Origin of the sequence: Pseudoalteromonas obscura (assembly GCF_030135505.1) — a bacterium.
GTDB classification, from domain to species: domain Bacteria; phylum Pseudomonadota; class Gammaproteobacteria; order Enterobacterales; family Alteromonadaceae; genus Pseudoalteromonas; species Pseudoalteromonas obscura.
The window spans coordinates 684,251-741,921 of the sequence record NZ_JASJUT010000001.1 but is presented as its reverse complement, the minus strand read 5'-3'; the positions used below and the strand labels follow the sequence as shown (position 1 = coordinate 741,921).

44 protein-coding genes (1 of these 44 cut by a window edge) are annotated in these 57,671 nt (G+C 41.8%); 32 read left to right on the top strand and 12 right to left on the bottom strand.

Annotated elements, in window-relative coordinates; all coding sequences use genetic code 11:
• The 6 genes from QNM18_RS03230 to QNM18_RS03205 all read right to left on the bottom strand — a co-directional run.
• A protein-coding gene (locus QNM18_RS03230) for a sensor histidine kinase (RefSeq protein ID WP_284136319.1) crosses the window boundary here: on the bottom strand, positions 1-599 show its 5' end (the start). The gene continues 901 nt to the left of window position 1, outside the view; 599 of the gene's 1,500 nt are visible here — the first part of the coding sequence; the start codon lies at positions 597-599; its stop codon lies off the left edge, out of view.
• A complete protein-coding gene (locus QNM18_RS03225; protein ID WP_211009214.1) occupies positions 596-1,225 on the bottom strand; it encodes a hypothetical protein in 630 nt (209 codons plus the stop codon). The genes QNM18_RS03230 and QNM18_RS03225 overlap by 4 nt, the downstream gene beginning before the upstream one ends.
• A gap of 569 nt (positions 1,226-1,794) precedes the next feature.
• Positions 1,795-2,037 carry a hypothetical protein gene (locus tag QNM18_RS03220; protein ID WP_155250802.1) on the bottom strand — a complete coding sequence of 81 codons (243 nt, stop codon included), beginning with the start codon at positions 2,035-2,037 and terminating at the stop codon, positions 1,795-1,797.
• Positions 2,018-2,962: a bifunctional Delta(1)-pyrroline-2-carboxylate/Delta(1)-piperideine-2-carboxylate reductase gene (gene lhpI / locus QNM18_RS03215; protein WP_284136318.1), complete on the bottom strand. Its 945-nt coding sequence runs from the start codon at positions 2,960-2,962 to the stop codon at positions 2,018-2,020. Before lhpI ends, QNM18_RS03220 begins: the two co-directional genes overlap by 20 nt.
• Positions 2,963-2,974: 12 nt before the next feature.
• Positions 2,975-4,054: a M24 family metallopeptidase gene (locus tag QNM18_RS03210; RefSeq protein WP_284136317.1), complete on the bottom strand. Its 1,080-nt coding sequence runs from the start codon at positions 4,052-4,054 to the stop codon at positions 2,975-2,977.
• A 346-nt stretch (positions 4,055-4,400) separates the two neighbouring features.
• Positions 4,401-5,129: a DUF4097 family beta strand repeat-containing protein gene (locus tag QNM18_RS03205; RefSeq protein ID WP_284136316.1), complete on the bottom strand. Its 729-nt coding sequence runs from the start codon at positions 5,127-5,129 to the stop codon at positions 4,401-4,403.
• 185 nt (positions 5,130-5,314) lie between these two features.
• Between QNM18_RS03205 and QNM18_RS03200 the strand changes: the two genes are divergently transcribed.
• The 10 genes from QNM18_RS03200 to QNM18_RS03155 all read left to right on the top strand — a co-directional run bounded on the left by QNM18_RS03200 (position 5,315) and on the right by QNM18_RS03155 (position 12,925).
• Positions 5,315-7,699, top strand: coding sequence for a hypothetical protein (locus QNM18_RS03200; protein WP_284136315.1), 2,385 nt, complete (start codon positions 5,315-5,317; stop codon positions 7,697-7,699).
• Positions 7,700-8,078: 379 nt separating this feature from the next.
• Positions 8,079-9,077: a sphingomyelin phosphodiesterase gene (locus QNM18_RS03195; RefSeq protein WP_284136314.1), complete on the top strand. Its 999-nt coding sequence runs from the start codon at positions 8,079-8,081 to the stop codon at positions 9,075-9,077.
• Between the two features lie 22 nt (positions 9,078-9,099).
• Entirely contained in the window at positions 9,100-9,228 is a 129-nt protein-coding gene (locus QNM18_RS03190) for a hypothetical protein (RefSeq protein ID WP_282099755.1), read from the top strand.
• 191 nt (positions 9,229-9,419) lie between these two features.
• Positions 9,420-9,620, top strand: a complete 201-nt coding sequence (locus tag QNM18_RS03185; RefSeq protein ID WP_023401155.1) for a hypothetical protein — start codon at positions 9,420-9,422, stop codon at positions 9,618-9,620.
• 329 nt (positions 9,621-9,949) lie between these two features.
• On the top strand, positions 9,950-10,315 hold the full coding sequence (locus QNM18_RS03180) for a DUF2306 domain-containing protein (RefSeq protein ID WP_211009219.1): 366 nt from the start codon (positions 9,950-9,952) through the stop codon (positions 10,313-10,315).
• Between the two features lie 208 nt (positions 10,316-10,523).
• Positions 10,524-10,682 carry a hypothetical protein gene (locus tag QNM18_RS03175; RefSeq protein WP_284136313.1) on the top strand — a complete coding sequence of 53 codons (159 nt, stop codon included), beginning with the start codon at positions 10,524-10,526 and terminating at the stop codon, positions 10,680-10,682.
• A gap of 181 nt (positions 10,683-10,863) precedes the next feature.
• Positions 10,864-11,241: a MerR family transcriptional regulator gene (locus tag QNM18_RS03170; RefSeq protein WP_284136312.1), complete on the top strand. Its 378-nt coding sequence runs from the start codon at positions 10,864-10,866 to the stop codon at positions 11,239-11,241.
• A gap of 36 nt (positions 11,242-11,277) precedes the next feature.
• The gene (locus tag QNM18_RS03165; protein ID WP_284136311.1) at positions 11,278-11,853 is read left to right on the top strand and encodes an NAD(P)H-dependent oxidoreductase; all 576 of its coding nucleotides are present in this window, start codon (positions 11,278-11,280) and stop codon (positions 11,851-11,853) included.
• A gap of 386 nt (positions 11,854-12,239) precedes the next feature.
• Entirely contained in the window at positions 12,240-12,470 is a 231-nt protein-coding gene (locus tag QNM18_RS03160) for a hypothetical protein (protein WP_284136310.1), read from the top strand.
• 233 nt (positions 12,471-12,703) lie between these two features.
• On the top strand, positions 12,704-12,925 hold the full coding sequence (locus tag QNM18_RS03155; RefSeq protein ID WP_211009223.1) for a hypothetical protein: 222 nt from the start codon (positions 12,704-12,706) through the stop codon (positions 12,923-12,925).
• A gap of 112 nt (positions 12,926-13,037) precedes the next feature.
• Here the strand turns inward: QNM18_RS03155 and QNM18_RS03150 are convergent, their stop codons facing one another.
• The 6 genes from QNM18_RS03150 to QNM18_RS03125 all read right to left on the bottom strand — a co-directional run bounded on the left by QNM18_RS03150 (position 13,038) and on the right by QNM18_RS03125 (position 39,067).
• Positions 13,038-13,505: a GNAT family N-acetyltransferase gene (locus QNM18_RS03150; protein ID WP_211009224.1), complete on the bottom strand. Its 468-nt coding sequence runs from the start codon at positions 13,503-13,505 to the stop codon at positions 13,038-13,040.
• Between the two features lie 80 nt (positions 13,506-13,585).
• A complete protein-coding gene (locus tag QNM18_RS03145) occupies positions 13,586-14,236 on the bottom strand; it encodes a DNA alkylation repair protein (RefSeq protein WP_284136309.1) in 651 nt (216 codons plus the stop codon).
• Between the two features lie 93 nt (positions 14,237-14,329).
• The gene (locus tag QNM18_RS03140; RefSeq protein WP_284136308.1) at positions 14,330-34,540 is read right to left on the bottom strand and encodes a non-ribosomal peptide synthetase; all 20,211 of its coding nucleotides are present in this window, start codon (positions 34,538-34,540) and stop codon (positions 14,330-14,332) included.
• A gap of 92 nt (positions 34,541-34,632) precedes the next feature.
• Positions 34,633-36,375 (bottom strand): carbamoyltransferase family protein, encoded by a 1,743-nt coding sequence (locus QNM18_RS03135; protein ID WP_023401145.1) that lies wholly within the window; start codon positions 36,373-36,375, stop codon positions 34,633-34,635.
• Positions 36,376-36,452: 77 nt separating this feature from the next.
• A complete protein-coding gene (gene fabD / locus QNM18_RS03130) occupies positions 36,453-37,565 on the bottom strand; it encodes an ACP S-malonyltransferase (protein ID WP_284136307.1) in 1,113 nt (370 codons plus the stop codon).
• Between the two features lie 14 nt (positions 37,566-37,579).
• Complete coding sequence (locus QNM18_RS03125) at positions 37,580-39,067, bottom strand: PfaD family polyunsaturated fatty acid/polyketide biosynthesis protein (RefSeq protein WP_284136306.1); 1,488 nt, start codon at positions 39,065-39,067, stop codon at positions 37,580-37,582.
• Between the two features lie 272 nt (positions 39,068-39,339).
• Here QNM18_RS03125 and QNM18_RS03120 point away from each other — a divergent pair, with 272 nt between their 5' ends.
• From QNM18_RS03120 to QNM18_RS03015, 22 genes are all read left to right on the top strand, one after another.
• Positions 39,340-39,852: a M23 family metallopeptidase gene (locus tag QNM18_RS03120; RefSeq protein ID WP_284136305.1), complete on the top strand. Its 513-nt coding sequence runs from the start codon at positions 39,340-39,342 to the stop codon at positions 39,850-39,852.
• A gap of 616 nt (positions 39,853-40,468) precedes the next feature.
• A complete protein-coding gene (locus QNM18_RS03115; protein ID WP_284136304.1) occupies positions 40,469-40,927 on the top strand; it encodes a hypothetical protein in 459 nt (152 codons plus the stop codon).
• A gap of 97 nt (positions 40,928-41,024) precedes the next feature.
• Positions 41,025-41,405: a hypothetical protein gene (locus QNM18_RS03110; protein ID WP_284136303.1), complete on the top strand. Its 381-nt coding sequence runs from the start codon at positions 41,025-41,027 to the stop codon at positions 41,403-41,405.
• Positions 41,406-41,521: 116 nt separating this feature from the next.
• Positions 41,522-41,971 carry a hypothetical protein gene (locus QNM18_RS03105; protein WP_211009232.1) on the top strand — a complete coding sequence of 150 codons (450 nt, stop codon included), beginning with the start codon at positions 41,522-41,524 and terminating at the stop codon, positions 41,969-41,971.
• 624 nt (positions 41,972-42,595) lie between these two features.
• On the top strand, positions 42,596-43,147 hold the full coding sequence (locus QNM18_RS03100; RefSeq protein ID WP_284136302.1) for a hypothetical protein: 552 nt from the start codon (positions 42,596-42,598) through the stop codon (positions 43,145-43,147).
• Positions 43,148-43,291: 144 nt separating this feature from the next.
• Complete coding sequence (locus QNM18_RS03095; protein ID WP_284136301.1) at positions 43,292-43,654, top strand: hypothetical protein; 363 nt, start codon at positions 43,292-43,294, stop codon at positions 43,652-43,654.
• Between the two features lie 122 nt (positions 43,655-43,776).
• Positions 43,777-44,148 carry a hypothetical protein gene (locus QNM18_RS03090; RefSeq protein WP_211009236.1) on the top strand — a complete coding sequence of 124 codons (372 nt, stop codon included), beginning with the start codon at positions 43,777-43,779 and terminating at the stop codon, positions 44,146-44,148.
• 686 nt (positions 44,149-44,834) lie between these two features.
• On the top strand, positions 44,835-45,233 hold the full coding sequence (locus QNM18_RS03085) for a hypothetical protein (RefSeq protein ID WP_284136300.1): 399 nt from the start codon (positions 44,835-44,837) through the stop codon (positions 45,231-45,233).
• Between the two features lie 135 nt (positions 45,234-45,368).
• Entirely contained in the window at positions 45,369-45,611 is a 243-nt protein-coding gene (locus tag QNM18_RS03080) for a DUF7660 family protein (protein WP_284136299.1), read from the top strand.
• A gap of 581 nt (positions 45,612-46,192) precedes the next feature.
• Positions 46,193-46,825: a hypothetical protein gene (locus tag QNM18_RS03075; protein WP_211009239.1), complete on the top strand. Its 633-nt coding sequence runs from the start codon at positions 46,193-46,195 to the stop codon at positions 46,823-46,825.
• 163 nt (positions 46,826-46,988) lie between these two features.
• Complete coding sequence (locus tag QNM18_RS03070; RefSeq protein WP_284136298.1) at positions 46,989-47,243, top strand: hypothetical protein; 255 nt, start codon at positions 46,989-46,991, stop codon at positions 47,241-47,243.
• A gap of 124 nt (positions 47,244-47,367) precedes the next feature.
• Positions 47,368-48,360 (top strand): transposase, encoded by a 993-nt coding sequence (locus QNM18_RS03065; protein WP_284136297.1) that lies wholly within the window; start codon positions 47,368-47,370, stop codon positions 48,358-48,360.
• Between the two features lie 868 nt (positions 48,361-49,228).
• Positions 49,229-51,616: a Kelch repeat-containing protein gene (locus tag QNM18_RS03060; protein ID WP_284136296.1), complete on the top strand. Its 2,388-nt coding sequence runs from the start codon at positions 49,229-49,231 to the stop codon at positions 51,614-51,616.
• Positions 51,617-52,539: 923 nt separating this feature from the next.
• The gene (locus QNM18_RS03055) at positions 52,540-52,950 is read left to right on the top strand and encodes a hypothetical protein (protein ID WP_284136295.1); all 411 of its coding nucleotides are present in this window, start codon (positions 52,540-52,542) and stop codon (positions 52,948-52,950) included.
• Positions 52,951-53,155: 205 nt separating this feature from the next.
• A complete protein-coding gene (locus QNM18_RS03050; RefSeq protein ID WP_284136294.1) occupies positions 53,156-53,368 on the top strand; it encodes a hypothetical protein in 213 nt (70 codons plus the stop codon).
• 42 nt (positions 53,369-53,410) lie between these two features.
• Positions 53,411-53,893 (top strand): hypothetical protein, encoded by a 483-nt coding sequence (locus QNM18_RS03045; protein WP_284136293.1) that lies wholly within the window; start codon positions 53,411-53,413, stop codon positions 53,891-53,893.
• Positions 53,894-54,369: 476 nt separating this feature from the next.
• On the top strand, positions 54,370-54,687 hold the full coding sequence (locus tag QNM18_RS03040) for a hypothetical protein (protein ID WP_284136292.1): 318 nt from the start codon (positions 54,370-54,372) through the stop codon (positions 54,685-54,687).
• A gap of 117 nt (positions 54,688-54,804) precedes the next feature.
• Positions 54,805-55,347: a nucleotidyltransferase family protein gene (locus QNM18_RS03035; RefSeq protein ID WP_284136291.1), complete on the top strand. Its 543-nt coding sequence runs from the start codon at positions 54,805-54,807 to the stop codon at positions 55,345-55,347.
• A gap of 132 nt (positions 55,348-55,479) precedes the next feature.
• Positions 55,480-55,956, top strand: a complete 477-nt coding sequence (locus QNM18_RS03030) for a hypothetical protein (protein WP_284136290.1) — start codon at positions 55,480-55,482, stop codon at positions 55,954-55,956.
• A gap of 97 nt (positions 55,957-56,053) precedes the next feature.
• Positions 56,054-56,257 (top strand): hypothetical protein, encoded by a 204-nt coding sequence (locus QNM18_RS03025; RefSeq protein ID WP_211009249.1) that lies wholly within the window; start codon positions 56,054-56,056, stop codon positions 56,255-56,257.
• Positions 56,258-56,526: 269 nt separating this feature from the next.
• Positions 56,527-56,784 (top strand): hypothetical protein, encoded by a 258-nt coding sequence (locus tag QNM18_RS03020; protein ID WP_284136289.1) that lies wholly within the window; start codon positions 56,527-56,529, stop codon positions 56,782-56,784.
• Positions 56,785-56,944: 160 nt separating this feature from the next.
• Entirely contained in the window at positions 56,945-57,232 is a 288-nt protein-coding gene (locus QNM18_RS03015) for a YciI family protein (protein ID WP_211009251.1), read from the top strand.
• Positions 57,233-57,671 lie beyond the last annotated feature (439 nt).

Sequence of the window (57,671 nt, the reverse complement as noted above, 5' to 3'; positions counted from 1 at the left end):
GATACACCTCCCAATAGGCTAAGTAGAAGAAACATCATGGTTGTGTCCTTTAAAGTGCGTTCTTGTTCCTCTTCTTTCAAAAACGTACGTTGCATCTCCCAGTGCTGAGGCTCTGAAATTTGCCTAAACTTTTCAACAACTTGTTGCTCGAGAGGAGCTAAATCCTGTCTTAGCATTTGAATGGTTGCATCGGCAGATTGCGTATGTGTTTTTGTTACTATAGTCTGCTGTAAGTGCTTGAGCTGTATAAGATCTAATGCAATTTCATTTAAGAGGTCTAGATGTTCTTCTCGTTCCCAGCGCTTTGAATGGTTCTTTAATTGCGCATAGTTCTTATTGATAACGGACCAGGTGATCTGCCATTGAAGTGTGTATTTTTGCTCTTTGGTTAATATCCATCTTTGTATACTAATGATTGAAGTATTAAGCGCTTGAACGACTTTTAAATTAGCTTTAATAGATGGGTCTAAAACATGCTGGATGTGACGAGATGATTCAGTAAGCTGGTTGATTTGGAGCAACGAGAATACGGTCATTGACAGAAACACCAAAGTAATTGCCCCAAAGCTAAAGGCTATCTTCTTTTCCAAAGCATTCATATGCTTACACTCTTTTTAAACTTTTGGCGAGTTACGAGCAAGGCACTAATCACGGTGATGAATAGCAAACTAGGAAGCACAATTAGACCGATTTGCAGCAGTATTTTTGTTGCTTGTTGATCCACAATATCTAACTTGGTATGTACCGAAACAGCCCAAGGTTTGGTACTTATTGGAATCTGATAGTTAATATCTTGAGAGCCATCATTTCTGGTTTGAATTCCGCCAAATGGAACACCTTCACCAGCTGATTGTGTAAAAGTTTTAACCTCTACGCCATTATTCATTGTCCAACCAGTTGTATCTTTGTTGATATTTGAAGGCTTAGGGTGCGCGATCACTTTATTCTCGTGCTCGATGATACAAGCAAAATGCTCACTGCTTTGTAGTGTGTTTTCTAGCATATTCTGGACATCACTAAGCACCTTAGCTGAGTCTTCGCCTCGTTCCAGTTCAATAGATACAAGCGTTGCTAATCTTTCTGCCTGTTCTCGGTTTTTATCTAAATTAAGCTTGAATAAAGCGTGATATAGTTGGTTATGGAGCAGGGGAATTGCTGCAACGACAACAAAGGAAGTTATAATAAAAAACGTACAAAATACTCTTAAAAATGAGAATTGTGTCATATATTCGGCTCTTTAAAAGTCCGTTCCTAATTTGCAGGCAGATTGCTGACTGCAGCCCCATAACTACGTTTAATACACCCAAGTACACCAAACAGGCCTATGTTTATCCCATGTAGATTGCTACGCTACTTGCCAATATGCAGCATGTATATAAATGATGCGTTAAGGTAAATAATCGTATGGTGTAGTGTTCAATTTATATCTGCTGAAAATAAAAGCGTTTATGAACTAATAAGTGCTCTTTTTTATTATTACAGATTAATCGCTACTAATTATAATCGGCTATCGAATAATAGCGAATGTGTCCGCGGTTTTTGCTAAAAAGCCATATTTTGACAGTGGCAACTTTTCAGCCTTACCGTATATAAGTGGTTGGAGCAATTATAATGACGTTTAATTTTTAGTGGATGATTGACTTGAAGAAGCCGCTAGCCACTTTAAGGTACATGGCATTGAGGCGTCATGTGGACTGAGTTTGATTTGCGCCACACCGGGAAGAAGTAACCTTGCTTTAAAAGCTAGGAGCAAATACCAATCAAGGGGTGTTGATTGGTATTTGCTACCGGGCATTATAAATGCCAGATATTTTTGTCATCGGCTAACACCTGGCATGCTTCACCTGATTTGTAACGCAGGTAAAAAGCGTCGTCGTAAAGCACTTTACTGCTACAGATCACATCTTCATACCTGTAGCAGATCAGCAGATGATCTTGATGGCAAATCAAAGTATTACACAGACGTTTGTCATGAACGATGTTAACTGAGATAACCTGACACGCCTTGCACTTAGCCTTACTCTTGAACCAAGTCATAAACAAGTTTCGCCGTAACCAAATCACTCAAAGCGGTGCCCACAGACTTAAAAAGCGTGATTTCACTTTGACTCGCCCGTCGATAGGTATGACTTTTAGCCAGCTCAGTTAATTCTGCCTTAACCTGTGATTCACTAAATACGCCCTCGGAAATTGGGAGTAGTAACTCACCCGCTTCATTTAACACATTTATTCTGCTGTCTACATATACTGAGCTGCGAGTAACAGTGCGAGTGTCGCACTCTCTATACTGTTTATGATGATTTCCGATCAAATCAATGTGAGTGCCAGGGGAGACCCAGTTACCATCAAAAAGTGGGGTGTGGCTCCCTGTAGCACAACTGATAACGTCGGCAGATGCAATCAAACTTTGGCATGCTGTACCAAATTCAAATTGTATTTTCCCGTGCTGTGCAGACAACACTGACAATAAGGTTTTTGCTTTATCAGGGTTTCTGGCAACAACAGTGACTTTTTCGTAGTCACGTACATTCAGGTGTGCGTTGATCATAAATGGCGCGAGATTACCTGAGCCAAAGAACACTATGTGTTTAGCATCCTTCTTCGCTAAATAGGAGGCGGCGAGCGCAGATACGGCAGCCGTGCGCCAAAGTGTCACTTCGGTACCATCAATAAGCGCAAGTGGCTCCCCAGTTTGACGTGAAAAGAGCATTATCTTTGAATAGAGGCTGGCTTTGTCTTGTTTAAAGTTTTCCGGAAAGTATGTAAAGGCTTTTACACCAATGACGTCGTTGTTCCAAGCTGGCAGCACGGCAAACGCATCGTGATTATCTGCTGAGTTATCTAGCTCGAACACTTGGCGCATCGGCATATTGGCGTCACCCGAAAAGCCTTCAGCAATGGTATCAATTAAGACTTTAAAATTGAGCGCTTGTTTGACTTGTGCGCGATTAATTAATTGCATAACTTGGCTTCCTTATAATTCAAAATTTTGCGCAGAGTGAGTTAGCTTTTGATAGCCGTTTTTAGTGACCACGATATCTTCTTCCAGTCGTACTCCCCCGACGTGAGGAATATAAATCCCAGGTTCTATGGTGATCACATTGCCAGCGCTCAACACATAGGGATTATTGGGCTTGATAAAAGGATGTTCATGTAAAGCAAGGCCCAAGCCGTGACCCAGTCCTTCACCTGCAAATTGCGCGAATTCGCTATTATTCAATACTTGATGCGCAACCTGATTCAAGGCATCGCAAGACACGCCTTGCTGTACTTTTTCTAATGCTGCATGCTGGGCACGTTGAACGGTGTTAAACATGGCTTGTTGTTGAGCACTGGGTGTGCCGTAAACATAGGTCCGTGTCATATCTGAGCGGTAACCACCAACAACAGCACCAAAATCGATTAAGATCAGGTCTCCATGGCGTAATGCACGTTCACTAGGATCCCCATGGGGTAGAGCGCTTCTTTCGCCAAAAAGCAAAATTGTATCAAAGGAAACCCCTTGGGAGCCCTTTTGACGCATTTTGTATTCTAGTTCTAACGCCAGATCTCGCTCTTTTACTCCCTCTCGGACGAGTGTTAAAGTCTCACAAAGCGCTGCATCAGCAATATTGGCAGCCTGTTGAAGATATGCTATCTCTACATTATCTTTTACTTCACGTAGCGCTTCCACCCAACCAATTGCACCCTGCACATGCGGGTAGGTCAAGTCAGCGGCAATGGCTGCCCACTGAGCTACACTGACATGCTCTGACTCATAGGCGATTTTATTGAGCTCTGGAAATAGCGTTAAAATACACTGGCCAAGACGTTCTGCATCTCGGTCACGTCTTATCACGTGTATATTTTCTGTTTCCAAGCATGCCCGCTCGTAATATCTATAATCTGTAATTAAGTAAGTATTGCGCTTGGATATTAGCAATGTGGCAGCATTACCACTAAAACCAGAGAGATATTGAATATTCTCATGGCCTGAAACCACCATCATATCTATTTCATGCTGTGACAACTTTGCGATCAGTTGTTGTCTTCGAGAGTTATGGTTCGCTTTCAACTACGCCACCTATTAGAAATTGAGTGATGTACTTCACTCTGTTACCCAAATTCAATGTATTCGCCTCGAAATATATTGTATACAATTGTGATAAGCAAGCTTTAAATATTTAGTGATAGAGTGTTACAAAGGACAAATTCTCAATTAGGTGACAGTGATTTTAAGTTAGAACTTGAATTCTAGCTATATAGGCTAGGAGCATTTAGGGGGTAGAAGAGGGCAATGGAGTTTGACGGTATCGAATGTGTACGAATTAAAAGTTTCAGAAGTGGCTGCTAGCGTGAATTAATGTACCTGCAGCCATCAAAAAATACTTAGCTCCAACGCTTTACAAACTTAAACTTTTTTATCGTTGTGCTTTTATATCAAAGAGTTGAATTTTACCAGAGCCATTGTCTATCAGCTCAAATGAGTGAGCATTTCGCACCAAAACACTCCCACTGCCATCATCTATAACAACTTTGCCAGATACATTCTTAACGACTATTTTCCCTGAGCCATCTTCAATAGATACATCACCGTCAACTTGCTCAACAACAACCTTACCTGAGCCATCATCAATGGCAAGTGCACCATGCACACTATGGATGTTAATGTTTCCAGAGCCGTCTTCAATCTCTAACGACGATAGGTTATTGCTGATCCTGATTGACCCTGATCCATCTTCAATTCGGCCAATACTGGCGCTTTCGATTATGATCGCGCCCGATCGGTCCTTGATATCGGTTAGTAGTTCGCTAGGTACGGTGATGGTTAAATGGATCAAAGTGTGGTTGTACTGTCGGTGGCAGGTATTGGCTGTCAGTAATGCGGTGTTTTTCTGATTAATGAGTTCAAAGCAGTAGTCTGTATTCGCCTGAGATTGATAAATATCAGCTTTAACACTTATCTTATCGGTCTCTTCACCAATAACCGTTAGCTTTCCAGAGCCTGCGTCAATTTTTAATCTATCTAAACCAGCTACGGGCAATGATAAAGTGCGACTTTCCACAAAATCAAACTCATTTGAAAAGAACTGTAGTGCAGATACCTGAGTGCAAAACAAAGCCATAGCTGTCAAAAAGTAAGTTTTCATCTTAATGTCCTTAGATACGCATTTTTAACTGTGACGCAGTCGTGTAGAAAAAGGTTTAAAAGCTATTCCGAAACGCAATTTTTTGGCGTTTCAGTTACCTAATTTATCGGCGTTAAGCGAATTTACTTGGTTCTCCCTTAAAATTATTGTATACAATATACATAAATAGATAATGAGAAGCTCCTATGCGTAAAACTTGCCTAAGTATCTGTCTAGCCACCTTGCTAAGTGGATGCGCAGCGACAACATCGATCAAGACATCGTCCAATATATTACCGCCATCAAAAATGCAGGTGGACTTAGATGTTTCTGGTCGCGTCAGCACCTTAAAGCATATTGATATTCAATATGTTGGGAAAAACATACCGCGGACATACAGTGACGGTAAAATTACCAATAGTCGCGGATATGACTGGTGGGTAAGCAAGCATTTTGCTCTAAAGAGTGATCTTCCAGAAGAAAAAGTTCGCCTGTATTTAGAGTTACTAGAGATGTCATACCCGCATTACGTTGAGTTATTTGGTATGGAACCCAGTAACATAGAAAACCAACGGATCGCGGTTGTTTATGGTAGCTCCAGAGCCAGAGTGCGAGAAGCGATGCTAGATGACGGCTTTTTACGTGGTGTTCATACACATGCTGGTGGCGAAACCATGTTTTACAATCGCGCTGGCTATAGCTTCCCAAGCCACCGGCAGCATCACCAGCGGTACATCGTTATCCATGAAACTATGCATGCGTTTCATATGGCACTCAATGGCCACTCAACATGGGCGCCTAATTGGATCACCGAAGGAATGGCTGATGCAATAGCCAGTCACACTTTTGATCCACAGAAAAAACAGCTCAATGTAATGGTTTTTGACCGAGCGCCGATGAATTATTTAACGTCAGGACTTGCCCAGTATCATCAGGGGGGACAACCAAGTTTTGAACAAATTAATGACAACCCGAGTCTTAAACGCGGCTTGAACTTTTTCATCGTACACTTTTTGCTCAGCGATCCGACACGTTACCATTACTTTAAACGCTATTTGAAAGAGTTGATGCGTGCAAACCCGGACTCTCAGGAGACATTACCGACAGCCAATAAGCTGTTAAAAGCCACTTTTCCGGATTGGTCGGCCCTTGAAAATGAGTTTACTCAGTTTGTTAAAACAGCACAATCTAGCTTTTATATTGTTCAAGGGCCATGGGAGCAAAGCGGCCCAGGTTATTTCCTAAGAAGTGATAAAAGTGAAACTCTGCACCGTCTTGATATCATTGCTGACAATGACAGCTTGCAAACGACTTTAGACTTTCCTGCACCATCACCTCATCCATTGATCATGCCAGTGAGTAAAAATAGCTTGGCAGCTTTAATACATTTCGAGCCCGAGCAAGTAGGGCGCGGCGAAATTGGTATTGGCCTGTTAACTGAGCTCAGTAAAGACAGCAAACAAAAGCGTTTGGGACTGCTCAAAGAAGCTGATTTTAGCCAAGATAGAATGCTGGCTTTATTAATAAAAAATGGCAACAAGCTTGTGCTTGATGGAGTCGGGTATGATGAACCAAGCCAACATATCTCTCTTACTCCTGAGGCTATTGAAGATATTCATAAGTATCAGCAACTTGCACTTAATTTGACCAAGCTAGATGATCAGCTTGTTGTGACGCTCAATACTAAGTCTCAAAGCCAAAAAGTGACTTTTAATTTGCCTAAAAATACGCAAGATATGGTTAATTTGCAGCAAATAGCGATACTTGGTAAAGCGATGAATCACACGCTTACACCGTATGTTTTTGGTCATACAACCTCTGTAGCAACATTGAATGAGTCTATTGCTAATCCTTGGTTATATCGTGATGCTCAACTGGCAATGCGCGCATTCAACACCTGCGAGGAGTTCACTCACGATATACCACAGTGCCGAGCGCAGTTGAAAAGCGCTTTTGATAAGCTCACTGACCAAACCAAACATGATGAGTTGTCTACACAATTACGACAATACTTGACGCTTTGGCGTAGTCAAATTAACCAACCTACGGCACAAACCCTTAGCGGTATTGAGCTTCAAGTGAGGTTTGACAACGACCAGCCTTTTATTAAAGCCATGAATCCAAGTGATAGTGTTGCTGAGTTAATACTTACTGGTGGAGGTAAAGACATAGTGTACTCGCTCTTACCGGGAAAGAGTCGCTTTGATTTGACCGATAATACCGCCACTTATAGTTATAAACTGAACTGGCAAGATATACATCAGTCTGGGTTGTTAGATGTCGAAAGTCAGCGCTTTGACGGTGTGTACTTGAATGCTTTACTCCGACAAAAACAGTTAAAAATAGCGCTAACCGGGCCTTATTCAGGCGCTACCTCTGGCGAGTTAGCGGTACAGTTTTTACCATTTGAACAGCCAATAAAAAGCACTAACATGTGGCAGGAAAGTGTAGAAATATCGCCCTATGAGCAAAAAGTGTGGCAGCCAGCTATACAAGTGTTGCCTAATCTAAAAGGTGGTATTTTAGAAGTGACAGCGACATTGGAAGTTGATGGTGAACCCGTCAAATTACAGCAGCGAATAAAACTTTAAATTCATGCTGAGCATTTTGTATATTTTTTCCCTTTGTAAAACTTGATTGTTTTAGTCAATCCAAAGGTTAGCTGTAATAGCTAACCTTTTTTTAATCATATGCCTTTTGAATTGGCCCAATTATTTTCTGGCCTTTGGAAAATAATGGGATTAGACGGCAGCCAGCGATCCCTCTTAAGCGTTGAAAATACGGCTTTCAATAGCAATAAAAATTCCAGAAAAGTGTCATAAAAAAAGCAACTTAGCGCAATCAAACCGACATTAAAAATGATTATTTTCATTGCTGCGAAATTTTCACCAGTCCTCTGCGTCTTGAGTATGCAGTAGTAAGTGATTATCTCAATAAAAACCAAAAGAATAGTGATGTATTGGAGAAAAAATGAAAATCAAACATGTCCTGCTGTGTGCAACAATGCTTATGAGTATGCCAAGTGTGGCCGATTCTCTCAAAGTGATGGCTTACAATATCATGCAGCTAAATGTGCAAGATTGGGATCAAAGTAATAGAGCCCAACGTTTACCCATGGCGCTTACTTCGCTTGATGACAGGCCTGATGTCATTATTGTCAACGAAGTCTTTAATAGTGATGCTGAGCAAGCTCTCGCTGCGTTATCTTCTATATATCCTTATCAAACCCCCAACGTTGGACAGGATTGCAGTGGTAGCGGCTGGGACGGTTTGACAGGTAACTGTTCTAATAGCCCATTTGTCATCCGTGGGGGAGTGGTGATTATCTCCAAATATCCAATTATTTCGCAAAAAGCACATGTATTTACTCAGAGTTTGAGCGGTAGTTGGGACTATTTAGCAAATAAAGGCTTTGCTTATGTTGAAATAGAAAAAGGAGGTCTACGCTATCACTTGATCGGTACTCACTTGCAAGCAACTCATGATGGCAATACAGAGGAAGAACACCGTGTTCGCATGGGCCAGTTGCGTGAAATTCAAACTTTTATCAAGGCACAAAACATTCCTAGCAGCGAGCCGTTGATCATTGGTGGTGATATGAACGTGGAATGGAGCAAGCAGCAAGAAGTAACTGATATGCTCACTACAGCACGTGCGAAGCTGAATTTCGAAACGCCAGTGATAGGTTCATTCTCAGCAAAACACAACTGGTTTACAAAGGCCAACGCATACTATTTTGATTACAGCCTAGAGTACAATGATACCTTGGATTATGTATTTTGGCATGCTGATCACAAACAACCTAAAAACAATCCGAGTATGACTGTGCGTTATCCAAAAGCTGACAAAAACTGGTATTGGAGCTATATAAAAGGCAACTGGAACCTCAGTAACGGCCGCCATTATCACAATGGCTATTATAATGAGCTATCAGATCATTATCCGGTGCAGGTGAACTTTGAGTTTTGATTAAGTGCTAAGTAGGTGCTTGATGACGACACTCAAAACAGAGTTAACAGGCGATAGCTTGGCTATTTCAATCAAACTGACGCCGATTATTGTTTCAATTAAGCACCGTTTATCAATGACATTAACTTCCTTTAAATATGATTTAAGCTAAGTGGATGAAAGAATCCCTAAAGCTTAAGTTGTATGAGCTTGCAGTTTTTAAACTTAACTCGATTTACTATTTCTTCTTCCATTAAATTTTAAATAATCTATTGTTTACATTTTGTTCTCAATGTATAACATTAAGTGGCTGTACTAAAAGTAAGCACATTTTGGGTTTCACATTTAATTAAGGAAAGAAAAATGATAAAAAGTATCTTAGCCGCAACGGCACTGATTGTTGCTACATCCATCCCGACTAATGCAAATGCATACGAAGAAATTTTGGTAGAGTGTTATAAAAATGGTCGCCTATTATGGAGCGATGTTTTTGAATCATATAATGAATCTCGTACTGCTGAGAAAATTTGCAGAAGAATAGGCGGCGAGCCAATTAGCTACTAAATTCGAGCATGTCTAAATAGTGAGCTCGCATATCGCATGAAAAAAGGTCAGCTAGATAGTTGGCCTTTTTTGTAAAGGTCGTAATCAATTTTGAAGTAAGTGTACACAGGTAGTACGTGACCCGCCTATTTAAGTATTTATACTAATATCCCGTATTTTAAGGGGTAGCCGAAAAGCTAGGGAGCGTATTGTGGCTCAATGGCAAAAGTGCTTTGATAAACCAGATAAAGTGTTTTAAGGTAACTATTCAACTGCTGTTTATTTGAACTTGAATATAGAAGCTGGCATAAGTTTAATTGGATAATTCACTTCTTAATTAAAGGTTGCATATGGATATTGCACTCCCAACACTCATACATTTATTCGTGGTTATTCCAGCCATATTTTTAGGCCTTCTAAATTTGGCAATGAAAAAAGGCACTCGTATACATAAGCTCATAGGTAGGTTGTGGGCTGTGCTTATGTTAATTACCGCTTTTAGCTCTTTTTTTATTCAACCAACAGGAAGCCTAACTTGGCTGCACTTGTTTGCTATTTTAATTATCGTATCGGTTGTCGCCGGAACGCATGCCATTTATAAAGGTAATCGAAGGGTTCATATTGATTGTATGTGCGGTGCATATATTGGTACGGTGATCTCCGCTGTTGTTGCTGCAAGTATTCCGGGGCGTTTATTACACACCATGCTATTTTAATAATATTGTGTTGAGCCGCTCAGTTTTCTGTTGATACTGTGACTTATATTTTATGTTATAAATACCGAAAAAATGAACGGTGTTAAGAGAGCCTCAGATTGGAAACTAAGAAGGCTTAGAGCAGCTAAAAACTGCCATTGAGCAAGTATTGGGTGGTTTATCAATTTGTCGGTGTCAGAGCTCACTCCCTGACAATATATTGGTCCAAATGCAAGAAAACCAACAATGCTATACGACACAGCAGGAAGATAATCGCACCTGGCTGCAAAAGCTGCGTGATAACTTAATCGGCAGTTTGGTATTTAGTTGGCTTTTTCTTCTACCCCTAGCTGCGCTTGCGCACTTTGCTAACGATATATACGCATAGCCCAAGCTAGAACCTCGATGTCTTATCCCATAGCCGCCTTTGAATAACCACGATAACCTTGTTAGATAGCGATTATCCCTGTTAGCCATACATTTAGTCGCTTTTGAGTGATGTGGATAAAATAAATATATCGTAAATTATAAAGGCTAAATCCATTTATCTCACTAATTAAAGGAAACCTATGTATATCGGAGAGGTTGCAAATAAAACTGGGTTATCAATAAAAGCGATTCGATTGTATGAAGCGCGAGGTTTGATTAAAACGCCTATTAGAAAGGGAAGTTACCGCGTATACGAAGATTCGCATATAGAGGTGCTGAACCTAATCAAAGAAGCCAAGTCGTTGGGCTCTACTTTAGCTCAACTTAACGAGGTGATTGTCTATCAAAATGGGGAAGTAGATTGGCTGCGAGTGGAGCAGTTTCTGGTTGAGCTTAAGTGTCAGTTGTCACGTCAGGTAGATTCGTTGAATAGCAGGATCTCTCGGATTGAAAATTGTCTGTCTACGATAAAATCTTGTCCTTCTATGCTTGACTCTGCCCCTAGGGGAAGAGATTAGACTCGTCATTAAACTCAAAAACAGGAAATGAGTAAAATGACGAAAAAAATACTAGTTTTAAATGGTAATCCAAAATCAAACAGTTTTGGTCAACACTTGGCAGATATCTACAGTTGTGAAGCAAGAGAGTACTTTGAGGTAAGACGTTTTAATTTATCTGAAATGCCATTTAATGCAAGTTTGCAGTATGGCTACAATACACCACAAATTTTAGAGCCTATTTTAGTCGAGTTTCAGAAGGCAGTTTTGTGGGCTGAGCATATTGTAATTATTTCGCCGATTTGGTGGGGTGGGCTCCCGGCTAAACTTAAGGGCTTATTTGATAGAGCGTTTTTACCAGATTTCTCTTTTAAGTACGAAAAAGATAACCCTGTACCTGTACAGCTCTTAACGGGTAAAACGTCCCGCCTTATTCTAACAATGGATATGCCTGCACAGTATATGGAAGAGCAAGCCGCGCCAGTGATTACTCAACTTGATACATATACATTACAGTTTTGTGGTATTCAAAAAGCACAAATAAACTTATTTGGTTCTTTGGTCTTAGCAACACCTGACGATAAGCAAAAGTGGGAGGGAACGATGAAGTCATTGGGAAGAAAAGGTCTATAAAAGCAAACCATTCAATGTCTGAAAGCAAGTTGGCTAACCGTGCTAAAATAGTTAGCCGACTAACGACCTCTTTTTATTGTCTGAATGTGGTTACCTCAACACGCTCTAATTCTGTTTAATTGATAAATACCTGATTGAGTCTTACTTCTCTCGTTGCAGCTAGTTTATCGAACTTGATGAAAGTAGAAGCGCTCTTTTGTGCACTCGTATTCACATAGCTCTAGTATTTGGTAGATTTTGATTAATTTTTTCATGATAAATTAATGATTTTATAGAATTTAAATAACGGTGGGTTTTACGTTTCATGGTTGTTTACAGTCTTTTTTGTCTATTATATATTCGACTTGATTTTAATCTGTTTAATTTAAACAAGGGAGTTTATAAAAATGAAATTAAAATCAATTTTTTTGGGCTTTGCTACAGCGGCTACTTTATCTTTAAGTAGTCATGCAATGGCCTCTATTGGCAGTAATACCATGCTTATTACGTGTGTAGATCAAAGTGAATCCAAAGTGCTGTGGTCGGATCGCGCCTCTAATCCTAGAGTGCAAAACGCTTTGTTGACGAGGTGCTTATATGAAGGCGGTTTCCCTGAGGTTCGTTTTATTACGTATTAAATACATCAGATGTGATGTATGGCGATAGGGGTTCTCCATTTAGTCTTTCTCAGCAATGTAAGGTAAAATAGTGTATTTTGGCATGAATAGTTATATGTAAATAGTTCGTGCGTTTTTAAAATTCAGGTGTTTAAAATAAACTCCGATTTTTATTGCTCTATTTAACAGCTCTGTATTGCTGATTTTAATTTTTATATTTATATAAAAGGTATAAAACAAGGGAGTATATAATAATGAAACTTAAATCAATGCTATTTGGCGGCATAGCTGCCATTGCTCTATTACTTGGTGTGCAATCAACAGCTCATGCATATATGACGATTTTGGTAACTTGCATAGACAAAAATAACTACAACATCTTATGGACCTCAAAGTCTATTTTCCACGCCCAGTACAGAGAAGATGTAAGGCGTTGTATCGCGGATGGTGGTTACGCTGAGGTCGATTACCTCTAAACACTGAGTGGACCAAGTACGTTTGCGCTGAGTAAACGTACTTATTAATTAACCTAAAACTACTTTTTTAAAAGGTTTAACCCGTGAATTCAAACATCACTTTTTGCGGTGTTTAACACATGCCCTTCATAATGTAATTTGCTCCCGCTGGACTGCCCAAATACTTTTCATTTGTGTCTTCAAAGCCTGCTTTTTTATAGCATTGGTATGCGGGGTTGTTACGGCAGTTGACGGTTAAATAAATTTGACTGTACTCGGGATAAAACTCGCGCACGTAAGGGAAAAGGGCATGCACTGCTTGTTTGCCATAGCCGTTGCCTTGTTGGCGTTTATCAATCACAAATGCGCGGATCCCAACAGCATCTTTTGGGCAAAAGTCATATTTCTGAGCATAAGCGAGGTCAAGCTTAAAGTAACCAATGACGTTGCCTTGATATTCAATCACATGCAAATGGGTGGTGTCGCATATATCATTTAAAAACTCGGAAGCAATGCCTGCAAATTCAACCTGACTATCTTCAATTTGAATGGCTTTTACCTGTTCTAGATGTTTTTCAGAGAGCTTTGTTATCGTTATCATGATGTGCTCTTAAGTGTTATAAAGTAACAAAATAATAATTGATATTTTCCAAAATTACCATATTCGGGACGAAGTTCTATTTACAGCGACATGAGCTGCGCTTTGGTTTGTTTGTCGAGTTTTTCTAGCGCATATCGGAATGCCACCCGAGGCATGTGTTTGTGGTGAGTTTTGAGATAATTAATAACGACGTCTGGCGATGACTTTGAAAGCACTTTTAGTAGCCAGCCATAGCCTTTTTGCACCAAATCATGTTGATAGTTCGCCGCGTTTAAAGGGGCATTTAGGGGGGATTTACCTTTATTTAATGGGTAAATCAAAATGACTGCAACGGCTCTTCGAACAGCGAAGTTGCTGTGCGTGGCCCAATGGTGGGTTTTATCAATGAGTTGGGGGTATTGCACAATTAGCTCGCCAAAGGCATGGGTACAAAAATCGTCGCAGTCGTACCAGTCGGTGACGTAGTGCAGTAACCAACGTTCGAAAATATCAAAGGTACTTAGTGTATATTGTTTTTTGACTCGAAACGCCCAGTCATAGGCGATTAAACTGAGCATCCAATCACGCTCCTCAAGCAATTGCTCGCACAGGTGCAGTACAGATTTAATCTGGTGATCTGCTAATTGTCGGTAAAGCGTTGCAGAAAGTTGCCGAGCCTGTGCTGTTTTGATTTTTTGCTGCGGATAGCCAAGTTCAGCCAAAGCGCCTAAGGCAGTGTCTTTGATATGCATATCGTGTATCAATGCGTTGTTTTAAAACACATTAGCTGATTTATGGCAAAAGCTCAAAGCTACCTAGAAAAATAGCGGCTTTGAGCTTTGGCTTTAGTTCGATTGTGATGCTGCCTCTGACCAAATTATTTGATAATGGGGATCTTGTCGCCACTGTTTAAAATAGGTATTAAACAAGGTTTTCCATTCACCAAATCCAATCTGGTATTTCTCTATTAGAGATAAATAGTTGTCTTTGTCATAGGGCGACATTGGCATTAGATAGGTTTCGAATAAATACTCATCATAACCTGGGCGCTGAGTGAGTAGCCCGTTCATAATGACTTGGGTATTACCCTCTGTTGCATGTGCAATATAGTGTTTGCACGAAGCAATGAAGTCATGTTTATCACCTTGTTCAAACTTCAGGTCGTGCGCTTTGGTCAAGTCGTAAAACTCGCTTACTGGCAGCGGGGTTTTGTTTGCTACATGAAATACAGTATTGCGCTTTTGCTCATCACCCATTCCGAGCACAATTGCGGCTGCGGCTTTATCAACCGGAATAATATCCAGCAAATACGGTACATCAGCTGGCTGCACTGGCGTGCGCATCATCATTTTTAGAATACGGTGGAAAATATCATCAGTGTTGCCAATCCCCGTTTGCGACGATCCCGAAATTTGAGCAAAGCGGTAAATAGTGTAAGGCACTCCATGCTGTGAGGCTTGACGGATGTTCTCTTCTTGCACCCATTTAGATTGACCGTAACCACTACAGATAAGCTCAGCATCTTTAATATCAATAAAGTCCTCTACAGGGTTGACTGAAAAGTGGGAGTTTTTTACCTGTGTGCTGGCAGTTGTGCTCGATACAAAGTGGAGCATTTTAAGCGATAGTGTGGTCGCCATTTCTAACAATTGATTGGTGCCCGCCACCGACTTTTTGAATGCAAAGTAAGGCTGAATATGATTGACATAAGATGCCGTGTGGACGATATGTTGCACCTCAGAGCATAAACGTTGCCAGTTTTTGTCTGACAGCCCGAGTTGTGGTTTTTCCATGTCACCGAGCATAGGCACGATGCGCTTCATATTCGGTGTAAGCCGATAATTTTGGGCTGAGTGCGCGATACGTTGCTTTGCTTGCTCAAGGTTATTGGCTCGAACGATGCAGTAGATAGTGGCGTCTGTTTCATCCAGTAACTGCTGCAAGATATGACTACCTAAAAAGCCCGTTGCACCAGTAAGTAATACAGCACTAACCGCGCCTTCATAGGCCTTTTCTAATGAAGTGGTGTCTGCTGTAGGGGCAAAGCCCGCGTCTAAGATAAAGTCAGGTTTTTGCTGTTTCGCATCGCTTTTTTTACCAGTACCTTCAGCGATGTAGAGCTTTTCAATGTCATCGATGAACGCAGCGATGGTGTTCATGTTTTTAAATGCATCTGCTTGCAATTCGAAGTTAAGGGTTTCTTTTAATTGTTGAAACGTTTTTAGCAAAGATATGGAGTCAAAACCATAGTCGTACAGGTCGCAATCTAGGTCCAGCTCATCGGCAGAGACGCCGATCACATTACTGACGATTTGGATCACAGCCGCCCGTATGTCTGATGCTTTGACGACTTCAATTTGAGTTGCTTCTGTGTTTGTAGTCAATTGAGTTAACTCAGCTTTTCGAGCCATTAAGCGGGCAGTATTGTGATAAATTTTTTCTGGTTCTGAACTTAGCAACGCACCTATATTCGTCGCTTCTGAGCTAAGTAAGCTTTGCATCAATGCGAAAGCATCGGGCATGTTAATCAGCTGGTAGCCTTTTTTCTCGGCAAAGCGATTTTCGATGCTTTTTACCGGATCATCGGAGTGCCAATAGCCCCAATTAATGGCCAGAGTTTTCCCCTGCCTTTGGCCTGCATTGACCAGCTGTTGGCGGGTATGTGCAAAGGTATTCTGAAAGCCATTGCTATATGAATATGACAAGTGATTTAAGCTGCCAAATACGGCCATAGATGAGAACATCACAAACATATCGAGTTTTGACTCAGCGAATGTTTTATCTAGGTTTATCGAACCTTGAACTTTAACCTGCATGGCTCGTTCAAAGTCGGCCCAGCAAGTTTCATCTTGCGAAAAAGCGGTGCCTAAGTGTACAACGCCATTGAGAGAGATACCTCGTGTATCAATAAACTGCTTAACCATTGTAAGGTCTTGCTCACAAGTGACATCAGCGCTGAGGTAGTGCACTTGCCCTCGATTAAGAATTTTGAGTTGCTCAATTGCTTCTGCACACTCCTGTTCACTGCGCCTGCCAATTAGAATAACTGTGGCATTAAACTCAGTTAATAACTGCTTGCTCAGTGCCATGCCAAGTTCTCCAAGTGCGCCTGCAATTAAATACACCCCATTTTGCTTGAAGTTGGGAACGCTTAGCGTCGGTGCAATTGAAGGTATCGACGCTTTGTTCAGGGTTAAGGCAAATCGAGTTTGGTCTTGGTATTTAACTTGATTTGGTTGAGAGGTTTCGCCGCTTAAGCTGGGACAAATGACCTCCTGCAGCAATTTATCAGTCCAATTATTGTCCTCAATAGCAAATTCAACTAGGCTCCACACATGTGCAGGGCTGCGCATGGTGTAGCTTCTCAGTAGCGCGCTCATATCTTCGCAGTGGGTGTTCGCCAAACACTCTGGTAGTGTATAAAACAGCTGCATGGTATGTTTATCAAGCTTTGAGATGGCTTGCATAAACTCATAAAGGGGTTTTACCTGCGCTGTTTTTATATCAGTTGGTTCAGCGATAAAAAATACCAAGTTTGGCAAGTTACCTTGGTTAAGTGTTAATGTGCTCAGTGCACCGTAGTTCACTGTTTTAACATCTAAATCAGCGAGCTTTTCTTGCAGTGGCGCAGCGCTTTGCAGGTCTTTTGCGACGATCAGCACTTTTTTACCAGCTAGCATTGGGGTTATCTGAGCGTGCCAATCTGATGGGCAGGCCAAAGGTGCAGGTTGCCATTCATTCTCAAGTAGTAGCCAAGACGCAGAAGGCTTTTCAGTTGTTACGAACGGCGTGGTTGGCAGACTGATTTTTTGCACCGCTGCTTGATAAAGTACAGGCCAATTTATAGTGTGGCCTTGAAGCCAAAAGCGCAATAGCGCACTGGGGTTTTGCTTGAGGTTTATGGCATCCTTATCTTCAATAACTGGTGCTTGTGCAGTGGGCACTTTTTGGATCTCCAGAGCGTCGTTTGTAAGTGCGTGATCCAGCTTTTGTTTTAAAGACTCGATAGAGGACACAACCCAACCTGTGCGGTATTTATGAGCTGTCCTACCCACTTGTAGTGTGTATGCAAGTGACTCCAAAGACACATTGGAATGTCGATCTAGGTACGCATTAAGCGCCTCTGTCTTTGCTACTAGCGCAGGTTGACTGACCGCAGAAAGTACAATGGCTGTCTCATTAGGCGATGCGTTTGCATTGAGAATAGGCTTAGCTGTGTATTCTTCGATCACGATATGGGCGTTTACGCCACTTATGCCAAAAGAGCTTACACCGGCGCGGCGCGGCTGTTCACTTTGCCAGGGAGTGAGTTCTGTTTGTACTTTAAATGGTGAGTTATCGAGTTCCAAGTAGGGGTTCAATTCGTCCACATGCAATGACGGCACAAGGGTTTGGTGCTTAAGTTGTAGCAACACTTTAATTACCCCGGCAATGCCTGCGGCAATCTCAAGGTGGCCAATGTTACTTTTTACAGAGCCGAGCGCACAGCTTTGCGCACTGTTTGCTGTTGTACTTACTTTTTTATAAGTGGCTTTTAGTGCATCTAGCTCCACCGGATCACCAAGAGTGGTTCCCGTGCCATGACATTCAACGTAACTCAGCGTACTTGGGTCAATGCCTGCATCTTGCCAAGCTTTATCTAACAAGCGAGTTTGCGCCTTTGCATTTGGCACTGTAAAGCCCTGAGACTTGCCACCATGATTGATAGCAGAGCCTAAGATTGTCGCATATATATGATCTTTATCTTGTTCCGACTGCGTGAGTCTTTTAATAAAGATCATGCCAACACCTTCACCACGAACAATCCCATCGGCATTTGCCGAAAAAGTACGGCAACGACCCGTTGGTGACAGCGCGCCAATGTCATGCATGGCAATTGAGGCGCTCGGCGACTCAATAACATTGACCCCCCCAACGATTGCTTGGTCGCACTCGCCATTTTGAATTGCTTGCACAGCTTTGTGTATGGCAACTAAAGACGATGAACAAGTTGTATCGACGCCTTCACTTGGACCGTGAAAGTCTAAGAAGTAGCTCATTCGGTTTGGCGCATAAGCTGAGGAGGTGATTAACCCTTCATGGTACCCCGCCTGACAGCCTATGAATAAACCGGTATTGGTGCCCGCCAGTGATTTAGGGTCGTAGCCTGCATCCTCAATACATTGCCAAACATGGGACATCAATAAGCTTTCTTGCAGCTTAATGCGCTCGCTCTCTGCGGGTGCAATATTGAAAAACAACGGGTCAAAACTTTGATTGCGTTCTAGGCGGCCAAGCCAATTAATATCACTAGGTAGAGGTTTTTGTGAGCGGGTATCACTATTTAATTCAGCCCAATCAAATTCGGTGACACAGTCTGTTTGATTGGCAAGATTTTGCCAAAACTGTTCAATGTTGTCAGCTTGTGGGAATTGTGCGCTGATCCCGACGATCGCGATGGGATCGTCACTTTCATCAGGCTGGCAAGCGGCTTGTGCAGGTTTGAACTGTGTATTCTGGGATGGGTTATTGACTAGCTTATCACTGTGTTCATCTAATATATGCGCCAATATACTGTTGAGAGTGGAGTGCATAAATAGCACACTTGGCGACAGCGCCAGTTGGTACTTGGCGTTAATTTGATTGATAAAGGTGATAAAGGCTATGGAGTCTGCACCAAAGTCACCCAGATCTGTGTCAGGATCAAGATCTTTGGCATTAACACCTAGAATATTAGCTGCGAGGTCGGAAAGGCCTGATTTTAGCTCAGTGGTTAATGCGTCAATACTGTTAAACTGACGAATATCTTGTGTGCTTTGTGTGGTGTCAGGTAGCGCATCATTTGCAAACTCAATGAGTGTTTGTGGATTTTTAAGCGCGTGATAAAACGCATTAATCCCTGTTTCTGTCGGCATAGGTGCGAAGCCTGTTTGGGCGAGTATATCTGCAAAATCAGGATTGATTTTCATGCCGCCATCTTGCCAATATGGCCAGTCGATACTAACGCTCAACCCTTGGCGTTCTCCACGCTTTTGCAGTGCGCTGCGATGATGCATGTAGCTGTCCAAAAAGGCGTTGGCAGTGGCGTAGTCTATTTGCGTGAGAGCACCATTAACGCCACTCAGTCCTGCAAAGCAAACGAAAAAGTCCAGTGCGAGATCTTGGGTGGCTTCGTCCAACGCGACCACGCCACCCACTTTAGGGGCGAGCACTTGAGTAAAGCTCGCTAGGTCTTTTTTGTTTAATAGCGTGTCTTTTACAATGCCCGCAGCGTGGATGACGCCGCTGAGCTTACCATGCTTGGTAAGGATATCGCGCACCATCAAGAGCACGTTCATTTTGTGAGAAACGTCCACACTTTGATAATGCAATTGAGTGTTAGCGGCTTTTAGTTGGGCTAACTGCTTTTGCACATCAGGGTGACTCTCCGGTTTACGACCTGTGATAACGATGGTTTTATTAAAAGGCTGTGAACTGATTGCTTTGATAAAATGGCGACCAACCCCACCAAGCCCACCAGTTATAAGGTAAACGCCATCTGCTTTAAACGGCATCTGCGGTTCAGCAGGTACGATTGCTTGATATGTTAAAACTTCTCGTACACCTTGTGTGTAACGTACAAAGTTATCGTCAAAGCCACTTTGCTCTGCGTGAAGTATCGTAGCAAGGTTGTTTTGAATTGCCGCGTCATCTAACACAACTAATTGTGTCTTCAGTGTTTTGCACTCAAGGCTGGCGGTTTTTAAGAGAGCGTGGAAGCATGTATATAAGTTATCTAGCGTATCGCCAGAGCCATTGTCAGCAATAATTAATTGCAGTTTTATTTGCCGTTTAGTGGCTACATTTTCCTTAATAATTTGAAGTAACTGAAAACCACAGTCCGAGACTTTTTGCTCAGTTGAAAAGTGCTCAGATAGCAACATGTGTACCTGAGCATGAGGTAGTTCAGTGACGTGTGCTGGAAAGTCGCAAAAAACGACGTGATGTTCTGCGTCGTGGTGTTGTGATACTTGTTCTTGATGAGCTATGGCTTTTTCAATCCAAACTGGGGTTTTAAGCGCTGCTTCGCCTGTAGACTTTGTTGTGCCGTCTAAATTTGGTGCTCGCACAGTATTTACATTGCCAAGAGCAATCGTTCTTAACGCAAACGGGTAGGTGGGCAAGCTGAGCTTTTTAAGCTTGGCGCCTTGGTAGATGAAGTCCCAGCCAGTAAAGCCTGATGCCAACCAAGTGGTTAATATGCCCTGATAATCGCCTTGATTAAATGCTGCGGCCAAATCAAGGGAGTGTGTTTGAACTGTGCTTGCAAGACTCGACGTTGGTGCATTCAAATACTGGGTGAGTTTTGTTTTCAGTTCATCAATAGAGCTGACAACAACCCCTGTACGCACAGGCATAACTGTGCGGCCAGTTTGCAATGTGTAAGCCAACCTAACCAATGCTTGCTGAGATAGGTCGTTTGCAGTTAGGTAGTCGCGCAATTGACTTACTTGTTTGGTCAATACCTCTTCATTTTGTGCAGACAAAACGATGATACAAGACTTGTTTTGTAACTGGCTTTCGATGTCATGGTCGAATGATTTACCCGCTTCTTCTAACACTGCATGGGCATTGGTGCCACCAATGCCAAATGAGCTTACTGCCGCACGCCTCGGTAGTAGCGGCGTATTCCAGTCTTTTGTTCGGTCGACGACATAAAATGGAGAGTTGTTCATGTCGATGTGCGGATTAGCAGTGTTGTAATGCAAAGAAGCTGGTATTTTTTTGTGATATAGCGCCAGCGAGGTTTTAATAAAACCAGTTAACCCTGCCAATGTGTCGGTATGGCCAAGGTTTGACTTGACCGCGCCTAGACCACAAAACTGCTTGTCACTACTGTGCTGCTGATACACCTGCTGTAACGATGAAAACTCGATTGGGTCGCCAAGGGCGGTGCCGGTGCCATGGGCCTCAACATAACTGATTGATGCAGGTGACACCTTGGCGGCTTTTAGCGTTTGCTCAATGACATGCATCTGGCCTTTGGTACCAGGTGCGAAAAAGCCTGCTTTGTCTTTACCATCATTATTGATTTTAATGCCACGGATCACACTATAGATGTTGTCTGCATCGTTTAAAGCATCATCGGCACGTTTTAACACAATGACAGAGACGCCACTGCCACCAATCATGCCATCGGCTTTTTCGTCAAACACTTTGCAGCGAGCATCACCTGCAAAATTTAACCCTTTTTCATATTCATATCCGGTGTAATGCTGCGGATATAAACAAGCCGCGCCAACAATGGCGTAATCTATTTCACCGGCCTTTAGCGCACTGCATGCCAGTGCGATGGCTGACATGGAAGATGAGCAGTTTGAATGCACAAATAAGCTTGGGCCAGTAAAGCCAAGGTGGTAAGAGATGGTCGTGGGTAGTGTCCCTGGTTGATTAATGGTTGAAGCTACATAATCTTGTGCATTTAAAATAAACTGCCCATCTTTAAACTTGTCTTGCAGATTCAGATCTGGATTGTCAGCACCTGAAGATGATACATAAACTCCGGTATTTGGCATATTTTTGGCGCAGTAGCCGGCATCTTCTATCGCTTTCCATGCGTGCATTAACAGCTGGCGCTGTGAATAACTCATGGCTTTGGCATTCTTTTCAGAGATATTGAAAAACTCTGGATCAAACTGATCTTGGCCTTCTACCCATGAGTCTAGCCATGTGACGTCACCTTGCTTGCTGGACTCGCTGAGTCTTTTTAGCAGATCTTGTTCTTCGACTAAATTTTGCCAAAAAGTGGCATGATCAGGCGAGTCTGGATACTGACAAGACAGCCCGATCAGCGCCACATCTTGATTTTGTGCGCTACTGGTAACCTCGTTGTCTCGTATGATTGCAGAACTTGTTGGGCTATTTGTCGATTGAGCTTGTGCAATAAAATCAGTCATAGCCTCTATGGTGCTGGATTGAAAGATCTGCGTCAGCGGGAACTCCACATTTAATTGTGATTTAAACTTTGCGGTCAGTACATTGGCCAGCAGTGAATCTCCACCTGCTTCAAAGAATGGTACGTCAGAGGCGATATGGTCAACCTCAAGTACTTGTCGCCAGATCTGCGTTACGGCTGATTTGAGCTCTGGTTGTGCCACAGGTATAGCAAACTTAGGCTGAGTTGCATTGATACTGGCGGCACTTTGTGTATTCAACAAAGCCGTCTTTGGTGTTTGATTAAAAGGCAGTTGTGTTAGTAGTGCTTGCTTATCAATTTTACCATTTGCGGTTAGTGGATAGTGAGGTACTAATACGAAATAAGCTGGCACCATGTAATCTGGCAGCTTGGTCAGTAAATCTGAACGTATTTTTGCGGTAGATGGTGCATCTGGTGCAATGATATAGGCAACTAACACTTGACCAAGCTGCTTTTGTGCTGCAATAACGTATGCGTCTGTGATATAGCTAAGTGATTTGAGCGCGCATTGCACTTCACCAAGCTCAATACGGTGACCACGGATCTGAACTTGGTCGTCGGCTCGGCCCATGTATTCTAGTAAGCCAGACTCATTTAAACGAGCTAGATCTCCTGAGCGGTAAAGACGTTTACCTGAACTATGTGTAATAAACCGCTCATCAGTTAGGGTAGGCTGATTGTGGTAACCTCGAGTAATGCCGCAGCCAGAGACAAAAATCTCACCGACTTGTCCAGATTGAACCGGATTTAACTGTTCATCCAACAACAAAACTTCGTAGCCGGGTAGGGCACGGCCTATGATACTGCGTGTTTTTCCGCCATACACCATGTTGGCATCTATGGTGACTTCAGTCACATGCACAGTGGTTTCGGTGATGCCATACATGTTGATAAGCTCAGCTTGACGTTGTGTCTGCTCAAACCAGGGTGTCAGTTTGTTTAAATCTAACGCCTCACCGCCAAATATCACTTTACGTAGCGCATTGTGTGGGCTTGCGAGCAAGATATCCATCAGAGGGTAAAACGCCGATGGGGTTTGGTTTAAAATTGTCACTTGGTTATCGGTGACAAACTTGGCAAAACTCACGGATTCTTTGCGAGTAAGCTCTTCGGGGATCAAGAGCTTGCCACCGTGCAGTAGCGCGCCCCAAATTTCCCACACCGAAAAATCAAATGCATAAGAGTGGAACAAACACCAAGTGTCTTGCTCAGTAAAGCCAAATTTAGACTGAGAGTTATTGAACAGGCTGGATACGTTGTGATGCTCAACTAACACGCCTTTTGGTTTGCCTGTAGAACCTGATGTGTAAATGATATAAGCAAGGCTTGATGACGATGCTCGATTGATATTGGCAACTTGCGTATTTCCAGCAAGGGCCGTTTGTAAGTTAATCACTTGATTGTGCTGGCTAGCCCCCGCGTCAGGCAGATCAGCGCCAAGGACCAAAATACTTGGGTTGGCGTCTTGTAATATATGATTAATACGCGCCTTTGGTGAATTGGCATCGAGTGGTACATAGGCAGCACCTGATTTCAAAATACCGAGTATGGCGACAATTAGTTCAATCGATGGTTTTGCACACAATGCAATCAGGTTTTCAGCGCCATGTTTAAATTCGGGGTGGTTGAGTAAAGTATGGGCGAACTGGTTTGCCTTATCATTGAGCTGGCTGTAGCTGATAGACTGCATACCAAAACAGACGGCAGTGCGCTCTGGATGCTGGGTCGCTTGTGCTTCAAATAAATCGACTAGAGTTTGCTCAGTAGATTGATGCGCTGAGGCAGGTATTGGTTGGTGCTGAGTAAATACAGGCAAGCTGCTTAGCACTGGGCCGTTTGCAAATATGACATCATCAAATAGGGCCAAATAGTCTTTGGCAAATGTATCAACTATATGATGAGGGTAAACTGCTGCGTTAAATTTAAAAGCAATCTTAAAGGTGTCCGAAAGCGGCGTGACCTCAAGGCTTAAATCCAGTTCAGGCTCTTGCAAGCATTCAGGCCAAATGGCGTTCACCAAATCTTGATTAGACTCAATCCAATCTGGTTTTAAGAAGTTGTGGTACGCAAACCCAATTTGGAAAATTGGATGGCTGTGTATAACGCGTTTAGCGCCAGTTGCGCGGACGATGTCTGTAAATGGATAGCCGCTGTGCTTTATCAATTCACCTAACTGACGCTGATTTTGACTGGCAAGGTGTGCAAATGGCTGTGCCTTGTCCAGTTTGGCTCTCAGTGGTAATTGATTAACAAACAAACCTACGGCATTGGCCATTTCACTGGTTGGGCGGTGCAGGACCGGTACACCTAGGGTGATATCAGTACGGCGTGTGTTGGCACATAAAAGTATTTGAAATACCGATAAGAAAAACCCGGCGGGGTTTATCTTATTACTGCTACAAAATTGCTGAATACGCTGCACATGATTGTTATTCACTGGCAGTTCAATACGTTTTGCTTGTTTGGTCGCGCTTTGTTCTTTGTGCTTGCCTGGCAGTGACAATTCAGGCTCAATTCCTTGCAATTGTGTTTGCCAATAGTGCTTTAGCTGCGTGCTTTGTTCGCTGTTAAGCATCTGTTTTTCCCACTCAAGATAAGTGAAAAAACCAGTGTCAGGTTGCGGTTGCTCAAGCGGTTCGTTGGCGACAAGGGCATGGTAAGTTTGCCACAATTGATCAAGCAACAAGGTAGCAGAGACACCGTCGATGATGAGGTGATGGAACACCATTACCACGACATCAAGCTGGCTGTTTATTTGCCAATGTGATGCGCGCCACAGCAGCGGGTTTTGTGTTGAATGCGTTTGCGTTAGCGCAAATGGTTGCTTGATGTCTGCTTGGATTAAATCGATTAAGGCTGATTTTGACGCCACAGGCGTGTGGTTTTGCATCAGTTTAGGCGCATGCCCAGTGATTTGTTGCCTTGGTAAGCCTTCGATTTCAGAAAGCTGCACCGACAAAATTGGATGTTTTTGGCTGAGCCAGTTGAGCGCAGCCTGCATGCAATCCACATTCAAGTCATTGACTTCAAAAACCATTGGTACATGGTAAGTGCTTAGCTGTGGATCTTGTTTGTGCAATAGCCACAGACCTTGCTGGGCTTTTGACAGCGGAAATGGCGCATTTAAAGGTGTACTTGTAGGTGTACTTTGAGCCGTAAGTTGGTCCACATGCGTGGGTATTTGGTGTGCAGCTAAATAGTCACATAGGTCATTGATGGTGCTTATCTCGAAAAGCAGTGCTGGTGGCAAGGATTCAACAGCCAAAAATGCATCAGATTCTAGCCTTTGTACCACCGACATCAGCATGATGGAATCAAAGCCCATGTCTTTAAAATCAACCTCTTCGTCTAAGTCTTTCACATCGATTTTAGTGATGTCGGTAATAATTGACTTAACGTAGTCACGGATTTGGGCGTGGTTTTTCTCACCCTGAACAGGATTGGTATCGTGGCTCTGAGCTGTGCCGTTAGGGTTATACCAAAGCTCTGTTAATTTGCTTGTATCGCCATATAAAAAACAGTGCTGAGTAGGGATGTTCTGCAACGTAAATATGCGATAGAACGCGTCGATGCCTATTTCATTTGGCATGACCTCAATGCCTTGAGATTGCAAAATAGAGACGGTTAATGAGTCAACCTGCATACCACCGTCTGACCATAGCGGCCAATTAATAGAGAGGCTTAAACCGCTGCGTGCGCCTTGCACTGCTTGCGTCTGTCGATTTGCCATAAAGCGGTCCATAAAGGCGTTGGCACATGCATAATCTGCCTGTCCCATATTGCCAAAAACACCGGCAATGGAAGAGAAACAGGCAAAAAAGTCTAAATCGCATGCTTTACTTGCTTCATCCAATGCAATTAAGCCTGCCACTTTAGGTGCAAACACCTGTGCGACTTCCAGTGGTGTTTTATTGCTGATCAGCTGGTCTTTGATCACACCAGCACTGTGAATAATACCTGTAATGCTGCCGTGTCTGGCAGTGAGGTTTGCAAAAAGCGCGTTGACGTCATCATGGTTGGCAATATCCAAAGACACATAGCTTAACCTCGAAGATTCTTCACTTAATGCGTCAAGGCGCGACTGAATCGCATCGCTATGTGCACGACGGCCAACAAACACAATTTTCGCATTGGCAGTATGTTGAATGATTTCTTTGGCAAAGGTTTGACCAAGCTGGCCAAGGCCGCCCGTTATCACGTACACACCATTTTCTTTCCAAGGCAGTGTAGAGGTGTCAACGTGCTGATAAGCTTGCAAGTCAAAGGTTAAAACCTGTCGCTGCCCCTGTTGGTAGCGTATACAGGAGTCTTGTTTTTTTGCTTCATCCTCAACAAGGTGTTCAAAATTATTTGTATCATCTACAGCAATTAGCTGAGTCTCAATATTACTGTATTCGATGGCTGCTGTTTTAAGTACACCATTTAGCGCAGATAAAAGCTGGGTTTGGTCTTTTACAACAACTTGAACAAGTAACTTGCTCGGTGTCTTTTTAGTGATGGTGCCTTGCTGTACTTCAAGTTGCTTAAAGTAGCCGATAAGACCATTTGTATAGGCTGCTAGTTGTTCTTGGATGTTTGCCGTCGTGCAACTAAGGCGCGTGCTTGATACCGAATATATCTCTGGTAAGTCATGACCAAGCAGTACAACTTGGCGATGATAAGTGGCAGATTCAGTAGAGGTTAACGGCTTGTCCACCCAATTTGCGGTGTAGTGAAGTAGCGCAGACGGTGCTTGTGCTGTCTGTATGTTTCGCATTTGTGGCACAGGTTCAAAAGCTAGAGTGCTCCGAACATGAGCGCTGTGTCCATTTACATCGGGCGCAGCACTGAGCTCAAAATTATTGTATTCAGGGCTTTTTAGTGCTGGTTTTTGAACAGGCTTATTGGTACTTTTTTCTGGGAGCCAAAATGGCGTTTTAGCAAACGGGTATGTTGGCAAACGTAAAAGTGCAGGTGTTCTATTTGCATACAATAACGGCCAGTCAATATTCGCGCCGACTACCCAAAGGGCAAGTAACTTATCTAAGTCGCCTTGCTCTATCCAACGGGCGAAGTCGCTGCTATCCAAGGCACTTAAGATCTCTTTACCTTGTTTAACTTCACCTTGTTTGTATTGGCCGCGCGCATGGTCTAAAAAGCGCGACAACATTGAGCTCACATCCAAAAGTGAATTTGCTGTAAACGCCATTCGGTGGTCCATTTCTTCACGGGCGCTTTGCAGCGTGAAGGCTAAACTTTCCAGTGCACTTTCTTGTACATTTTTATCTACTATCCATGATTGCAATGCGAGTGCTTTGTCTTTAAGTGCGTCGGTGCTTTTGGCGCTAAGCGCAATGATCACAGGACGCAATTCTACACTTTGTTGCTGAGTGGGCTGGGGTTGATACTCTTCAAGTACAACATGGGCATTGGTACCACTAAAGCCAAATGAACTAACTGCTGCACGACGTTTTTGCTGATTGTCGGTCTGCCATGCAATGGCCTCTTGATTGACAAAAAACGGCGTGCCTTGCCAGTTAATATGGCTATTACCTTGTTCAAAGTGCAGTGAAGCTGGGATTGTACGGTGCTTCATGGCAAGTAGCGCTTTGATCACGCCAGCAACACCCGCAGCGGTAAGGCAGTGGCCGATGTTGGTTTTGACTGAGCCCAACGCACAAAACTCGGTGTTGCTGGTATGCGCTCTAAATGCGCGAGTCAGTGCTTGAAACTCAATGGGGTCGCCAAGTTTAGTGCCTGTGCCATGAGCTTCGATCATTTGAATTGAATCGGGTGCAATATCAAAACGGGTATAAATATCGCCGTGTAGCTGCTCTTGTGACAAGGAACTGGGCGCTGTGATCCCGCTGGTGGTGCCATCTTGATTGGTGGCAGAGCCCAAAATTACGCCGTAAATGTGGTCGCCATCACGTTCAGCGTCTTCCAGTTTTTTCAGCACTAATACGCCTGCGCCTTCCCCTGGCACAAAGCCATTGGCGCGATCGTCAAAGGTGTAGCAAGTGCCATCTGGGCTAAGCATGCCTGCTTTACCTGCATGAAGCGAGAATTTGGGGGTGCATAAGGTCGCAACACCGCCAACGAGCGCACTGCTGATCTCATTGTTGTTCAATGCCTGACACGCACTGTGAATGGCAACCAAAGACGAAGAACATGCAGTGTCTATGGCAAGGGCAGGGCCTTTTAAATTCAAAAAGTAAGAAACGCGAGCTGGGATGACAGAACCTGCATTACCCCAAAAAATTTGCGCCGGCGCATCGTCTTCAGCCAAACCTGCATAATCGCTTTGTGCACACCCCAAATATACGCCAACATTTTGCCCAGCAACCTGAGTGACCATATTGGCGTCTTCTAATGCCTTGTAGGCCTCTTGCAAAAATAGTCTTTGCTGCGGGTCCATGTACATGGCTTCTTGCGGCGTGATGGAGAAAAACGGCGCATCAAAGGTGCTGATGTCATTAAGTAAACTGGCGTATTTGCTCCAGCTTTGCTGATTGTCATTGAGTCCAGTCAGGTCCCAGCGTGTTTGTGCTTTGACTGAAGTTCTTTTTTCAGCCAGCATTGCCCAAAATTCATCGAGGTTATCTGCATCACCGAATTGGCCGCTCATACCAACAATGGCTATCTTACCGTCATTGGCGGGAATCTCTACTGGTTTGCTCTCATCATCGGCAGGTTGCGAGGCTTTAGTGTGAGCTCGATGCTTACGCAAACTTTGAACGTTGTCTGTGTTTGCCGGTTGTTCAATGTTTTTGGCTGATATATTTGATTCAACAGGGCTTTGGGCTGGTAGCAGTGTCATGGCTTTATCACTGTGTTCTAATAGGATATAAGCGCTGAGTGTCTCAATAGATGGGTAGTCAAATAACAAGGTAGCAGGCAAGTTTAGGCCAAACTTTGCATTGATCTCATCAAGCATTTGAATGGCCAAAATCGAATCCACGCCGTAGTCTGCGAACGACTCTTCAGCATCTAATTCATTGGGCGGCATGTCTAATGCATTGCTGGCAATGTCAAAGAGCGCATTTTGTACACACTCAGAAAGCTTGGATAGGTCTGCGTTGGAATTTGTCGCCTGTTGCTGATTTTGCGTTGTTGTCTTACTGGTCATATTGGGTGATTTTGTTGTTTTGACACTGTCTTTGTTCTGTGTATTTTCCCCTCGCTTTGGCATGCTTTTTTGTAAAATATAACCATTGCTTTGAGCGCAAAATACTTGCTGTTGGCTTGTGGGGTCTGCCGCAGCAAATACAGTACTGAACCCTGATTCGTTTAGCGCTTGTTGCCAAGTCTCAATTGATAACATAGGTGAACCAGATAAACGCATGTGCGAATCTTGGCTTAGCCACCATCCTTCCAATAAGCCGAATGTGAGGTGGGTAAATAAGGATTTTTTTACCACTTCGTTGATGAGCAAAATGCCGCCCTGTTTCAAACTGGCTTTGGCATTTTGCAGGGTGTTTTTTATATCAGCAGTGGCATGTAACACATTGGTGGCAATCACCACATCATATTGGCCTATCTCAATGTTTTGAGCAGCAAGTGGTTTACTGATGTCGAGGTATTTGGTGTCAATAAACGGGTAATCAGTTTGGTACTGAGCTTTGGCATGATTAAAGAATGCTTTTGATAAATCGGTATAGGCGTACTCTGCAACTTGCCATTTCGCAACAGCAGGTAATACAGATCGAGTCGTACCACCAGTGCCCGCACCAATTTCTAACAAACGTACTGACTTTGCATTGCTCTGCGTAAGATATGCTTGAAGCTGCTCAATAAGGACCGCGTTTGCATAGTCAGCAACAGGGTTGTTTTGATAAACCGCTTCGACTAAGGCCATGGAAGCATTGGGGAAAACTGCATCTGTGGCTTTAATATCACCATTTAAAATGGCGGGTAAACTGGCTAAGCAGCTGTCTAGCAAGTTTGCAGAGGGATCTGATATTGGCGCAACGTCAACATCTTGGATAAAACCGTTTTGTAGTAGTTGCTCAGCTTCTAAATAACGCGCAGTTTCGCTCCACCATTTACTGAAATAATCAGGTAGTGCCGCGAGTGCTTTTTCACGCTTTTCGGGACGCTGCCAACCGGCTTTGTTGAGTGCGCTGCAAAGCTGCTTTAAATCGACATCGGCTTTGTTGCCTTGCGCGGGCAGTTGATGCTGGGAATCTTGTTGTTCAAGTGCACACGGCATGCCTTGTGCACTAAAACTTTGTAACTTAAAGGCGTCAGTGAAGGCGGCTTGTGTTACTTTCAATATGCCAGCTTGCACTAGGTTTGAGTTCATAAAAGTTGCAAGTGCTTGCATGCCTTGTTTGGCTTCTATTGAGCCAATGCCAATGGCGCGCATTTTCTTTTGGTAATATTCATCTTGTACCACGCCAACTGAGCCCCAATAGCCCCAGTTGATGATTTTAACCGGGCATTTGTGCTGGTAAGTGCGTGCTAAGGCATCCAGATAGACACATCCAGCGGCATAATTACTTTGCCCAGCAGCAGGAGAAAACGATTGCATCGAAGAAAAGAACAAGAAAAAATCTAAATCCGCTTGGCTAAATACTTCAAGGGCCACTTCACCAGTTTGTTGTTTGGCGTGATAGCTGCGGTGCAACTGCGCTTCATCCATGTTTGCCAGCGCTTGATCTTCCAAATGTAAAATAGAATGTACGACACCATTTAAGTTGCCGTATTGGCGGGTGATGTCTGCAAATGCATTTTCCATCGCGGCTTTATCACTGGCATCACACTGTATGTAAACAGGGGCTTTTCCAAGTTGGGCTAGGCGGTCGATATCGCTTTGAATGTCTGTGTTTATTTCTCGGCGGCCAAGCCAAATAATCTGCGCATCGTGGTGTTTTATCATCCACTCACTCCACACTTGACCAAGACCGCCTGCGCCGCCAAGGACTAGATAAGTACCTTGGTGTTGGTAGGCCATGTTGGCGTTTGGCGCATGATCTAGATAGGTATGTTCGGCGAGTTCAAAGGCAAAGTATTGAGCGCCGCGATGCGCGTACAAGCCAGTAGGTAGCGCTGTGAATGCAGGGGGAATGGCGGTTAGCTGCTCAGCATCTATGATACGCACAGTCCAGTTTTGGTTTTCTTGCGAGACACTTTGCAATAGGCCTATCAGGCCAGCTCCTTCGCGAGCACTTCGATCATTTTGGCCAAAAACTGCTTGAGTATTTTCTGTCACCAAGGTGATTGATAACGGCTTGTTGGCAAACCCTTGTGCAAGCAAAAGCTTTAACTGCCTAAACAAGCTTAGCGGTTGGGCGTATTCATCTTTTGCAATCCAAAGTAGCTGGTCAATGGAGGCGTCAGTGCACGCTTCTAGCCAGTCTGGTTTTAATGCTTGCGGACCAAAGTAGAGCGAGCGCGTTTCAAACGACTGCGAAAAATCAGGCGTTATGGCTTGCCAGCATGGCGTCAACGTCAATAGCGTTTGTTCGTTTTGTTGGCTCGGTTTTAACGCGTTTATTGGCATATCACGGGTAGAAAAGCCTTCAATGCGAACCAATAAACTGCCATCTGGGGCGAAAATATCGAGGTCAAACCTTTGTGTACTATCTGCGTTTGTATTTAATTGCGTGGCTTTTACCCATATTTCATTGTGCTGTACTTGGCTTAATTGACTGGCGTTGTAATAACTGACTTGCTCTGTGGCAAACGGCAGTGCCGCGTTTCGCTGCTCAGCGAATAAGAGTAGCGACTGCAATGCGGCATCCATTATAGCGGGAGTCAGGCTAAAACCTAGACAACAAGATTCCGGCACTCTGACTTTGGCCATTACTGTCGTGCCTTGTTTGCTTAATTGCTGAAGTCCCTGAAAGCTTGGGCCATATTCTATCCCCATGTTTTTAAACGTTGTGTAGATATCAGAGGGGGAAAACTCACTATCAGATAGGGGGGCTTGTTCAAACCAGGCGTTAGGCACAGCTCGCTGCGAGATGCAAACCTCTCCAGAAGCACACGCTAGCTGTGTGCCATCTTGCTTTTGCCATACTTCAAATTGAATTCTATTGTCAGCTTCCCAAAGCGATAGATAAACGGTTCTTTGTTCTTTTGTTGTTGCTAAAGTGAGGTTGATCGGGCGCAGCCATTTGACGTTTTCTATTTGAATGCTGTGCGACTCATCTAAATCATGAGACAGCGAGATTGCTGCATGGACCATTTCTAAGGTGCAGACCCCGGGTAATATTCGCTCACCATTTATTTGGTGGTCAGCTAAAAAGAACTCGTCTCCACTAAAAGTTGAGCTAAAGAGTAGCTCATCAAAAGCTGGCAGAGCTTTATGCACAAGCGGGTGCAACAGCGTTGCTTTTGTCTCTTCTTTTTTTGATTCTATCCAGTACGGCTTAGGGTTAAATGGGTAGCCGGGCAGGGCAAGTCTATTTGGCAAAGCGTTTTGATAAAGCGTTGTCCAATTGACATCGACACCAGTGAGCCATTGACTTAGCACGTCAGCGAGGTTTTTATTGTTTGCTTCAATACAGGCGTTGGCTTTGTCCTTATCTGTTTTACCTTGTTGCCAATTTGCCTCGTTACCTGCGACAAATAGGTTGAGCTGTTTGGTTACTTCAGCGATGGAATTAGCTGTAAAGGCAAGGCGGTGAGTCATGTTCTCACGGCCGACCTGTAAGGTAAATGCCAAGTCGGCCAGCACATCGTTTTGTAAGTTTTGTGCGGTAATAAAAGCACTTAGCTGTTTGGCGCGTTCAAGCAAATCGTGTGGTTTTTTAGCCGACAACACAATGGCAACAGGGGCATTGAGCTTGATTGAATGAGTCACTCTTTTAGGTAGTGATTGCAATATGACATGGGCATTGACCCCGGCAAAGCCGAATGACGAGATACCAACAAGTGGGGTAGTTTGGTCAATTGGCATGCAGTCAGTGGCCAATTGAAATGGCGATTTATCGAGAGAGATCTTTGGGTTTAAAGTCGCAAAGTTTTGCAGCGGCGGCACTTGCTGATATTTAAAGCTCAATAATACCTTGATGATGCCCGCTATTCCCGCTGCGGACTCCAAGTGACCGATGTTGGTTTTTACTGTGCTGAGGTAGCAGGTGTTGTCACTGGCGGCATTTTTAGATTTTGTTGCACGAAAAGCGCGTTTTAAGCCTTGAATCTCGATTGGATCGCCGAGTCGAGTGCCAGTGCCATGTAGTTCGATGTATGATAAATCATCACTGTGAATTCCTGCATTGTCGATGGCTTCTTGGATCACTCTAGATTGAGAAAATGGACTGGGTGAGGTGAGGGTATTGGTGTGACCTGAATGACCAACGCTACTGCCTTTAACTACACCATAAACTGTGAGGTTTTCTTTTAAAGCGCGCTCTAATGGCATAAGAAGCACCATACCGACGCCTTCGCCACGCACATAACCATCGGCGTCGGCATCGAGGGTTTTGCAGCGTCCGTTTGGCGATAAAACCCCAAGCTTGCTGAATGACACATAGCGACTTTTGGTGATAAGCAAGTTAACGCCACCGACCAGAGCGGCGTTGATTTCACCGGCATTAAAGTCGTTCATGGCTTTGTGTAGTGCAACTAATGACGATGAACAGGCGGTATCGACGGTCTCGCTAGGTCCCTGGAAATTAAAATAGTGGGAGATGCGATTAGCAAAGACCCCAGTAGACATGCCCGTTAAAAAATGCGGGTCGATATTGCCTGTGGCAAGTTCTTGATAATCTGTATTACTGCAACCTAAGTACACACCCGTTTTGGTGTTTTTGAAGGTGCTTGGAGACAAACCCGCATCTTCAAAACATTGCCACGCCAGCTCCATACTCAGGCGTTGTTGTGGATCCATACTTTGCGCTTCTTTAGGCGAAATGGCAAAAAATCCGGCATCAAAACCGTCAATATCATCAATGAATCCACCCCATTTACTGACAATTTTTTGTTCGTCTTTTTTCGGAGTTGGATCAAAGTCATCTTGCCATCGCCAGCGCGAAGCTGGGATCTCTGTGATACTACTTACTTTGTTTGCTAAGTTGTGCCAAAACTGCTCTTTGCTGTTTGCACCGGGAAAGCGCAGCGATATTCCGACAATGGCAATATCTTGTTGAGCGTTTGATTGCTTGCTGGCCATAGTATCTGGTTTGTTTTTCATGGTTTGTCTCAGTAAAACGGATATGTAACTTATAAAGTGACCGCCCACCTTGGCGGTCGCCCCAAATCAATTCCGATTTAGGGCGCGTATTGCTAGTTTTTCTCGTAGATGGTGTTGTTAATCACCAACACATCAATACCTGACATCAAGAACACAGCGAGCATGTCTTCTACAGAGTGCACAATGGGCTTACCCATGATGTTGAAGCTGGTATTGAGTAGCACAGGCACGCCTGTGATCTCTTTAAAGCTGCTGATCAAGTTGTAGTAGGGTTCGTTCCATTCTTTTTTCACTGACTGCAAACGACCCGTGTTATCAACGTGCACCACAGCTGGGACTTTGTCTCGCACAGCTTCTTTAAACACCAAGGTACGTTCCATGTAAGGAGATTCTTGGTAGTTTTCAAAGTACTCATCGCCGTATTCATGCAAGATGGAAGGTGCAAAAGGCCTGAACTCTTCCCGGAACTTAACGCGGGCGTTGATGGTGTCTTTCATATCCGGCAAACATGGGTTTGCGAGGATTGAGCGGTTACCCAAAGAGCGAGGGCCAAACTCTGCTCGCCCCTGTGCCCAACCGATAATTTTACCTTCGGCTAAAAATTCAGCGGTTTTTTTGTAGACCTCATCACCATAATCAGTGGCTTTTAAATGGCCGTACTGCGCCAGTTTTTGCAGCGACTTTTGTTTGACCGTGGAGCCTGTGTATGGAGACTGCACAGTTTTACTCGGTTGCCAGTTTGGGTTGTCTTGTTGATAGCTCAAAAACGCTGCGCCAATGGCATTGCCGTTGTCAGCTGGCGCTGATGGCACAAAGATATTTTCAAACTTTGAGCGCTCGAGGGCTGTGCCCATAAATGATGAATTCAGCGCGCAACCACCTGAAATAGTGAGGTTTTTAGATGGCGCATAGTCATATGCAGCATTGATTAAATCCATGAAGATTTCGCCAAATACCAGCTGCCCTGTGTATGCAAAGTCTTTATAACGCTCAACTGATTCACCAGGCTCTCTTGCCATGCTTTTGATTTCTTTCATGATGGCGTTGAGGTTTTTAGGCACGGCAAAGTTACCGTTTTTAACTTGCAGTGATGAGCGTAGTAAGTCATAGACCTTTTGGTCTTTTTTACCGTATGGGGCAAGACCCATCACTTTCCACTCTTCTCCCTTTAGCGGGTCAAAACCAAGGTTTTCACAGATAATGGTGTAAAACAGTCCAAGGCTCTTGAAAGAGCGTTTTACCTTGATAGGAGCTGGCTTTATTTGGCCGTTTTTATAGCTGTAATAGGCAATACTGCTTTTTTCGCCCATGCCGTCAACCACTATACACGCTGCATCATCATATGGGCTGTTAAAACACGCGTTGGCCGCATGAGTTAAATGGTGATCGTGATAGCGGACATCGGTTGGCTTTTTGGTCCTGTAGTTGCCGACAATAAAGTTACGGCAACCAGCTTCAAAAAAGCGTGACAGGGTTCTACCCGCCGCAGCTTGAGAAGCGCGAGCAAAGTAGAACTGATCTTTTATATCGCGAGTGTTGACGTCGATATTAAATGAGAAAGTTTCTAAAATACTTAAAACCACATTTTCTAAAATATTGGTGCTTTTTTCGCGGCCCTTGCTCCATGTTTTGGCAATCACTAACTCAGTACAGTCAGCGCAGTGGGTTTTAAGCACTTCCTCAATGTAGTATGGATTGTCTGGTAGGCAGTATAAGCCGCGCTTGTAGCCTAAAAAGCGCTCCGCGTCTTCAGCGAAAATCAGTTCGCCTTTTTCGTTAACGATCGCAATTGCAGGATCGTGAAATGAGGTTGCTAAGCCAATGTAATATTTCATCGCTTTGGTCCAAAAGTATTGTTAATGTTTATTCTGTTGATGGCCTTTTTCTGGCCAGTGTATTTATTCATGCTGTTTTAAGCCGTTGTTGCTATGTGAGCGCTTGTCGCTACCGGGCTTACGTCATTTAAGTGGAAGTATCCGCTGTAATCGTGCAAATAAATTGTAGGGCGATGACCAAACTGTAAGATGGCTTGAGAGCGCGTTTTACATGGGGTTGCTTGGCCTTTTACAAACACCTCAGTTTCAATCGGGTAAGTGTTATTCCAGTGTGTCACTTGTTGTTGCGGTGTAACAACTGCTTGATTGCCTATAGAATTTGTTACTGTGCTGAGTTGTGGGGTTTTGGCAAAGTTTTGCTCAATGGTTTGTACAAGTTTGGTCAGGACCTTTTTTGGGCCAAGCTCCAAAAAGCACATATCTCCTTGTGAGAGCAAAAACTCGATGCTTTTTGTCCACTGTACAGGTTGGGTTATTTGGTCAATTAAAAGCTTTGGAATATTGGAGGCTTGGTACGGTGTTGCGGTCACATTGGCAATGACTGGTGTATGCATGGGAGCAAACTCAACAGCTTGAATAAAGTCAGCAAACTCAGCTTTGGCCTGGGCCATATAACGGGAGTGAAAAGCGCCACTGGTATTGAGTTTGATAAATCGTCCCCCTAATTGTTCAATACAGCGTTGGCTTTGATCGATGTCTTCGGCAAGGCCTGATATCACAATTTGCTCAGGTGCATTCAAGTTGGCAATATCAATGGTATTTAAGTTGTTGTCTGTCAGTGCGTTATTTAAGTCATATTCACTGACATTAAGCACAGCGGCCATGGCGCCGGGAGCTGCTTTGCTCATGAGCTCACCGCGCTTTTGTACTAACTTTAATCCACTTTCAAAACTGATAGCACCTGCGGCAAATAATGCTGCGTATTCCCCCAGACTGTGACCTGCTAAATAGTCCGCTGTATCCTGTTTTTTCTGCTGCTGTAAAAAGGCGAGGGCACTGACAGTGTAGAGTGCAGGTTGAGTAAATTGAGTGTGATTAAGTTGCTTGTTGGGATCTGCTAGGCACAGCTCGCTAATTGAGTAGCCAAGTAAGTCACTGGCTTGCTCGGCATAGTTTGGAAACTCAGCAAATAGCTTTTTGCCCATGCCGACGTATTGTGATCCTTGTCCCGGAAATATGTATGTTTTCATATCTACTCCGTTTTTTATTTGTAAGCGAGGTTAGCTGCCAGCAGTTGTTGAATCTTGGCATTCATCAATTCAGCGGTGTCGCACATCAGTTTGTCGGCAATTTTGTCAACGTGACGGTTTTGCCATGATTCCAGCTCTGTACCTTTCACCCATTGGTTAAAAGCACCGAGGGCGGGGCCGGTATGTACCTGAAAGTTCACACGTGCTTGTTCATCACCACTGAAGGCCAGCTTCATGCTGTGGGCAAAGTACCAGCGAAACACCCGCGCCATTTTGTACTTGCTGTCTTGCTCTGCTCGCGTTGCATCTTCAGGACGGCCTGTTGTCAGTAAATGCGCTTTGGTTTGTTGCCAAATGGCATCAAAGCTCATGCTGAAATACTTGTCTTGTAGCTGGGTTTTGAGCTTGTCGGGCAAAACGTCGAGTGAGTCATACTGCTGATACAGTTGAAAGAGCTTGTTAGCACGAGCCGCAAAAAATACGCCTTTTTTAAGTACCTGTACCTTGGCACCCGATTCAAACATATCGCCCGCTGGAGCGTAATCAGTATCCTGCACATTGATGTGTTGCAGCATGCTCTTAACTGTGTCTGACGTGCCAGCTTCAACGGTGCATTGATTAATCGAACCGGTAAGAATAAAATCAGCGCCCATCATAAATGCTGCAGCTGCTGAACTAGGCGTACCAATCCCACCCCCAAGGCCGACGCGAGGCACATGAGCAAAACCATGTTCTGTAACTTTTTGGTTGCGCAGACTTTGTATTGCAGGGAGCAGCACTGCTGGTAAACCTCTGTCAGTATGGCCTCCCGAGTCAGCCTCGACACAAATGTCATCACACATAAACAGGAATTGGCTTAATTGTGCTTGTTCAGACGTTATCTTGTGCGCTTCGAGCAGTTGTTGCACGATCTGCATGGGCGCCGGGCTTAAAAACTGACTGGCAACCTCAGGGCGAGAGAGCTTGGCAATCACTTTGTTACTAGAGCGCACAATGCCTTGCGCGTCTTGGTACAGGCCTTGAAGGCGATATAATACAAGTGCTGGTGTGATGCGGATAAATGCCGCTGCTTCAATGCAGCGAATACCGTATTTTAAGTACAGCTCAACAGTGGCAAGTTCAGTATCTGGCGAGTCCAAATTGGCGACCAAATTCATGCCATAAGCTTGGTCTTCAGTAAGTACTTGTTGAATATGAACAATGTCATGTTCAATGTCTTTTGTGTTTCTACCGCCAGTCCCCAAAAATCCCATCAACCCTGCGTTAGCAAGGGCAATCACCAGCTCTTTAGATGCAATACCACGATACATACCTCCAGCTAAGTAGGCATATTTTAGTCCATAGTCCTTGCGAAAACTGGCACAACCAAGACTAGACGGCAAAATGGCTGTGAGTTCAGCACTTTTTGTGTTTTTAGTACTTTTTTGGTTTTTATTGTTATTTATTTGTTCACAAACGACACCAAATGATTGGAAATTTTCCTTATCTAGTGTGTGCTGCATATCTATTCCAAGTGAGTTTACCTCTAATTATGTCGAATAGTGATACATAATTATGAAAGCAAAATGGAGGAATAAATCTAATTTGTATAAGACAAGATTATTAGTTTGCAATTTAATCAGTGGCTTATTCAGCACTTTTTAAGGAGTTTTAGTATTTAATCTACTTTTAAAGGCTTGTTACCAGCTAAATTATTACTTTTCGTGCAAAATACGCAATAGGTTTATTCGTTTATTTACATGTACGACAAGGTAACTTTTTCAAGGAGATTAATTTGAAGTTGCTCAAATATGTATTTTTAACCCTATTAGTTGCAATAGTCATAAGTGGGCTGCTCCCGCAGTCTCTACATATACCTGTACGTGGTGCCACTGTAAATGATTGGAACCAAAGCACCTTTTGGTACGAACCATGGGGCACATCTGGGGTGCACAAAGGCATAGACATATTTGGTAAAAAAGGCACATATGTATTATCAGCGTCCAGTGGTGTAGTGCTTTTTGCCGGGCAGGTCAATAAAGGTGGCAAAGTTGTGGCTGTGCTTGGGCCAAAATGGCGTATTCATTACTATGCTCACCTACAAAGCTACTCAACCTACCAAGGGCAGTGGCTTAGCTCAGGAGAATCAATAGGTACACTTGGCGACACTGGTAACGCCAAAGACAAACCCGCCCATGTGCATTATTCAATCTTATCTTTAATTCCTCTGCCTTGGCACGCTACACTTGAGACACAAGGGTGGAAAAAGATGTTTTATTTAGATCCAGGAAAGGCGCTGATGGAATGAGTTTGTTTTTTGGCCTTTGTCGTATATGGATACAAACGTAATCAAGGTTAATTTCTTATACTAGAAGAACAAGATGGGTGGGCCGTCACAAATTCATTTCTAGTTTGGTGACATCTGCTTAAGTTATTGTTATGGTTGACAGTAATAAAGTGCGTATATCAATAGCCGTAGTTGTGCGGCAGGAATTACGCTGTTGTTATACGCATTTGTCGTAGATAAAAATGTTAGGGTTACATTCAAGGGTTGCTCACTAAATGGAAGCTTTTAAAAAACAAAAGATAGCCAGCTACAGTTCTAGAGTGTTAGCAATCTTATTAGTGGCCGTCATTTTTGCTGCTATTTTTCCTAGCTTAAAGCCAAATTCCAACGACTTTTATTTTGCCCTAACTATTTATTCTTTAGTTCTGGTTACTCCGTTGTTTTGCATTTTCCAAAATAGATTTCGCCCTGTAAAACGGTTAGGTTGGTTACTCATTTTTTTAATATTTAGTATTATTTGGGTTTAGCAACTCTAACAAAACAGCTAATTCGGACGCGTAAAGCTTGGCTTACGTTCCTTCGTCGCTAATTTTAGTCTACTATATTTCGCCGTTTATTAAGGCGTTAGGTGCCATAAATGGTTCGAGTCTCAATTCGAAGAATAAATAAGTTTGTCTTTTTTCGAAGATATGAAATTAGTGATGAGTCATGTCTAGGTTACTCGATTCATAAGTCGCCACGAGAGATACAACTCAAAAGAGATAAGCAATTGGTCTTTTCTGGTGATGTGTATGAAAAGTGTTACTTCAAGAAAGAAGAAGTTGCAGTAAACCGCATATCTTCCCCTAAATCATTTAGATTTGAGGATGGAACTGATATTGATTACTGCTTACCTAAAAAGCTGAATGCTAAAAAATCTACAAAAATCCTGTACAACGGTCAGTTTTGTGCAGAAGTGCTTTATCGTAACAATTGGCTAAGACTAACAGAATATTGCGATATAGATATCTTTTCCAAGGATGAGGGAGTAATAGATAAAATTATGTTTTCATTCATGCACGACTATAACTTTAACCAAATGTACTTTGGCACCTAACAAGGCAAATTAAAAAGGGCGAACAAAAAACAGTTTGCTTTGTTCGTTCCTCACAAATTTTAGCCAATTATTTTTTGCATTTTATTTGGGACGTTAAGTGTCTATGAAATATTGTCTGATCTTTATTATCGGTGTACTTATTTCTTCATCGAGTCACGCAAAACGCAAGGCTCCGAAGCCAGTATTACCAATCATTTCTGGTAATTATGTTTATACTGTTCCACATTGGTCTTATGAAAATGGGACTAATCAAAGTGGTGGATACATACAAGTCTTAGACACTAAAACAGGGAACCCTATATGGGGACTTCAAATATACAACACATCCTATGAGCAATCCCAAGAATCTGATGTTCAAGATGTTTTTATTACTTCTACCGAGCTAAATTTTTGGGGCAATAAGTTGAAAGTTGCCAATGAATTGGGCCATATCTATACTGTTGTTCTAAAAAATAAAGCTGTAAGCTTTGTTGAGTAGATACTTAACAAGGTGCACAAGGGCGGACACAAAAGTTTGGCTTGTCGTTCGTGCCTCACTAATTTTTAGCCAAACTTTATTGTCGCTTAACAAGGCGTTACACCTTAAGGAAGGCCATGTATAAACTTTTCATCTTGTTTATTTTTTTTAGCTTTGAAATATTTGCTTGTGGTGATGTAAAAGCCTTTTCGCCTTTTGCCATTAATCATGAAGTACAGAATAAATCTGAGCATGAAATGATAGAATACGAAATACTTTCACCAATCCAAAAAGGTGATGAGTTTTTAAGTAGTGTTACAGCACGTCTAAAAGGTGAGTTTATAGTTAACTTAGATATACGTGAAGATCACAACTATGTAGGCGAATACTACAGTTCATATATAAGTATTGCTAAAAAGCACACTAATGATACTGAGATTATTCTGTCTTACAACACTACGAAAAAAGATAGGTCCACTGTTATTTTTTGCGCAAATTGGAGCGTCTATAAACTGAAAGAACTTCTTGCTTTCGAGCCAGCGGAAGTTGCTCCGCCACCACCACCAAGGCTGCCAGACTCAAAGTAAGCACAATTAAAGGGGTAAGGCTTGATTCAGCTTTAGCTAATGTTGTCGCTAATGAAATAAATGTTGTTTATCTTCTATTTGATGGTGTTTGGTACTCAGTGCACGGTTTTGTTAGCTCGGAGGTTATGGGTTTTAAACGCCGTATTGAACAGTTTCAGGAGGAAAGCCCCAACGAAGGAAGTTGCGTTTGTAGGGTCCCAATTTTAGAGCAATTCATAGGTTTTGAAGTCGTTGAGTAAGGCAAATCGGTGAAGCGTGGAATGGCCATGGCTTCGAATTAAGCTTCAAAGATGTTCCAGATAAAACCCTAATTGGGCAATCAATATTTACTGGATCAGAGCCAGAAGACTTCGATGATTGTATGAGAATTGGTGTTGGTAATTATATCTATCATGCACTAGAGCTTAACAAGTAAAGGCATCGAACCTCAATACGCCGCTTTAGGTGCTATGAGCACAAACTCAATTTCTCTTGAAACTATCCTCAAAAGCTACACTGGTGACAAAGTCATATAGTAAATTAATCAATGGGCGCTAGACTGCAAGCTTGCGCTCCTTCGCCGCTTAGTTTAGTGTGCTATTTTGCGCCGGTTAAGTGAGGCGTTAGCAGTATGGAGAGACTTGTTTGCACCCCGTCGAATTAACTTTCTATAAATTGGTATCAAAAGAAATCGAGTTGACTAAATTTGAGAATTGGGTGTACTCGGAAACTGCACTCGAACAGACTCTAAGTTCTGATGATTATCTCGAAATTATTTCAATAAATTACAAAACCCCATCAGGTCTATATGAAGCTCAAAAAGTGCTGTCAAAGTACTTTTCTATGGGTAAATATTATGAATGGAGTATTCGCAATGTTCTTTGTAAAATAATTGAGAAACCAAACGATGTTCATAAATATATCGAGCAATGTTATGACCTATATTGTGCAGGTTTCGGTTTTATGGATAACCTCGGTTTGGGTTACGGTCTTGGTTTAACTTGCTCAGATGACTTCAATGGGAAGGTCGATGATTTTTACCCTCAGATAATCGAAGAAGTTAAAAGAGTAATATTGTGGTTAGACTCTGGTAAAATAGTAATAACAGGCCATAGTGGTGAATATCAAGGTGTTGAGTACCATGACAATCGAAACGCCAAAGAAAAAGAACCAACCGGTTATAAAATACAGAAATAAAAAGTGACAGTATTGGGTTGATAATACAGCTAACAAACGCATCAAAGGGGCGTAAATAGTTAGGCTTGCGCTTATTTTTTATTAACTATAATCAGGCATCTTACGTTACTTATGCGATCGTTATAAATGCCTTATGGAGCTGGTGTGGACGTTACATTTTTCGCAGAAAATGAAGATTGCGCTCTGAATAGTTTTGAGGAAATTCCTGAAAATTCAATTCTGGGTGGTGGACATTTTAGCAAAGCACAAATCAGTGATTTACTTGGTTGCTTTAAATGCTCAGCCACTATTCTAAGCGACAACCTTTGGATATCACCAACGAGTTTTTCTAAAGAGCTGTACTGTATTGATGACGAGCAATTGAAGAGTGTTGCGGTTCATTGGTCGAATGAAAAATCATGGATAAATACTAGTGTTAATGATATGGATTTAGCAGGTCACTTATTAGAATTAAAATACGCTTATCAATCTCATTTAAATAAAAGAGTTTTTATACTATTTGAGTGAGTGCTTATAACAAACCTATTTAGAGGGGACTGTTAAAGCTTGGCTCAGTTTCGCTTTGCATCACATTTTAGCCAACTAATGCTTAGCCGTTTAGTACGGCTTTATACTTCAAGGGTAATTATATGAAATTCTCAACATTCTTTCTCTTGGTCTTTTTTTCAAGTTTTGCCGTGGGCAATTGCTTAGATAACGATGAGTACAAGAAAAAGAGAACAGGCATACTAAAAGAATCCAGAGAGCTTAATAGTTCATACAAAGAGTGTAGAGAATCAGCATACAATAATGCTTACTGGAAGGCTGTGTCAGAATGTGCTTTGAAAGGGTTAGGAAAAGACATAGGTGGTGGGTGTGGGCACATGGTTGGACAGGGAGCCTATCCAATGCAAGAACCTGATAAAAACCACTGTGAAATTTTCCACATTCCGAAAGAGGTTGTTTTAGAATATAGACAGCAGTTAATAGATGAACTAGAGCTGCAAAAATGTGAAACATAACAAATTGCATAAAACATGATGGGACAGTCACAAACTGGAAGAACATGGTGGGACAGTCACAAACTTACAAGCGCTATACTGCTAGATCACTATGCACAGCATGCAAGATATTATTTGTGAATTAATTAAACTGACGTGCGAAGGAAAGTTGCTAGTTCCCGGTAGAGTGGCCGAAAAAACTCTTATTTATAATAAGAGTTAATTGCGTAAACAGATCTTGAGGTTGAACTTTTTGATGCATTGGATAGCTTAGCACCTCAAGAATTCGAAAGTGCGTTTGATGTCGCATAATCAGGTGGTTTGGTGGTCGATAACTCTATGCCTTTTCCTGAAGCAATCAATTTTTTGTACCTTAATATCAATCTAGGTGAGTTCCTAAAAAAGGGATTGGAACATTATCTAACGGCATATAACAGAGCCTTAAAATCTGACTCGTAACAGTTAGCTCGGTTTCACTTTGCTTTTTAGTCAATTGAGAATAAACATGGTGGAAAAGTTCCAAATTCATTGCTTAAACTTGACTCTTCACATCACTACTGTACGTCATTTGACGCATTCACATCATTTCTGATTTGGTGACAATTTCCTAAGTTATTGTTATGGTCTTTCGGTAATTAAATACGAATAAGAGTAGCCGTTGCTATGCGATTTTTTCGTAGATCAAAATGTTATGTTCTGAGGGAGCCATGAATAGTAAGTTGGAGTTTAATGGCGCGGTTCCTGACATTGAAGGGAAAGTAGTTTCAGAGCTATTTTGTATTGAAATTTGGCACAATGGTGAGCTTGAAGAGCCAGCGAACGAGGTTTATCTCAAAGTTGGAGATTCTTGGTACAGGCATTATTTTGATTGCGGTATCATTTTTTGGCGTTCCAATTCCAAAGCGCCAGCAAGTTACTGCATGGACGAGTTGGGCTGCTATTTTAAAGTGGTAAATCTAAAAGAAGAGCTACTCTTAACTAGCTTAACTTTAACTACTCTGAACTTCCGTGAAATATTAGGTGGTTCAGAATCGACTTTCACCTTTAGCGACGGTAGAACGATATCCTTTTTAAATGTGGATGACATTACTAGCTATCAAGCATAACAAGGTTGTAATTGGGATGGATTGCCACATAGATGACTTTTAAAAGTGCTGTGAATATATAAGATAAAGAAGCTTTTTGCAGCTTGGCAAGCGCCAGTTATTGCATCGTTATGTGTCTACTAATAGGGTTAAAAAATGGATGTCAGGTATAAAATCGTAAACTCGAAGTTAGAGCTAATCGAGCTGTTAAATGTGATAGCCGCCGAAGACGCAGGTACATGGGAAAATATTAACACCCGAGACTTTTTAGAGGCTATGGCTGCTTGGCTAGAGAGCGCCGATAACTTCTATACGAACTTCGATTTGCCAACAAAATCAGACAATCCAAGTTGGCAGTTATTTGCTGATGCAATTCAAGCGGCAACGAATTATGAATAGAAGCTTGCCAAACAACTAGTTGCTCAAGAAAGAGTGCAGATATAGCCAACTATTTTTTATCGTTTAATTGCGGGGAGAGGCACTCTCATGGAATCAATATCTCATCAAGATATTCACTTTCTAATTGCATTAAGTGCATCAGAGGGGGCCCTTCTGCAAGAGATCATATGGGAGTTCGAGCGATGGAAATGCCAAAAGGAAGACGTATTAGTAATACTAAAAAATCTTGTAAAAGACGGGACGGTCTCATTGTGCAAGCCAATAGCTAACTCTGACTTTTCTGACTTAACCCTGGAAGAGACACTGCAAGCTATAGCAACTTGGGACCGCCTAAAGCGAATAGATCTCATGCTATTCCTGACTGAATCAGGACAGAACCGCTGGGAAATAGATGATTGGGGCATAAGCACAAAAAGGGCTCACCATCTCATGTTCAGGTAAGATTATCCGCATCGAAGGATAAATGCTGTACAATACAATGAAGTTGACCTTTTAAGCGTCGCGGGGTCGGCACGAGGTTGCCACAGTGCAGTGGTACTCTCCGGTCAGTTTATTGGGGCGATAGCAGTACAAAAGAGATCATGAAACAAATAGATTATTCAAAATATTCCATTTCTGAATTAATAGATGTAAAAGAAAATATTCACCCAAGTTCGAGTAATTACAGTGCATTTTTGGAAGAAATGGAACGTCGTCAAGAAGAAATTCAACAGTTGGATGAGAGTCTTGAGGAAGATGCTTTTTCATTAGCTGAACGAAAGGTACAAATTGTTGGGTATTTTCAATTAGTAGCTGCGATTGCAATTTTTTTCGTTATTGGGTTATCGACTTTTACGAATGGAGTGTCAGCACTATTGCTTATAGTTGGGCTCCCCCTAATTATCCTGAATGCTGTAGCTGGATACACAGCTGTTAAAGAAAAAGCACAATGGTATTGGCTATCGATTCTCAATCAATCTCTACAGGTTATAGGGTTTTCTATAGGCTCAGTAACCGCCAAATATTCAGGGTTAGGTTTTATTGGCCTGTCAATAAAGCATGCAACGAGCCCAGAATTGGCTTTTGGTTTTGAGTTTTCTCCTGGGTTTTCTTTTTATAAGTATACGGAATCATTGAGTACGCAGTGGATTCAAATTGATATTGTTGCATTGATTTTCATCGTGGCACTGATAAAGGTTAAAGATGTGAAAGGTACTATTAACAAATCAAGTTAACCTGATTCGTAGCATTGACGCGTTTTTTCTAAACCGCTACGCAAGTAAAAAGACATGTTTTGAGCACATGTTGCATGTATAGGGTGTATATGGTGGGACAGGCACAAATTTATTGTGTTGTTTTTTCTCCGATGAGGCGAGCGTAATATTTATAAGGTGTAGTATGGCTGATGTGATCCCTGAAGAAGATGTTGGCAGATTGGTCGGTATTGCTAAAAAGCTAATCGACGAAAATCAGTTTAGTCCTATTGAAATTATTAAGTATTTAAGGCTCGAGGAGAATTGTTCTTTAGGGCAAGCTAAGGAAGTATTTGTAATAGCTGAGCACGATGAAACGCTTGGTCAATATCAAAAGCGAGTAGTAGCCCCGCTCATGGAAGAATTTCAAAAACTTGTAAATGAATGTGATGAAGAGTGACCGTCAAGCACATGGAGCAGAGTAAATGGGGCATAAGAGTAAATGGGACAGACACAAAGTTTTTGCATAATTAACGCTTATTGACTACTGTTTAAATATCCAGTTTTAAATTGAGCTGAAGGGAATGACAAGAGCAAGGAAGGGATTAATAGATTTGTCGTCGACGTCTTATTACCACTTAATAGCACGGTGTGTACGCCGTGCTTTTTTGTGCGGAGAGGATAAGTACACAGGTAAAAACTTTGACCATAGACGGGCATGGATAGTAGATAGAATAAAACTATTGAGTGGTGTTTTTGCCATTGAAATAGCTGCGTATGCCATCATGAGTAATCACTATCATTTGGTTGTAAAAGTGAATAGGCAGCAAGCTCTAGGTTGGACAGAGGCAGAGGTGATAACGAGGTGGTACAAGCTATACAAAGGTAGTCCACTCATTGATAGATACCGACACGGTGAAACATTGAACGAGGCTGAGGAATTACTTAAATCTGAGCTGATTGAAAAGTGGCGCGCAAGGCTGTACGACATTAGTTGGTTTATGAAAAACCTCAATGAATACATAGCAAAGAAAGCAAACAAGGAAGATAACTGCGCGGGTAAGTACTGGGAAGGGCGATATAAATCACAGGCTTTATTAGATGAAGCTGCACTACTAAGTTGTATGGCATATGTGGATTTAAATCCAATCCGAGCGAATGTGGCAAATAAGCTAGAGGATAGCGATTTTACATCGATTCAAGAGCGAATAAAGCAACTTAAAAGTTCCAAAACAAACGTCAATCAGTTGAATAAAAATGAGACGAAACGTCAAACCAAACAACCCGTATCATTAATACCGTTTGGCAAAAGAGATCAAGAACATACATTACCCATCTCACTATTGGATTACCTTGAACTTGTTGAATGGACGGGCCGCCATGTGTGCTCCGAAAAGAGAGGTTACATACAAAAAGGCATGCCCTGTACTCTTGCATCACTGAGAATTGAAGAAGCGGCCTGGCTGGATAAGGTAAAAAACTATGGAACGCGCTATGGTAATTTTGTAGGTTCTCAAACCGTATTGAGAGCGCATGCGGCAAAAAATGACGTTAATTGGTATAAGGGGGTTGGGTAGTAAATATTAGTTAAATCCTTTATTTTTACTCTAACCTCACTCATTTATTTAAATGAAAAAATCCTATTTTAAACTTAACTATAATTAAATTTTTCTTTTGATTTTTTCGAGTGGTGAGAGCTGGATTTTGAAAGGTGTTATAGTGGTTTGATTGAGCTTTATTAAAGTGTACCTGTCCACTTCTCTACTTATTACTTATGGCAGTAATTTTAGTGGGCTTAATAAAATGTGCCTGTCCACTTTTCTACTTCTCTCAAACCGTATTGAGAGCGCAAGCGGAAAAAAATGACGTTAATTGGTATAAGGGGGTTGGGTAACGAATATTAGTTAAATCCTTTTTCTACTCTAACCTTGCTTATTTATTTAAATGAAAAAATTCCTATTTTAAAATTAACTATAATTAAATTTTATTTTTAGTGTTTTTTTTGAGTGGTGAAAGCTAGGTTTTGATAGGTGCTACAGTGGTTTGGTTGAGGTTTAATAAAGTGCGCCTGTCCAATTATTCACTTGTTGTAGTGATTTTATTGGCTTGTTAAAAATGTGACTGTCCATTTTTATACTTCAATTTATATCTCTCTTTATATTCTATTTCTTAGCTTTGAGCGTTGATTTAACTTTTTATTTTTAATCATGATATTGCTTTAGGTGTGTTCTTGGTACATGTTTTATTAGTTTGATATGCTGTTCTTCAATGTTGACTTTGGTTTATAATATAAAAAATGAAACGAATAAATCGAACGGTGGACGTAAGGTTTTATACTTTTGCTTGTTATTTAATCAGTTTATTCCGCTGTTTTTTTCGTTTATTTAGATGTTATGGTTGATTTTAGAGTCGGCTTTTTAATTGAAATGTAAAAAGGTTTAATTAGTGTTTAATAAAAAGATAATTCCAGGTTTGCTTAGTGCTTTGTTTTTAAGCGCGTGCGGCGGCGGGAGCGGAACAGCTCCAAACCCAACTTCAAGTTCAACTCCAACTCCAACTCCAGACCCAGCTCCAGCTGTAACTCCATACTCTACGGTACAGATAGAGGGAGCCGTTCAAAAAGGCCCATTTGTTATCGGATCAACAGTCACTGTTAATCAACTTTCTGCCGATGCGATTAATACAGACTCTACAGTAATCACCAACACAATTGATGATCTAGGACGATTTAATTTCTTGCTGAATGACAGTTCTGACCTGATAGAGTTATCTGGCACTGGATACTACCGCAATGAGATCACAGGAGAATTATCTCAAGGCACGATTACATTGCGCTCTGTCATAGGTTTATCTGACCGAGAAGAGCAGACAGCTTACATTAACCTCTTAACTCACTTAACTAGTCAACGAATTAGAAATCTAATCAGTGAGAGTGAGCTACACTTCGAGGACGCTAAAAATCAGGCCGAACGCGAGTTTCTCACTACTTTTAGTGAAGTCATTCCTAATGACAGTGAAAATGATTTTGCATCTTTATCTATTTATGATGATGAATTATCCAGTGGAAGCCCTTATTTGCTTTCAATGTCTTCAATTTTATATAGATATGCGTTGAATCAATCCAATGCCAACTCTACGAACCCAGATGCTGAGTTAACACAACTCTTAAATGCGTTAGAAGCTGACTTTGGAGAAGATGGCGTCATCGACGATACCCTATTGCTAGAGTCGTTGCGAGCAACTATTCCCGAGATAGATCCGTCGTTAGTGTCAAGCAATTTAGATGACTGGATTGACGGTGTAGATGGGTTTGTAAAAGTAGACATTAATGAATATTTAGATACAGATTTGGATGGTATTTTCAATTCAATAGATACAGATGATGATAACGATGGTGTTAAGGATGAACTCGATCCGTCGCCATATCAACAAAGTTTTATCGTAGCGGACCAAGCCGTCGAAGGTAATGAAGACCAATCTATAGAAGTCGATATTGAAACCAACAACCCATTGGGCATCGAAGTTAGGGTCGAGGTTACAACATCACCCTCCAATGGGGTAGTATCAGGAAATTACCCAACCTTGAGGTATTCACCCAACGCAAATTTCGAAGGAAGTGATACCTTTTCATACCGATTAAGACAGGGTGAAATTTCAAGTGAAATAGTCACTGTGAAGGTGAGTGTTATTGGAGAAAATGACGCACCCTTAATTTCAGGAGCCCCAGGAACTGAGATATTGGCATATAATGCGTATTCGTTCGTTCCAACGATTTCGGATATAGAGAATGACTCTCTTGAATTTAGTGTCCAAAACTTGCCGTCTTGGGCTTCTTTTAACTCCCTGACAGGTGAGGTTGCGGGTACTCCAAGTAATGAAAATGTTGGTGTTTTTCCCGAAATTATTATTTCTGTAACTGACGGTGAAAGTTCCGCTCAACTTAAAGCATTTGACCTTGAAGTGGTGAGTAACCCTTGGCAAGTATTGCCAAACTTGCCTACGTATAGGCGTGGCCCTGAAGGAGTTGAGATAAACGGGAAAATATACGTTCTCGGCGGCCTGGACCAAAATAACAAGCATATGAGCGATGTGGACGTTTTTGATACATCCAATAAGAGTTGGGAATCAATGACAAGTATGCAGACAGCTCGATGGAGCCATACTGCTAATACCGTTGATAATCAAATCTATGCAATCGGCGGTCAGTCCACTATAAGTATCGGAGGTAATTCTACGATAAATTCTGTGGAAGTATTTAACTTGGTGACTCAACGATGGACAGCTGGGGCCTCTATGGGCACGCCACGTGATAATCATTCTAGCTGCGTATATGATGGCGAGATATATGTATTTGGCGGAAGGAATGGGCCTACCACATTAACCACGGTTGAAAAGTATAACCCAGTAGATGACTCATGGTCTTATAGGGAATCTAACTCAAACCTAGGGTGGGGTAGCCAGTGTGTAACTTTTGGTGATGAAATATATGTGTTTGGCGGAGCAAGTAACGAAAAAGGGTTCGAAGTTTATGATCCAGTTTCTGACTTATGGGTAAGATCAGGAGTATTAGATCAACCCATGCGATACGGGTTTTCTGTTGAAGCCATTGATCAGAATATATACATAATCGGAGGGTATATTGCGCGTGATACCGTACACGTTTTTGATACCGTCAGTTCAACTTGGAGTGAAAATACAGCAATGCCAATAGGTAAACAAAGTATGGGTTCTGTCATGTTGAATGGCGCCATCTACCTTTTCGGCGGCATAAATGGTTCTGTTGATAATGTCCCTTCTTTCGAGAAGTATGACCCTGCATTCGAAAAGAAATAGAATTGTAATCTTACCCCTATAACAAATTACTCCTGCTGACACTTTTCAATTAAAGCTTTTGTGTTTAATAGTACAAAAGCTTTTACTTCAAAAGTGCGGCGGAGCAAGGCGTTATATGAGTAAGGAGGGCATAGAAAGCAGGCACCAATTTTTTAGCAAGAGTACACCTCAGTTTTTTGCATATAGATATTGTTAATAATGGTATTAAATGTAAGCAAAGCAGTTGGCTACACTCATGCCTCGCTTAGTTTAGTTTAGTTTGCTATTTTCACGCTAACGGTACGTTAGTCATAATTATGAATAAAGCTGTAATGGTCATACTATCCATAATAATTACCATTGTATTAACTCTAATTGGCATTTTATTTTACTGGGTTAGAAATCAGAAAGTCGATTTTAGCGATTTGCTGCCCGAAATGCTTACGGTATGTGTTAAAGAGATAGATGAGAGCTCCTCTGAATTTATTGCGCTCCAACTTTGGTTTAAAAAAATCAGTATCTTTGGAATAATAATTTGATATCATTTGCTCCATTACTCTATACGGAACCACTAGTTGCTTTTGGCGCAGCTGGGTTTGTTGCATTTTTTCTACATTATTTTTATGCTCAATTGGCTTTTAAAAAGCTGAATGACCGCATTACTTTGTTGCAAGTAAAAATTGCTCAAAGCGGCAACTAACAAAAGCCTCAAAAATCGCCATCGAAAATGGAGTGGAATTAAATACAACTCCTTTAAGATTAATGAGGGCTTTACCATATTGCTAGCAGTGTCCTACATGGCAAATTTGGACTAACAAACATAACAAGCGCTTCAACCAAGAGATGCAAAACAGCAGGCTTTTGCTCATTCTGTACTTAGTTTAGCCCGCTATTTTCCGCCAGTAAGGTAAGCGTTAGGCATTACATGGGGGAGGTGATTTACTATGGATTTTAGAAACTTGGATAAAATTGCCAAGTTAGAGCTAAGTACAATTATTGTTCTGGTGATTTTAGGCGTCTTGTGGATGCTCGATCCTGAAGGGTTATATGAGCCATTTTTTGTGTTTTGTGGATTGGTTTTCGTATGTACTGAATTTTATCGTCGATATAAAGTTGAAGACCCTAAAAAGCCTGAAAGTCCAGACACAATATACAAGCTTGGTACCGAACGAAAGAAAGTGACTACCTTCATCAAAAAAGTGAAACCTGACGGTGCGATTGCTCAATGTCCGTCACAAACATGCAACACGATAGCTCAAACAGCACAAGAAGCAGAAGTTTATTTCGGTTATCGAACTATTAAGAGCGGTGAGAAGAGAATCCAATCGTACTGCAAAAAATGTAGAACAGTCTAACAAATAGCTCAAGGATGATTCAGCACGATGGGCGTTTGGGGGTTGAATCAAGTTTGGTTATTTCTATTGAGCTACCTGAGTGTTCAGGAACACGACCGAGTGCAAAATACTTGCTTGCACCTGATAAAAAGCTAATTAGGCCAATTGTTTATAGGGTGAATTCAGTAAAGTATTGTTACTTTGAACCACTTCATAAGTATTGTTTATGTCTTTTGAATTTCCAAACAGTAGACGTTGGAATGATTTCTCTCAAAGAGTCGTGTACAACGAAATATTGAAAAAGCAGGTAGGCGAATTCGCATTGACCGAAAACGGAGTTTGCTTTGGTGCTGTATTAAGCTGGATAGATGCCATGTTAAAGGGTGAAGGACACCTCAAGCTCTTAACTAAAAACAAAGAGGCCGTAATTAAAGCCTAAATTGATTACAGTAAAAATTTTAATGGGTCAGACGAACCGCACTTGCAAGCATTTGCCGACGCTCATTATTTAAACCTGAGTTACAACGAGGTTGATATTCCCCCAAACTTTGCTGGATACAACAACGAAGAAGTTCAACAGGCAATGGTCAAAACCTTAAAATCACTATTCAACAATAAATTCTACCAATGGAACTACTATGTTATGTGCATCCAATACTCTACCAAGCAAGAAAATGAAAATGGTGAGAGTAAAGACGTTTACGCAGGGCATGTAGTGGGTTTGTTTGTTGATGACGGCTTTGTGAATGGCATAAAAAGGGTAACGCCAACAGCTAAGCAAAACCCTATTACAGAAGTGTCGACCTATCGCCTGTTTGACCCGAACTATGGGTATGGCGAATACGCTTCCAAGGACAATCTGCTAAAAGATGTAGAAGAATTACTTTTGGAATATAAAGAGCAACCAGAAGCTAGATGGACTGGGAATTTTTACGTCGCGGGACTTAAATTCAAGTCGATATAGTGAGTATAAATTTATTAAGTTAACATAGCAGGTACAGCCAGCGCATACCGGTATTAAAGACGCAGATAGATTGGATATTGCAAGCGCTCTAAACCTACTGCTAAGCCAAAACGTGGCATTTTGGGTTTTACTTCGCTACACGTTGTAGCCAATTCTTACCTGTTCCTTAGAAGAGCGTTAGCTGGAAGCGGTAATTATGTGTAGGGTTTTATTGGTGGTGATAAAATTAATAGCTTTAATATTACTGTGCAAATAATTACAACCCCCAGCTTTGCAAACATAAGTGAGCCACAAATATTAAAGATATCTCATCTTGGTGTAAAAGCCATGGTGGAAGTTTTGGTAGCTAAGTAGAGCTATCAAATTAGTTAAACCGAGGGCGCAAAAAAAGCGGACTTGCGATTATTCTTTACTTGGTTTAGCCTGCTGCTTTGCGCCTGCTAAGGCGGACGTTCTATAGCAATTGAGGTTAAACGTTGGATTCAGTTTTAAGTAAAGATGCACTAGCTCACTTAGAGGTTATATCTCAAGTGACCAGTCATCTCCGTTCACTTGGTTTCAAAGCTACAAGAACGAAAAGCTCTTGGTTGTTTAGTCTATTTAAGCCGTCATATCCTTTAAATTCACAGCTAGTTGCAGATTTAATGGATGCTATTCACAATACACCAGCTCAAATATCTCAACCATTTTGTTCAACTGAAGAATATATAAAGCTTTATTACCGTAGCTTTGATCACAAGTATCCAAATTCAATTTCCCTTGAAACTATATTCAAAAGCTACACTGGTGATTAAGCCATATAATAAGTTAATTAAACAATGTACGTAAAACAGCTGGCTTGTGCTCCTTCGTCGCCGATTTTAGCTTGCTATTTTCCTCGGTGAAACAAGGCGTTATGGTATAGGGTGAAAATGGACAGAATCATAGAGCTAATAAAGCGGGATCCAATACGGACTGAGGCACTAAATCATGTGTTTAAGCTGAAATTACCTCAGTGCTATATAGCAGCGGGTTTCGTTCGAAACTTGGTTTGGGATTCGCTACATGAGTTTAAATCTATGACTCCTTTGAATGACGTTGATGTGATTTACTTCGATTCTGATGAGTCCAAACCTAATGCTTATTTGGATTATGAAGCATATTTGAAAGGCCGTATGCCAGAGCTCAATTGGCAAGTTCGAAATCAAGCTAAAATGCATGCACGTAATAATGATGAACCTTATCAAAGTTCAGTTGATGCTATGCGCTACTGGCCTGAAAAAGAAACGGCAGTTGGCATTCGTCAAACAGGCGAGAATCAATATGAAGTTGTATCAGCGTTTGGGTTTGAATCTTTATTTGGTTGTTGCATTACGCATAACCCCCAAAGATCACGAGTAACATTTGAAAATCGTATTATTTCAAAAGGATGGTTAGTTAGATGGCCATCTTTGAGAGTTGCGCCATTACAATAAATTTAAGCAGATTCGCGGCACTAGGTACTTTTGATTTGGCTTTGGTGTTTACGGCACAATGTAATAGGTAGGTGGCGGTGTTGCTCACTATCTAATTTAGTGTTACGCGTATCGAAGGAGCAGTTTAGTAATATGAAGAATTTTTCAATTTTTTTGATTCTACTTTCAATTGTAGGTTGTAAATCTACGGGAAGCACCATTGAATATACTGATCCTGGTTTTTATCTTCAACCAGTTTTAAAAATGAAAATAGTGCCTACTTTTTCAAATCCTGTTATCTATGAGGTTACTAGACACAAACCTTATCTGTTAATAACTACAATTTATGAGGGGGCTGGTGGTTATGATTGGAAAGGTATTAAATCAAAGGAAAGTATTGAATTATCGGAAGAGCAGTATTCAAACTTAGAGAGTATGTTAGAGAGTGCATTAGAGTTTCCAAAAGATAAAGCTCAGGGAATGGATGGAGATACTTGGATGCTAGAAAGCTCCTTATATCAATATACAGCTGTAGCCTTTTGGGAGCCAGAGTATCAAACAGATAAGCGTGGACTTGAGAGTTTTGTAAAACTAAAAAGTTACCTTACTCAACTAAGCACTGAAAATTAAGTGTAAAATATGTATAACAAACTGATTAAAGCGGATTGAAAAATAGTCGCATTTTTTATTATTTTATAATAACTTATATCTCTATAGAGAAATTGAAATGGAATTTATAATCACTCGAATTAAAACCTCAATTGGCATTTTTAGATTAGAAGGTAACATTTCTGCTTCAGGTTTACTTTGTTTTTCAACCGCTGAATTTATGGGAACAGATGGTTGGGTTGAAATTGATCTCGAATCTGAGAGTGGAACGTCAATTTTGAGCAAAATTGAGGGTGAAGTGGCTTCACATTTACGTGGCTAATTTTATCAATCGGTTAAAAAAAGCAAATGTAATAGGGCTGAATTTGAGTAGTCCATACAAAGCTTATTATCGTAATATATTGAATTGCAACGTGATATAGCCATTCAGCAAGAAGTAAAAAGCAGCAGGCGTGTGTTGCTTCATAACTAATTTTAGTCAGCTATTTATAACCGTTTATTAAAACGCTAACTATCTAAATGTATATGAGTATCTGGAAACCGATAACAAAAAGCCACCTTGAAGGAATCATTGAAATCTCAGAATTTGAAATGAGTTCAAGAGCCAAAAGTGTGTGGCAAAAAATAAAGTTACCCGAGCTTCAAAAGTGGAAACTGTCGCCATTTGGTGATGAAGGAGGTGGGTTTTGGGTTGTAGCTATTTATGGTAATTGTTGCTTGTATTTCAATGATATTGAAGGGGGCTTCAATGAAAGTACTTTTACATGCTGGGGAGAGATAGATGAATACTTTTCCAACCAGAGTGAATTACATCATTTTGTAGAGTCTGTGTTTATTAACCGAGGTTAGGTGGTTAATAAAGCTGTTAAATCGCATATAAAACAGTAGGCTTGCGACCATTCTTCGCGTAGTTTAACCTGCTATTTTTCCGTTTATTAAAGTGTTTTGTGCTTTAGATAGCCTAGGCATTTTGAAGTCAACATATGAAATATATCAAAGGAGTTATGACATGTTTATCATTCAATTGAGGTTCTCAGACAACAAATCCCGAGCCAAAGACTTTATGGAAGGTCATAAAGAGTGGCTTCAAGCCGGCTTTGATAAGGGCGTTTTTATGGTATCGGGAAGCCTGCAGCCAAACGCTGGGGGTGGCATTATCGCAGCAAACGTGTCTAAAGAGGAAATTGAGGGAATTATCGCTGAAGATCCTTTTGTCATTGAAAATGTGGTCAAACCTGAAATCATCGAGTTAACCCCATCTAAAGCGGATGAACGCTTATCTTTTTTATTAGACTAATCAGCGCTATAAGGCAGAAAGGAACTTAGGACAGGCACAGACTTCCTTTACTAGGACTGACCATTCACTCAGACAGACACGCAATGCAATATAGATAAAAAAATACGTGAATTACCTTGGTAAGTTGAGAGTTAAGCGAAGTTTGTGTAGGAAAGGCAACCGCTGGGGTTAAGCGGCGATGGAGTCTTGTTATACGAGATTGAAAGTTGAATTAATCTATGTGAAGAATTCTCAGTAGATAGCAAAAGCGCGTTCAGATATATTTGGGTACAAGCAGTATTTCATAACCGCAAAAGAAGGCATTTGCAAATGAGGGATTGAGCCCTGTCGTATTTGAGGGTGAGGGTGGAAACGGCGTAGTTAGGTGTTTTGTTTTTATTGGCAACACCAGCTTTCAGGTAACTTATCACTGATAGTGCCCTAGATTATTAAACATAAT

Bases quoted from the DNA above. Each gene is read 5' to 3' on its own strand.
- QNM18_RS03225 (WP_211009214.1), bottom strand. From the start codon at position 1,225: ATGACACAATTCTCATTTTTAAGAGTATTTTGTACGTTTTTTATTATA.
- QNM18_RS03220 (WP_155250802.1), bottom strand. From the start codon at position 2,037: ATGACTTGGTTCAAGAGTAAGGCTAAGTGCAAGGCGTGTCAGGTTATC.
- lhpI (WP_284136318.1), bottom strand. From the start codon at position 2,962: ATGCAATTAATTAATCGCGCACAAGTCAAACAAGCGCTCAATTTTAAA.
- QNM18_RS03205 (WP_284136316.1), bottom strand. From the start codon at position 5,129: ATGAAAACTTACTTTTTGACAGCTATGGCTTTGTTTTGCACTCAGGTA.
- QNM18_RS03200 (WP_284136315.1), top strand. From the start codon at position 5,315: ATGCGTAAAACTTGCCTAAGTATCTGTCTAGCCACCTTGCTAAGTGGA.
- QNM18_RS03195 (WP_284136314.1), top strand. From the start codon at position 8,079: ATGAAAATCAAACATGTCCTGCTGTGTGCAACAATGCTTATGAGTATG.
- QNM18_RS03190 (WP_282099755.1), top strand. From the start codon at position 9,100: ATGACGACACTCAAAACAGAGTTAACAGGCGATAGCTTGGCTATTTCA.
- QNM18_RS03185 (WP_023401155.1), top strand. From the start codon at position 9,420: ATGATAAAAAGTATCTTAGCCGCAACGGCACTGATTGTTGCTACATCC.
- QNM18_RS03180 (WP_211009219.1), top strand. From the start codon at position 9,950: ATGGATATTGCACTCCCAACACTCATACATTTATTCGTGGTTATTCCA.
- QNM18_RS03175 (WP_284136313.1), top strand. From the start codon at position 10,524: ATGCAAGAAAACCAACAATGCTATACGACACAGCAGGAAGATAATCGC.
- QNM18_RS03170 (WP_284136312.1), top strand. From the start codon at position 10,864: ATGTATATCGGAGAGGTTGCAAATAAAACTGGGTTATCAATAAAAGCG.
- QNM18_RS03165 (WP_284136311.1), top strand. From the start codon at position 11,278: ATGACGAAAAAAATACTAGTTTTAAATGGTAATCCAAAATCAAACAGT.
- QNM18_RS03160 (WP_284136310.1), top strand. From the start codon at position 12,240: ATGAAATTAAAATCAATTTTTTTGGGCTTTGCTACAGCGGCTACTTTA.
- QNM18_RS03155 (WP_211009223.1), top strand. From the start codon at position 12,704: ATGAAACTTAAATCAATGCTATTTGGCGGCATAGCTGCCATTGCTCTA.
- QNM18_RS03150 (WP_211009224.1), bottom strand. From the start codon at position 13,505: ATGATAACGATAACAAAGCTCTCTGAAAAACATCTAGAACAGGTAAAA.
- QNM18_RS03145 (WP_284136309.1), bottom strand. From the start codon at position 14,236: ATGCATATCAAAGACACTGCCTTAGGCGCTTTGGCTGAACTTGGCTAT.
- QNM18_RS03140 (WP_284136308.1), bottom strand. From the start codon at position 34,540: ATGAAAAACAAACCAGATACTATGGCCAGCAAGCAATCAAACGCTCAA.
- QNM18_RS03135 (WP_023401145.1), bottom strand. From the start codon at position 36,375: ATGAAATATTACATTGGCTTAGCAACCTCATTTCACGATCCTGCAATT.
- fabD (WP_284136307.1), bottom strand. From the start codon at position 37,565: ATGAAAACATACATATTTCCGGGACAAGGATCACAATACGTCGGCATG.
- QNM18_RS03125 (WP_284136306.1), bottom strand. From the start codon at position 39,067: ATGCAGCACACACTAGATAAGGAAAATTTCCAATCATTTGGTGTCGTT.
- QNM18_RS03115 (WP_284136304.1), top strand. From the start codon at position 40,469: ATGGTTCGAGTCTCAATTCGAAGAATAAATAAGTTTGTCTTTTTTCGA.
- QNM18_RS03105 (WP_211009232.1), top strand. From the start codon at position 41,522: ATGTATAAACTTTTCATCTTGTTTATTTTTTTTAGCTTTGAAATATTT.
- QNM18_RS03090 (WP_211009236.1), top strand. From the start codon at position 43,777: ATGAAATTCTCAACATTCTTTCTCTTGGTCTTTTTTTCAAGTTTTGCC.
- QNM18_RS03085 (WP_284136300.1), top strand. From the start codon at position 44,835: ATGAATAGTAAGTTGGAGTTTAATGGCGCGGTTCCTGACATTGAAGGG.
- QNM18_RS03080 (WP_284136299.1), top strand. From the start codon at position 45,369: ATGGATGTCAGGTATAAAATCGTAAACTCGAAGTTAGAGCTAATCGAG.
- QNM18_RS03075 (WP_211009239.1), top strand. From the start codon at position 46,193: ATGAAACAAATAGATTATTCAAAATATTCCATTTCTGAATTAATAGAT.
- QNM18_RS03070 (WP_284136298.1), top strand. From the start codon at position 46,989: ATGGCTGATGTGATCCCTGAAGAAGATGTTGGCAGATTGGTCGGTATT.
- QNM18_RS03065 (WP_284136297.1), top strand. From the start codon at position 47,368: ATGACAAGAGCAAGGAAGGGATTAATAGATTTGTCGTCGACGTCTTAT.
- QNM18_RS03055 (WP_284136295.1), top strand. From the start codon at position 52,540: ATGGATTTTAGAAACTTGGATAAAATTGCCAAGTTAGAGCTAAGTACA.
- QNM18_RS03050 (WP_284136294.1), top strand. From the start codon at position 53,156: ATGTCTTTTGAATTTCCAAACAGTAGACGTTGGAATGATTTCTCTCAA.
- QNM18_RS03035 (WP_284136291.1), top strand. From the start codon at position 54,805: ATGGACAGAATCATAGAGCTAATAAAGCGGGATCCAATACGGACTGAG.
- QNM18_RS03030 (WP_284136290.1), top strand. From the start codon at position 55,480: ATGAAGAATTTTTCAATTTTTTTGATTCTACTTTCAATTGTAGGTTGT.
- QNM18_RS03025 (WP_211009249.1), top strand. From the start codon at position 56,054: ATGGAATTTATAATCACTCGAATTAAAACCTCAATTGGCATTTTTAGA.
- QNM18_RS03020 (WP_284136289.1), top strand. From the start codon at position 56,527: ATGAGTTCAAGAGCCAAAAGTGTGTGGCAAAAAATAAAGTTACCCGAG.
- QNM18_RS03015 (WP_211009251.1), top strand. From the start codon at position 56,945: ATGTTTATCATTCAATTGAGGTTCTCAGACAACAAATCCCGAGCCAAA.